General features: G+C 72.2%; 48 protein-coding genes and 1 tRNA gene (1 of these 49 running past the window's edge). 24 read left to right on the plus strand and 25 right to left on the minus strand.

Annotated elements, in window-relative coordinates:
* Positions 1-500, plus strand: the end of a protein-coding gene (locus ACGFT2_RS17015) for a penicillin acylase family protein (RefSeq protein ID WP_393278618.1). The gene continues 2,287 nt to the left of window position 1, outside the view; only the last 500 of its 2,787 coding nucleotides appear in the window; its start codon lies off the left edge, out of view; its stop codon occupies positions 498-500.
* Between the two features lie 18 nt (positions 501-518).
* Here the strand turns inward: ACGFT2_RS17015 and ACGFT2_RS17020 are convergent, their stop codons facing one another.
* Together ACGFT2_RS17020 and ACGFT2_RS17025 are read right to left on the minus strand one after the other, a co-directional pair.
* Entirely contained in the window at positions 519-1,817 is a 1,299-nt protein-coding gene (locus tag ACGFT2_RS17020; RefSeq protein WP_393278620.1) for a serine-threonine protein kinase, read from the minus strand.
* An 83-nt stretch (positions 1,818-1,900) separates the two neighbouring features.
* On the minus strand, positions 1,901-3,124 hold the full coding sequence (locus ACGFT2_RS17025; protein WP_393278622.1) for an exo-beta-N-acetylmuramidase NamZ domain-containing protein: 1,224 nt from the start codon (positions 3,122-3,124) through the stop codon (positions 1,901-1,903).
* A gap of 181 nt (positions 3,125-3,305) precedes the next feature.
* Between ACGFT2_RS17025 and ACGFT2_RS17030 the strand changes: the two genes are divergently transcribed.
* From ACGFT2_RS17030 to ACGFT2_RS17040, 3 genes are read left to right on the plus strand one after another with little or no spacing between them, the layout of a single operon-like run.
* The gene (locus ACGFT2_RS17030) at positions 3,306-4,076 is read left to right on the plus strand and encodes an SDR family oxidoreductase (protein WP_393278624.1); all 771 of its coding nucleotides are present in this window, start codon (positions 3,306-3,308) and stop codon (positions 4,074-4,076) included.
* Positions 4,073-5,755: a class I adenylate-forming enzyme family protein gene (locus tag ACGFT2_RS17035; protein WP_393278626.1), complete on the plus strand. Its 1,683-nt coding sequence runs from the start codon at positions 4,073-4,075 to the stop codon at positions 5,753-5,755. The genes ACGFT2_RS17030 and ACGFT2_RS17035 overlap by 4 nt, the downstream gene beginning before the upstream one ends.
* A gap of 26 nt (positions 5,756-5,781) precedes the next feature.
* Positions 5,782-6,375, plus strand: coding sequence for a TetR/AcrR family transcriptional regulator (locus ACGFT2_RS17040; RefSeq protein WP_393278628.1), 594 nt, complete (start codon positions 5,782-5,784; stop codon positions 6,373-6,375).
* Positions 6,376-6,466: 91 nt separating this feature from the next.
* On the opposite strand, the gene ACGFT2_RS17045 is transcribed toward ACGFT2_RS17040, so the two are convergent.
* The 7 genes from ACGFT2_RS17045 to ACGFT2_RS17075 form a co-directional block, all read right to left on the minus strand.
* Entirely contained in the window at positions 6,467-7,681 is a 1,215-nt protein-coding gene (locus ACGFT2_RS17045) for an acyl-CoA dehydrogenase (RefSeq protein ID WP_393278631.1), read from the minus strand.
* A 6-nt stretch (positions 7,682-7,687) separates the two neighbouring features.
* Entirely contained in the window at positions 7,688-8,710 is a 1,023-nt protein-coding gene (locus tag ACGFT2_RS17050; protein WP_393278633.1) for a phosphotransferase family protein, read from the minus strand.
* Positions 8,711-8,877: 167 nt separating this feature from the next.
* Positions 8,878-9,180 (minus strand): hypothetical protein, encoded by a 303-nt coding sequence (locus ACGFT2_RS17055; RefSeq protein WP_393278634.1) that lies wholly within the window; start codon positions 9,178-9,180, stop codon positions 8,878-8,880.
* A gap of 152 nt (positions 9,181-9,332) precedes the next feature.
* Positions 9,333-9,653 carry a DUF202 domain-containing protein gene (locus ACGFT2_RS17060; RefSeq protein WP_393278636.1) on the minus strand — a complete coding sequence of 107 codons (321 nt, stop codon included), beginning with the start codon at positions 9,651-9,653 and terminating at the stop codon, positions 9,333-9,335.
* Complete coding sequence (locus tag ACGFT2_RS17065; protein ID WP_393278638.1) at positions 9,641-10,033, minus strand: YidH family protein; 393 nt, start codon at positions 10,031-10,033, stop codon at positions 9,641-9,643. The genes ACGFT2_RS17060 and ACGFT2_RS17065 overlap by 13 nt, the downstream gene beginning before the upstream one ends.
* Positions 10,034-10,054: 21 nt before the next feature.
* The gene (locus ACGFT2_RS17070) at positions 10,055-10,570 is read right to left on the minus strand and encodes an NUDIX hydrolase (RefSeq protein ID WP_393278640.1); all 516 of its coding nucleotides are present in this window, start codon (positions 10,568-10,570) and stop codon (positions 10,055-10,057) included.
* A 105-nt stretch (positions 10,571-10,675) separates the two neighbouring features.
* Positions 10,676-11,572 (minus strand): DMT family transporter, encoded by an 897-nt coding sequence (locus tag ACGFT2_RS17075; RefSeq protein WP_393278642.1) that lies wholly within the window; start codon positions 11,570-11,572, stop codon positions 10,676-10,678.
* Between the two features lie 555 nt (positions 11,573-12,127).
* On the opposite strand from ACGFT2_RS17075, the gene ACGFT2_RS17080 reads away from it, so the two are divergent.
* The 3 genes from ACGFT2_RS17080 to ACGFT2_RS17090 all read left to right on the plus strand — a co-directional run bounded on the left by ACGFT2_RS17080 (position 12,128) and on the right by ACGFT2_RS17090 (position 14,622).
* Complete coding sequence (locus ACGFT2_RS17080) at positions 12,128-13,132, plus strand: hypothetical protein (protein WP_393278644.1); 1,005 nt, start codon at positions 12,128-12,130, stop codon at positions 13,130-13,132.
* Between the two features lie 151 nt (positions 13,133-13,283).
* Positions 13,284-14,012 (plus strand): molybdopterin-dependent oxidoreductase, encoded by a 729-nt coding sequence (locus tag ACGFT2_RS17085; RefSeq protein ID WP_393278646.1) that lies wholly within the window; start codon positions 13,284-13,286, stop codon positions 14,010-14,012.
* The gene (locus ACGFT2_RS17090; RefSeq protein ID WP_393278648.1) at positions 13,996-14,622 is read left to right on the plus strand and encodes a cytochrome b/b6 domain-containing protein; all 627 of its coding nucleotides are present in this window, start codon (positions 13,996-13,998) and stop codon (positions 14,620-14,622) included. Before ACGFT2_RS17085 ends, ACGFT2_RS17090 begins: the two co-directional genes overlap by 17 nt.
* Positions 14,623-14,746: 124 nt before the next feature.
* Here ACGFT2_RS17090 and ACGFT2_RS17095 read toward each other — a convergent pair whose 3' ends face one another.
* Complete coding sequence (locus ACGFT2_RS17095) at positions 14,747-16,144, minus strand: GntP family permease (protein ID WP_393278650.1); 1,398 nt, start codon at positions 16,142-16,144, stop codon at positions 14,747-14,749.
* A 38-nt stretch (positions 16,145-16,182) separates the two neighbouring features.
* A complete protein-coding gene (locus ACGFT2_RS17100; protein WP_393278652.1) occupies positions 16,183-16,701 on the minus strand; it encodes a gluconokinase in 519 nt (172 codons plus the stop codon).
* A gap of 140 nt (positions 16,702-16,841) precedes the next feature.
* On the opposite strand from ACGFT2_RS17100, the gene ACGFT2_RS17105 reads away from it, so the two are divergent.
* A complete protein-coding gene (locus ACGFT2_RS17105) occupies positions 16,842-17,543 on the plus strand; it encodes a FadR/GntR family transcriptional regulator (protein ID WP_393278654.1) in 702 nt (233 codons plus the stop codon).
* Between the two features lie 6 nt (positions 17,544-17,549).
* Here ACGFT2_RS17105 and ACGFT2_RS17110 read toward each other — a convergent pair whose 3' ends face one another.
* Positions 17,550-17,933: a YchJ family protein gene (locus tag ACGFT2_RS17110; protein WP_393278656.1), complete on the minus strand. Its 384-nt coding sequence runs from the start codon at positions 17,931-17,933 to the stop codon at positions 17,550-17,552.
* Positions 17,934-18,124: 191 nt separating this feature from the next.
* Here ACGFT2_RS17110 and ACGFT2_RS17115 point away from each other — a divergent pair, with 191 nt between their 5' ends.
* Positions 18,125-18,436, plus strand: coding sequence for a dsRBD fold-containing protein (locus tag ACGFT2_RS17115; RefSeq protein WP_393278658.1), 312 nt, complete (start codon positions 18,125-18,127; stop codon positions 18,434-18,436).
* A gap of 12 nt (positions 18,437-18,448) precedes the next feature.
* Here the strand turns inward: ACGFT2_RS17115 and polX are convergent, their stop codons facing one another.
* Together polX and ACGFT2_RS17125 are read right to left on the minus strand one after the other, a co-directional pair.
* A complete protein-coding gene (polX, locus tag ACGFT2_RS17120; protein WP_393278660.1) occupies positions 18,449-20,176 on the minus strand; it encodes a DNA polymerase/3'-5' exonuclease PolX in 1,728 nt (575 codons plus the stop codon).
* Positions 20,177-20,242: 66 nt separating this feature from the next.
* Positions 20,243-20,330, minus strand: a tRNA-Leu gene (locus tag ACGFT2_RS17125).
* A gap of 306 nt (positions 20,331-20,636) precedes the next feature.
* Here ACGFT2_RS17125 and ACGFT2_RS17130 point away from each other — a divergent pair.
* The 3 genes from ACGFT2_RS17130 to ACGFT2_RS17140 all read left to right on the plus strand — a co-directional run bounded on the left by ACGFT2_RS17130 (position 20,637) and on the right by ACGFT2_RS17140 (position 23,326).
* Positions 20,637-21,962, plus strand: a complete 1,326-nt coding sequence (locus ACGFT2_RS17130) for a M20/M25/M40 family metallo-hydrolase (protein WP_393278662.1) — start codon at positions 20,637-20,639, stop codon at positions 21,960-21,962.
* Between the two features lie 145 nt (positions 21,963-22,107).
* Positions 22,108-22,341, plus strand: coding sequence for a chaplin ChpH (gene chpH / locus ACGFT2_RS17135; RefSeq protein ID WP_393278664.1), 234 nt, complete (start codon positions 22,108-22,110; stop codon positions 22,339-22,341).
* 145 nt (positions 22,342-22,486) lie between these two features.
* Positions 22,487-23,326, plus strand: coding sequence for a chaplin (locus ACGFT2_RS17140; RefSeq protein WP_393278666.1), 840 nt, complete (start codon positions 22,487-22,489; stop codon positions 23,324-23,326).
* 134 nt (positions 23,327-23,460) lie between these two features.
* Here the strand turns inward: ACGFT2_RS17140 and ACGFT2_RS17145 are convergent, their stop codons facing one another.
* On the minus strand, positions 23,461-23,649 hold the full coding sequence (locus ACGFT2_RS17145; protein WP_393278668.1) for a DUF5703 family protein: 189 nt from the start codon (positions 23,647-23,649) through the stop codon (positions 23,461-23,463).
* A 47-nt stretch (positions 23,650-23,696) separates the two neighbouring features.
* Between ACGFT2_RS17145 and ACGFT2_RS17150 the strand changes: the two genes are divergently transcribed.
* Complete coding sequence (locus ACGFT2_RS17150; protein WP_393278670.1) at positions 23,697-24,383, plus strand: hypothetical protein; 687 nt, start codon at positions 23,697-23,699, stop codon at positions 24,381-24,383.
* Between the two features lie 274 nt (positions 24,384-24,657).
* Here the strand turns inward: ACGFT2_RS17150 and ACGFT2_RS17155 are convergent, their stop codons facing one another.
* Positions 24,658-26,991 carry a helix-hairpin-helix domain-containing protein gene (locus tag ACGFT2_RS17155; protein ID WP_393278671.1) on the minus strand — a complete coding sequence of 778 codons (2,334 nt, stop codon included), beginning with the start codon at positions 26,989-26,991 and terminating at the stop codon, positions 24,658-24,660.
* On the minus strand, positions 26,988-27,971 hold the full coding sequence (locus tag ACGFT2_RS17160) for an aldo/keto reductase (protein WP_393278673.1): 984 nt from the start codon (positions 27,969-27,971) through the stop codon (positions 26,988-26,990). Before ACGFT2_RS17160 ends, ACGFT2_RS17155 begins: the two co-directional genes overlap by 4 nt.
* Before the next feature lie 206 nt (positions 27,972-28,177).
* Between ACGFT2_RS17160 and ACGFT2_RS17165 the strand changes: the two genes are divergently transcribed.
* Positions 28,178-29,233, plus strand: coding sequence for an LLM class F420-dependent oxidoreductase (locus ACGFT2_RS17165; protein ID WP_393278675.1), 1,056 nt, complete (start codon positions 28,178-28,180; stop codon positions 29,231-29,233).
* Between the two features lie 265 nt (positions 29,234-29,498).
* A complete protein-coding gene (locus tag ACGFT2_RS17170; RefSeq protein WP_393278677.1) occupies positions 29,499-30,284 on the plus strand; it encodes a ferritin-like domain-containing protein in 786 nt (261 codons plus the stop codon).
* Between the two features lie 6 nt (positions 30,285-30,290).
* Here ACGFT2_RS17170 and corA read toward each other — a convergent pair whose 3' ends face one another.
* Entirely contained in the window at positions 30,291-31,286 is a 996-nt protein-coding gene (corA, locus tag ACGFT2_RS17175) for a magnesium/cobalt transporter CorA (protein WP_393278679.1), read from the minus strand.
* Between the two features lie 61 nt (positions 31,287-31,347).
* Between corA and ACGFT2_RS17180 the strand changes: the two genes are divergently transcribed.
* From ACGFT2_RS17180 to mshC, 4 genes are all read left to right on the plus strand, one after another.
* Entirely contained in the window at positions 31,348-32,034 is a 687-nt protein-coding gene (locus tag ACGFT2_RS17180) for a histidine phosphatase family protein (RefSeq protein ID WP_393278681.1), read from the plus strand.
* A gap of 91 nt (positions 32,035-32,125) precedes the next feature.
* The gene (locus tag ACGFT2_RS17185) at positions 32,126-32,716 is read left to right on the plus strand and encodes a DUF3090 domain-containing protein (protein WP_353603019.1); all 591 of its coding nucleotides are present in this window, start codon (positions 32,126-32,128) and stop codon (positions 32,714-32,716) included.
* On the plus strand, positions 32,680-33,507 hold the full coding sequence (locus ACGFT2_RS17190) for an SCO1664 family protein (RefSeq protein ID WP_393278683.1): 828 nt from the start codon (positions 32,680-32,682) through the stop codon (positions 33,505-33,507). Before ACGFT2_RS17185 ends, ACGFT2_RS17190 begins: the two co-directional genes overlap by 37 nt.
* 111 nt (positions 33,508-33,618) lie before the next feature.
* The gene (gene mshC / locus ACGFT2_RS17195) at positions 33,619-34,848 is read left to right on the plus strand and encodes a cysteine--1-D-myo-inosityl 2-amino-2-deoxy-alpha-D-glucopyranoside ligase (protein ID WP_393278685.1); all 1,230 of its coding nucleotides are present in this window, start codon (positions 33,619-33,621) and stop codon (positions 34,846-34,848) included.
* A 159-nt stretch (positions 34,849-35,007) separates the two neighbouring features.
* On the opposite strand, the gene ACGFT2_RS17200 is transcribed toward mshC, so the two are convergent.
* The 5 genes from ACGFT2_RS17200 to ACGFT2_RS17220 form a co-directional block, all read right to left on the minus strand.
* A complete protein-coding gene (locus ACGFT2_RS17200; protein WP_393278687.1) occupies positions 35,008-36,006 on the minus strand; it encodes a PAC2 family protein in 999 nt (332 codons plus the stop codon).
* Between the two features lie 432 nt (positions 36,007-36,438).
* On the minus strand, positions 36,439-38,055 hold the full coding sequence (locus ACGFT2_RS17205) for an FAD-dependent oxidoreductase (protein ID WP_393278689.1): 1,617 nt from the start codon (positions 38,053-38,055) through the stop codon (positions 36,439-36,441).
* Between the two features lie 45 nt (positions 38,056-38,100).
* Positions 38,101-39,639 carry a glycerol kinase GlpK gene (gene glpK, locus ACGFT2_RS17210; RefSeq protein WP_393278691.1) on the minus strand — a complete coding sequence of 513 codons (1,539 nt, stop codon included), beginning with the start codon at positions 39,637-39,639 and terminating at the stop codon, positions 38,101-38,103.
* Positions 39,640-39,709: 70 nt separating this feature from the next.
* Complete coding sequence (locus ACGFT2_RS17215; RefSeq protein WP_393278694.1) at positions 39,710-40,504, minus strand: MIP/aquaporin family protein; 795 nt, start codon at positions 40,502-40,504, stop codon at positions 39,710-39,712.
* A 342-nt stretch (positions 40,505-40,846) separates the two neighbouring features.
* Entirely contained in the window at positions 40,847-41,611 is a 765-nt protein-coding gene (locus tag ACGFT2_RS17220) for an IclR family transcriptional regulator (RefSeq protein ID WP_393278696.1), read from the minus strand.
* 324 nt (positions 41,612-41,935) lie between these two features.
* Between ACGFT2_RS17220 and metH the strand changes: the two genes are divergently transcribed.
* From metH to ACGFT2_RS17235, 3 genes are all read left to right on the plus strand, one after another.
* On the plus strand, positions 41,936-45,451 hold the full coding sequence (gene metH / locus ACGFT2_RS17225; protein ID WP_393278698.1) for a methionine synthase: 3,516 nt from the start codon (positions 41,936-41,938) through the stop codon (positions 45,449-45,451).
* Positions 45,452-45,742: 291 nt separating this feature from the next.
* Positions 45,743-46,444: an HAD family hydrolase gene (locus ACGFT2_RS17230; protein WP_393278700.1), complete on the plus strand. Its 702-nt coding sequence runs from the start codon at positions 45,743-45,745 to the stop codon at positions 46,442-46,444.
* Positions 46,445-46,877: 433 nt separating this feature from the next.
* Positions 46,878-48,482, plus strand: coding sequence for an ABC transporter substrate-binding protein (locus ACGFT2_RS17235; RefSeq protein ID WP_393278702.1), 1,605 nt, complete (start codon positions 46,878-46,880; stop codon positions 48,480-48,482).
* Positions 48,483-48,608: 126 nt separating this feature from the next.
* Here ACGFT2_RS17235 and ACGFT2_RS17240 read toward each other — a convergent pair whose 3' ends face one another.
* Positions 48,609-49,280, minus strand: a complete 672-nt coding sequence (locus tag ACGFT2_RS17240; protein WP_353603008.1) for a response regulator transcription factor — start codon at positions 49,278-49,280, stop codon at positions 48,609-48,611.
* 81 nt (positions 49,281-49,361) lie between these two features.
* A complete protein-coding gene (locus tag ACGFT2_RS17245) occupies positions 49,362-50,510 on the minus strand; it encodes a RecB family exonuclease (protein WP_393279204.1) in 1,149 nt (382 codons plus the stop codon).
* 263 nt (positions 50,511-50,773) lie between these two features.
* On the opposite strand from ACGFT2_RS17245, the gene ACGFT2_RS17250 reads away from it, so the two are divergent.
* Positions 50,774-52,321 (plus strand): site-2 protease family protein, encoded by a 1,548-nt coding sequence (locus ACGFT2_RS17250; protein WP_393278705.1) that lies wholly within the window; start codon positions 50,774-50,776, stop codon positions 52,319-52,321.
* A gap of 38 nt (positions 52,322-52,359) precedes the next feature.
* Positions 52,360-53,262 carry a tRNA (adenine-N1)-methyltransferase gene (locus ACGFT2_RS17255; protein ID WP_393278707.1) on the plus strand — a complete coding sequence of 301 codons (903 nt, stop codon included), beginning with the start codon at positions 52,360-52,362 and terminating at the stop codon, positions 53,260-53,262.
* Positions 53,263-53,372 lie beyond the last annotated feature (110 nt).

Raw genomic sequence — 53,372 nt, forward strand, 5'->3', positions numbered from 1 at the left:
AGACCTACGCGAACGCCGAGGCGATCCGCATCCTGGACGCCTGGTGGCCGCTGCTGGTCAAAGCCGAGTTCGAACCGGGCCTGGGCGGCGATCTGTACACGGCCGTCACCAACGCCCTGCCGGTCGACGAGGCCCCGTCCGCCGGACACGGCCCGACCGGCTCGCACGCCGGAAGCGCCTTCCAGTACGGCTGGTGGAGCTATGTCGACAAGGACATCCGGGCGGTGCTCGGGGAGAGCGTGCAGGGCCCGCTGGCGCAGAAGTACTGCGGCGGCGGCAGCCTCGGTGGCTGCCGGGACAGCCTGATCAGCACACTGAAGCAGGCGGCCGGGCTGACCGCCGCCCAGGTCTATCCGGGCGACGACCAGTGCTCCGCGGGCGACCAGTGGTGCGCCGACTCGATCGCCCAGCGCACCCTGGGAGGCATCAAGCACGGCAAGATCAGCTGGCAGAACCGGCCGACCTACCAGCAGGTGGTGGAATTCACCTCGCACCGCTGACGTGATGCGGGCGGCGGGTCAGCGGATGCGGCCCGCCGTCAGCACCAGCCGTGCCAGTTCGGGGTGCACGATGTCGCTGTGCGCCCCGGTCGGCGGGTCCCCGCGCCGGACGACGGCGCCCGCGTCCACGTTCACGCAGCCCGACGCCGGCAGCGGTCCGCCCAGGGCCGCCGCGAGGTCCATCCGGGCGGTGCCCGGCACCGCCTGGACCCCGTCATGGCCCATGGCGCCCCACCGGGGACCGAGGACGGCCGCGATCCGCTCGCCCGCACACGACCGGTCGTCCCCGGCGAGCCGCGAGGCCAGCGGGTAGAGGGTGCCGAGCGAGGAGTCGAAGCGCGAGTGGCAGCACACCAGCGGGCCGTCGATCCGGCGCTGCCGGTCCGCGAGCGCACCCGCCCGGCCCGGGTCGTGCGGCAGCCGCGCCGTGAACGCGTAGTGCGAGAAAGCGCCCTGCAGCAGCGTCACCGACTTCACCGCGCGCACCCCGTCGGGCAGGCCGCGCAGCGCGAACGCCACCAGTCGCCCGCCGAAGCTGTGCCCGACCAGATGCACCCGCACCCCCGGCGCCGTGCCGGCCAGCCGGCCGAGCAGTGGCCCCAGTCCGCGCTCACCGACCGAGCCGGCCCGCCGCTTCATCGTGTAGTACGTCGCCTGCCGGAGCAGCTCCTTGGCGCCGTCCCACGGATCGGGGATGCCGAAGCCGCTCACGGGACCCGGCGAGCCGAGCGCGGCCAGGGCCCCGGCGAACTGCGCGCACGCGGTCGCCGGGTCCTGCGCGAACACGGCCGGCTCGCCCTCCTCGTCCGTGTCCGCGGGGCCGAGCCGTCCTTCCTCGCCCACCAGCAGCCGCACCAGCCGGCCGAACTCCACCAGTCCGTCGCCGTCCGGCCGTTCGTCCAGCAGCCGCGCCAGCTGATCGAGCACGGCCGCCCGGCCGGGAAACGCCGCCAGCAGCGCACGCCGGGTGTCCTTGTCCAGGGCCGGCCCGGGCGCCGCTGCCGCCTCGACGGCCGCCACCGACCTGGGGAAGTCCGGGATCGGCTCGTCGCTGAACCGCATCGACGGCCAGATCACGCCCACGTACCCGAGCCGGGCCCCGGGGGCGAGCCTCGGAACCGGTGCGAAGAAGCGCCGGTACAGCGCGGTCGCGCCGGAGCGGTCGTTGTTCCAGCCGTGCGCGAAGACGATCAGGTCACGGACACCGCGCTCCGTGACCTGCGCCGTCAGCCGGTCGCGTTCGGGGCGGTCCACGTCCCCGTCGGCGTCGAAGGTCAGCTCCCAGTAGGGAGACACGCTCATCCCAGGATCAGCCATGCCAGGCTCCCTCGTCCCCCCGGAAACGATGCGTTACGGGCGTATCGTCCTGCCGCGGGGCGAGGTTGGCCATACACCGCGCCTCACCTGTAGAGCAGATACTCCTTTCGAATCCGCCGGAACGCGGCGAGTTCCTCCTGCCAGGCGCCGGTCACCTCGTCGGTGCCGGCGCCCGCGTCGATCATCGTGCGCACCCGGGCGGAGCCGGTGAGCTTGTCGATCCAGTCGTCCGGCCGCCAGGCGAAGCCGTCCCACACCCGCCTGGCGGTCACCAGCAGGGCGATCCCGGTCCGCACGGGGTCGTAGGCCGCCCGGTCGTGGACGTGGATCTGCACACCGCCGACGGTCCTGCCCTCGAACTTGGAGAAGGTCGGCGCGAAGTACGCCTCCCTGAACCGGACGCCGGGCAGCGCGAGTTCGTTGGCGGCGGCGGCCCAGCGTCCGTCGATGCCCTCCGCGCCGAGGAGTTCGAAGGGCCTGGTGGTGCCCCGTCCCTCCGAGAGGTTGGTGCCCTCGAACATGCAGGTGCCGGAGTACACCAGCGCCGTGTCCGGGGTCGGCATGTTCGGGCTCGGCGGCACCCACGGCAGCTCGTCCGCGCCGAGGAACCGGGTGCGCCGCCAGCCCGTCATCAGCACCGTCTCCAGCGGCACGGGCGCGTCGAGGAACTCCCCGTTGAACAGCCGGGCCAGCTCCGCGACCGTCATGCCGTGCGCCTGCGCGATCGGCTGCCGGCCGACGAAGGTGGCGAACTCCTTGTGGAGCACCGGGCCCTGGGCCGCGCGTCCGGTCACCGGGTTGGGGCGGTCCAGGACGACGAAGCGCTTGCCGGCGAGCCGGGCCGCGTCCATGCAGTCGTACAGCGTCCAGATGTAGGTGTAGAAGCGGGCGCCCACGTCCTGGATGTCGAAGACGATCGTGTCGACCCCGGAGGTGGTGAAGACGTCGGCGAGCGGGCGGCCGCTCTTGAGATAGGTGTCGTAGACCGGCAGGCCGGTCGCCGGGTCGTCGTAGCGGCCCTCGGAGCCGCCGGCCTGCGCGGTGCCGCGGAAGCCGTGCTCGGGGCCGAACACGGCGGTCAGCCTCACCCGCGGATCCCGGTGCATGACGTCCACGATGTGGGCGGCGGTCCGGGTGACGCCGGTGGGGTTGGTGACGACACCGACCTTCTGGCCGGCCAGGAGGGAGTAGCCGTCGGCCGCGAGCCTCTCGAACCCCGTGCGCAGCCGCTCGTCGTGACGGCCGGTGGTGACCGGTACGGCGGACAGGGTCGCCGATGCGAGCAGGTTCCGTCTGGACAGGTGCATGGGTGTCCTCCGTACGTGGGCGGTGCCGGCCGTCCGGGGGTGCTCGCGCGGTCCCCGCGGGGGGTGCGCGCGCGGTTCCCCGCGTCCCTAGAGATTGGTGCGCCCGCCCTTCCTTCACACATACCGACCGGTTAGTCTGGCGTCGCTGAGCCGAGTCACATCGCGTCGAAGGAGACCGAGCGTGGAAGCCGTGCAGGATGCGTCAGTGGTCGTCACGGGGGCGGGCGGTGGGATCGGGGCCGCGCTGGCCCGCAGATTCGCCGCAGAGGGCGCCCGCGTGGTCGTCAACGACCTAGACGCCGCGAAGGCGAAGGCCGTGGCGGAGGAGATCGGCGGGATCGCCGTGCCCGGCGACGCCTCCGCGATCGTCGGCGACGCCCGTGATGCGCTCGGCGGCACCGTCGACGTCTACTGCGCCAACGCCGGCGTCGCCTTCGAGGACAGCGCCGCCGCCGGGCCGCTGGACGAGCAGGGCTGGGCGCTGTCCTGGGACGTCAACGTGATGGCCCATGTCCGCGCGGCCCACGCACTGCTGCCGGGCTGGCTGGAGCGGGGCAGCGGCCGGTTCGTGTCCACCGTGTCGGCCGCCGGCCTGCTGACCATGATCGGCGCGCCGTCCTACAGCGTCACCAAGCACGGCGCCCTCGCCTTCGCCGAATGGCTGTCCCTCACCTACCGCCACCGGGGCCTGAAGGTGCACGCCATCTGCCCGCAGGGGGTGCGCACCGACATGCTGGCCGCCACCGGAAGCGCGGGCGACCTGGTCCTCCAGCCGACCGCGATCGAACCGGACGCCGTCGCGGACGCCCTGTTCCGCGGCATCGAGGAGGACCGCTTCCTGATCCTGCCGCACCCGGAGGTGGGCGGCTTCTACCAGGCCCGGGCCGAGACGCCCGACCGCTGGCTGGCCGGCATGAACCACCTCCAGCAGAAGTGGGAGCAGGCCCGGTGACCGCCTCCCTGCGGTACGCGGACCGGCCCTGGCTCGCCCTGCTCGGCGAGGCCCAGCGCGCCCCCGTCGAGCCCGCCGACTCCCTCGTGCACGCCCTGCGCGACGCGGTCGCCGAGGCACCCGAACGGACCTTCCTGGCCTACTTCGACGCCCGGCTGACCTACCGCGAGGTGGACGAGCTGAGCGACTCCGTCGCCGCCCACCTCGCCGGCCGCGGGCTGGCGCGCGGTGACCGGGTCGCCGTACTGCTGCAGAACTCACCGCACTTCGTCCTGGCGGTGCTCGGCGCCTGGAAGGCCGGTGCGACCGTCGTCCCGGTCAACCCCATGTACAAGTCGGCCGAGGTGGCGCACGTCCTGCGGGACGGCGAGGTGACGGCGCTGGTCTGCTCCGACCGCGCCTGGGAGGCCTACCTCAGGGACACGGCCGCCGAATCCCCGGTGCGGATCGTGCTGACCGGCTGCGAGCTGGACTTCCAGACCCGTGACGACCCGCGCGTCCTGTCCTTCGAACGGCTGCCGGAGGCCCCCGACGCCGACGACCTCGTGACGGTCGCCCGGCGGGGCGGCACGGCACCCGAGGGCCGCGCCCCGCGCCCGGACGACATCGCGCTGATCAGCTACACCTCGGGCACCAGCGGCACGCCCAAGGGCGCCGTCAACACGCACGGCAACATCATGTACAACGCCGAGCGGCAGCGGACCGGGCTCGAGCTGCCCGAGGCACCCGTCTACTACGCGCTCGCGCCCCTGTTCCACATCACCGGCATGGTCTGTGAGTTCGGCGCCTGCCTGAACAGCACGGGCACCCTGGTGCTGACGTACCGCTTCGAGGCCGGCGTCGTCCTGGACGCCTTCGCCGAGCACCGGCCCCACTACACGGTCGGCCCCTCGACCGCCTTCATGGCCCTGGCCGCCCACCCGGACGTCACCCCGGAGCACTTCTCCTCCTTCCGGGGCATCTCCTCCGGCGGCGCCCCGCTGCCGCCCGCGCTCGTGGAGAAGTTCCGGGCCGGCTTCGGGCCGTACATCCGCAACGGCTACGGCCTCACCGAGTGCACCGCGCCCTGCGCCTCCGTGCCGCCCGGCCTGGAGGCACCCGTGGACCCGGCCTCGGGCACCCTCGCCGTCGGTGTGCCCGGCCCGGACACGGTGGTACGGATCCTGGACGAGGCCGGCGAGGAGGTGCCGTTCGGCGAACAGGGCGAGATCGTCGTGAGCGGGCCGCAGGTGGTCCCCGGCTACTGGCGGCGCCCCGAGGCCACCGCCGAGACCTTCCCGGAGGGCGAGCTGCGCACCGGTGACATCGGTTTCATGGACGAGCGGGGCTGGCTGTACGTCGTCGACCGCAAGAAGGACATGATCAACGCCTCCGGCTTCAAGGTCTGGCCGCGGGAGGTCGAGGACGTCCTCTACACGCACCCGGCGGTGCGCGAGGCGGCCGTCGTCGGTGTGCCCGACGGCTACCGTGGGGAGACCGTCAAGGCCTATATCAGCCTGCGTCCCGGTGCCGGGACGGACCCGGATGAACTCGCGGTGTACTGCAAGGAGAGACTGGCCGCCTACAAGTACCCGCGCCAGGTGGAGATCCTGCCCGACCTGCCGAAGACGGCCAGTGGGAAGATCCTCCGTCGGGAACTGCGTTCCCGGGCGCACCACGACAGCGACGCCGGTCAGTAGGCGACGAGGAAAGGCAGGTGGCGGAAGTGCCCAGGACTACGGACGGAGACGGCACGCCCGTTCCGCAGCGGCTGCTGGCCGCCGCCACCCGGCTCTTCGCCGAGCAGGGCTACGACCGTACCTCCGTGCAGGAGATCGTGGAGGCGGCCGGTGTCACCAAGGGGGCGCTGTACCACTACTTCGGCTCCAAGGACGATCTCCTGCACGAGGTGTACGCGCGTATGCTGCGCGTCCAGCAGGAGCGGCTCGACGCCTTCGCGGACGCCGACGAGCCGGTCGAGAAGCGGCTCAGAGCCGCGGCGGCGGACGTCGTGGTCACGACGATCGAGCACCTCGACGACGCGTCGATCTTCTTCCGCTCCATGCACCAGCTGAGCCCGGAGAAGAACAAGCAGGTCCGTGCCGAGCGCCGCCGCTATCACGAACGCTTCCGCGCGCTCATCGAGGAGGGCCAGAAGACGGGCGTGTTCTCCACCGCGACCCCCGCCGACCTGGTCGTGGACTACCACTTCGGCTCGGTCCACCACCTGTCGACCTGGTACCGCCCGGACGGTCCCCTCACCCCCCAGCAGCTCGCGGACCATCTCGCCGACCTGCTGCTGCGGGCGCTGCGGCCGTGACGCGGACGTGCCCGTGACGGCCGCGCCTTTCCGGCACGGGCGTACGTGAGGGGGCGGCCTCCGCCGAGGCCGCCCCCTCACGTGCACCGCCCTACAGGTACTTCTTCAGCTCCCTGCGTGCCAGCGACCGCTGGTGCACCTCGTCCGGACCGTCGGCGAGCATCAGCGTGCGGGCACCGGCGTACAGCTCGGCCAGCGGGAAGTCCTGGCTCACCCCGCCCGCGCCGTGCAGCTGGATCGCGCGGTCCAGGATCCCCACCACCGCACGCGGCGTGGCGATCTTGATGGCCTGGATCTCCGTGTGGGCGCCACGGTTGCCGACGGTGTCCATCAGCCAGGCCGTCTTCAGCACCAGCAGCCGCAACTGCTCGACGGTGACCCGGGCGTCCGCGATCCACTCCTGGACCACACCCTGCTGGGCCAGTGCCTTGCCGAACGCGGTGCGGGACACGGCCCGCCGGCACATCAGCTCGATCGCCCGCTCGGCCATGCCGATCAGCCGCATGCAGTGGTGGATCCGGCCGGGGCCCAGCCGCGCCTGGGCGATGGCGAAGCCGCCGCCCTCCTCGCCGACGAGGTTCGACACCGGCACGCGCGCGTGGTCGAAGACCACCTCGGCGTGGCCGCCGTGGGAGTGGTCCTCGTAGCCGAACACCTGCATCGCACGCTCGACCGTGACGCCCGGGGTGTCGCGAGGGACCAGGACCATGGACTGCTGGCGGCGGATGTCCGCCCCGTCCGGGTCCGTCTTGCCCATGACGATGAAGATCTTGCAGTCCGGGTTCATCGCCCCGGAGATGTACCACTTGCGGCCGGTGATGACGTACTCGTCGCCGTCCCGCTCGATGTGGGTGGTGATGTTGGTGGCGTCCGAGGAGGCCACCTCCGGCTCGGTCATCGCGAACGCCGAGCGGATCTCGCCCGCCAGCAGCGGCTCCAGCCACTGCTTCCGCTGCTGCTCGCTGCCGAACTGCGCCAGCACCTCCATGTTCCCGGTGTCGGGCGCGGCGCAGTTCGTCGCGGTCGGCGCGAGGTGCGGGGAGCGGCCGGTGATCTCGGCGAGCGGTGCGTACTGGAGGTTCGTCAGCCCGGCGCCGTACTCGGTGTCGGGGAGGAAGAGGTTCCACAGGCCCTGCCTGCGCGCCTCGGCCTTCAGCTCCTCCACCACGGCCGGGGTGTCCCACGGCGAGGCCAGCCGGGCCCGCTGCTCCTCGGCGACGGCCTCGGCCGGCTGGACGTGCTCGTCCATGAAGGCGAGGAGCCTGGCGCGCAGTTCCTCGGTGCGCGCGTCGAACGCGAAGTCCATGTCCGGTCAGCCTTCCTGGAGAGTCGTCAGTCCGTGCTCGATGAAGACGGGCACGAGTTCGCCGATCCGGTCGAAGCCGCGTCCGACCGTCTGGCCGAGGGTGTACCGGTAGTGGATGCCCTCCAGGATCACGGCGAGCTTGAACCAGGCGAACGCCGTGTACCAGGAGACGTCGCCGACGTCGCGCCCCGAGCGCGCGGCGTACCGCTCGACCAGCTCCCGCGGGGAGGGGTGCCCCGGGGCCTCGGCCGTGGTGGAGACGGGGGAGTCGGGCATGCCCAGCGGCTGGCTGTACATCACCAGCAGTCCCAGGTCGGTCAACGGGTCGCCGAGTGTCGACATCTCCCAGTCGAGGACCGCGTTGATCCGGTCGTCGTCCCCGATCAGGACGTTGTCCAGGCGGTAGTCGCCGTGGACGACGGTGGCCGCGGGCGAGGCGGGCAGGGCGCGCCCCAGGGCCGCGTGCAGTTCGTCGATGCCCCGCAGCTCGCGGTTGCGGGAGGCGTCCAGCTGCTTGCCCCAGCGGCGCAACTGCCGGTCCAGGAAGCCCTCCGGGCGGCCGAAGTCGGCGAGGCCCGCCTCGCCGGGGTCCACCGCGTGCAACTCCACCAGGGTGTCGACCAGGGAGAGCACCGCGTTGCGGGTGCGCTCCGCGCCCAGCGGGGCGAGCTGCTGGGCGGTGCGGTACGGGGTGCCCCCGACGAACTCCATGACGTAGAACGGCGCTCCGAGGACCTCGTCGTCCTCGCACAGCAGCACCGTCCGGGGTACCGGCACCCGGGTCGGGTGCAGTGCGCTGATCACCCGGTGCTCGCGCTTCATGTCGTGCGCGGTGGCCAGGACGTGGCCCAGCGGGGGGCGGCGCACGACCCACTTCGAGGTGCCGTCGGTCAGCATGTACGTGAGGTTCGACCGTCCGCCCTCGATCAGCCGGCCGGTCAGGGCGCCGTTCACCAGACCGGGGCGCTCGCGGTCGAGCAAGGCGCGCAGCCGGTCCAGGTCGAGTCCGGGCGGGTGGTCGGCGCTCATACAGCACTCCTACGAACGGGTGAACCAGACCCACTCATGATGCCGACCGGTCGGTATGCCGTCCAGTGCGTGTGCCGAACCCGGCGCGAAACGTGACCGGGGCCACCCTGGGCCGAAGGGCCCCCGGGCGGTGCCGGGGAGCCTTCGGCCGTCGCCCGCCGATCGGGTCAGTGGTCGTCCCAGTGGTCGCCGTGCTCGGCGTGCCGGTGCCCGTCGTGCAGATAGTCGACGTGATCGCCGTGCCGCACCTGCGCGTGCCCGCACTCGTCGTGGTGCACGTGGTCATGGCCCTCGTGCGCGGTGTGCCCGGCCGGTTCGCACTCGTCCCAGTGGCCCGCGTGCTCGCGGTGCAGATGGCCGTCGTGCGCGTAGTCGAGGTGGTCGCCGTGCGGCACGGCCGTGTGCCCGCAGTCCGGCCCGTGGGCGTGCGCCCCGTGCTCGGTGTGTTCCTGGTGAAGGGTGGTGGTCATGGTGCTCACCTTCGGGATACGGGGTGCTGACGACGGACAGGCTGCCACGCGAACGGTGCATATCGGGGCATCCCGGTTGCGTGGCGTACGAGTACCCCGAGGCCGGACCGGGCCGATCCCCGCGGTGCCCCGGCGGCGGCGCGAGGCGGCGCCTAGACCACCAGTACGGCCCCGCACACCGCCATCGCCACCACGCACAGGATCGCGGTCGTCGCGTGCCGGGGGGTGAGCGCCGGCGGCGGGGTGCCGCCGGACAGGGCACGGATGCGGTGGTGGGCCACCCGGAGGAAGCCCAGCCACAGCGCGCAGCACACCGCGCACATGACCGCTCCCGTGGCCGACACGCCGTGCAGCGCGGTACGCACGGCGAGCACGGCGGCCACGGCGGCGGACAGGGTCGTACGGCGCCAGGCCAGCCGGGTGCGCTCCGGCTGCAGTCCGGGATCCCGGACCGCTGGGCTCACCCCTCCCATCCGACCAGCACCACGACCACCATGGCGACGGCCACCACCGCCACGACCAGGCCCAGCAGCGCCGGGAACCGGGACGCGGGCAGGTCCTCGCCGCGCCGGATCGCCCGCTCGCAGCGCACCCAGTGGTTCACCGCGCGCAGGGAGCACAGGACACCGGCCGCCAGCAGCGCCAGCGCGAGACCGACCCGCCACGCCCAGCGCAGGTCCGGCAGGAACTGGTCCACCGCGAATCCGCCGCCGATCAGCGCGAGCGCGGTCCGCAGCCAGGCCAGGAAGGTGCGCTCGTTGGCCAGCGAGAACCGGTAGTCGGGTGTGCCACCCTCCTCCCGCACCCGGTCCGGCGCGAACCACAGCCGGATGTTCGTCAGGATTTCGCTCACGCCGCCGACCCTACCGGCGCCTCACCGCCCGGCCCGGAACGCCCGCAGCCTCTCGTAGGCGGCCAGCCCGTCCGGCACCCACTCCCACGCGCCGAGCCGGGACTCGATCTCCTCCTCGGGCAGGAAGTCGTGCCATTGGACCTCCTCCACCTGGGGCCGCACGGGCAGCTCGCAGCGCACCTCGTACACCGCCGACCACCAGCTCTTCCCGGCCCCGTCGTCGTACAGGAACTTGAAGAGGAACGCCGGCCGGGGCAGTCCGCTCACGCCCAGTTCCTCCTCGGCCTCCCGCAGGGCCGCCCCGTCGTAGGACTCGCCCGCCCCGACGACACCGCCGACGAACATGTCGTACAGCGCGGGGAAGACCAGCTTGGTCGCCGTGCGCCGGTGCACGAAGAGCCGGCCTGCCGCGTCCCTGGCCTGGACGAACACGCAGCGGTGGCGCAGCCCGCGGGCGTACACCTCGCCGCGCGGGCGGCGGCCGACGACCCGGTCGTTCTCGTCGACGATGTCGAGGATCTCGTCAGCAGGGTTCATGCCCTCATCCAAGCAGGCGGCCTTCGGCGTCGCCGCAGGTCCGGAGCGTCCAAGCAGGCGGCCTTCGGCGTCGCCGCAGGTCCGGAGCGTCCAGGCGGGCGGCCTTCAGCGTCGCTGCAGGTCCCGGGCCCCGGGCTCCGCGTCCGTCGCACCGCACGGCATCGCCGGGTGCATCCCGAGCAGCACGATGCCCGCGACCACGGCCGCGAGTCCCGACGCCTGCCAGGCCAGCGCCCCGGTGTCGGTGCGCAGCCGGTCGCCGAGGAAGCCGACCCCGCACAGGATCCCGGCGAGCGGCTCGGCCGCGGTGAGCGCCGGCAGCGACATGCGCAGGGGAGCCGTCTCGAACGCGCTCTGCACCAATATCAGCCCGGTGATCCCGCAGACCAGCACGCCGTACGGCTGCCAGCCGGTGAACAGCTCCGTGAGGCCGCCGTCGGAGAAGCGCGTGCCGCTCACCCGGGTGAGCGCGTCCTGCACGCCGTACAGCAGCCCGGCGGCGGTGGCCAGCAGCACCGGGCCCCAGCTCAGCCGGGAGCGCTTGGCGTACGCCGTGAGCACGAGCGCGACTCCCACCATCACGCCGATGATCAGCCAGTGGCGCAGCGGGTCGGTGACGGCGCTGCCGCCGCGCGGTTCGCCCGCCAGGATGAACGTGCTCACGCCTCCGGCGAGCAGCAGCAGACCGGCCCAGCCCTGGCGGCCCAGCGGCTGTCTGGTCTGGTGCCGGGAAAGGGCGAGCGCGAACAGCAGGTTGGTCGCGAGCAGCGGCTCGACCAGGGAGATCTCGCCCTTGCCGAGCGCGATGGCGCCCAGCACCATGCCGGCCACCATCAGGCCCAGACCGCCCAGCCAGCGGGGCACCCGCATCAGGTCGAGCAGCAGGCGGGGCGAGAGGAAGTCGCTGAGCGGTGCCCGCTGGGCGGCGTTCTGCTGGAGCACGAAACCGAAGCCCAGACAGCAGGCCGCACTCACGGCGAGAAGGAGAACCAGAACGGACACGCTGCGTACCTCGATCATCCGGCCGGACCACGGACGCGTAGTGGCCGACTGTAGCGCTCCGGGACGGCATTGCCCCGGAGAGTACCCGGAACCGGGCGGTTGATTCGGTCACGCAGCCCGGCCGGTCAGGGGCCGGGAAGCCGGGAAGGCGGCGGGACCGTCCCGGCCATCGTCCGCGGCCGGGCGGCCCGGCGCCATGGCGTACGCCACAGCAGCCCGCCCCCGCCACGGCGTACGCCGCAGCAGGCCGCCCCCGCCACGGCGCCCGCCGCAGCAGCCCGCCTGCGCCACGGCGCCGCCCCGGGAATCCGCCGCTCCGCCCCGTCCCGTGGCGTACGACACGGAGTTGCGCCGCTCCGCCATGGCGCGCGGCACATGGGAGTCGCCGGCCCCATCGCCGCCTGCGCCGCAGCGATCCGCTTTGCGGCCCCTCCGGACCGGCGGTCGGTCTCCTGGCCCTCAAGTACCCTGCCGAACACGGTAGTTGAAGCTGGCAACATGGGCATTCCGCTTGACGTGATCCTTGGCTGAGGGTTTGCTGTGCGTGATCGGTCGATGGCAGCCCGAGAAACAGGAAGTCCCGCGGTGCCTCCACTCCCGCCTCTGCTCCACCCTCGCCGGGCCCCCACGGACCAGTCCGGCGACACCGGCCCGGACGGCTGCGGTGCCTTCGACGACGCACTGGACGACGCCGAACTGCGCATCGCACGAGCCGCGTTGTCCCAGGGCCGGCGGCAGGCCGCCCGTTCCCTGCTGCTGCACACCGGTGACGACTGGGACCGCCGCGGCCACCGCCTCACCGTGCTCGCCCGGGAACCGTACGCCGCCGCCTGGGCGCACGACTGGGTCCGGACCGAACCCGGCTCCGCCGACGCCGCCACGCTGTACGCCCTGGCCCTGGTCCGGCGTGCCCTGCGCGGCAAGGAGGACCCCGACGAGGCCCGCGAGGCCTGTGCCGCGGCCGCCGGACTCGCCCCCGCCGACCCCACGCCCTGGCTCGGCCTTCTGATGCTCGCCCGCAGCCTGGGCCCGGAGCGCGAGGTGCTCGGCACCTTCGCCGAGCTGCGCCGCCGCCACCCCGAGCACCACCACGCCCACCATCTGCTGATCGCCCGCCTCGCCGAACGGCCCGCCGGCGGCCGCGCCGAGTCCCACGAGGTGTACGACCTCGCCGAGTCGGCCGCCGCCGAGGCCCCGGCCGACTCCCCGCTGGCCGTCCTGCCGGTCGTCGCGTACGCCGAGCGCCACCGCGTCCTCGCCGCCACCCGCCGGGGGCCGGCCGGCCCCGCCGCCTGCGGGCACTGGTCCGGCCCCCGGGCCCGCAGGATCCTGCGGGCCGGCTTCGACTGGTGGCTGGAGTGGGAGCACGACGAGCACCCCCGCCATCACCTCGATCTCAACCACCTCGCCTTCGCCCTGTCCTGCGCCGGCCGTCCGGCCGAGGCGGCGGTCCTCTTCCAGCGCATCGGTGAGCACACCACCCCGGTGCCCTGGGCGTACGTGCACGGCGACCCGTCGGCGGCCTTCCACGCGGCCCGCGCCCGGGCGCTCGGGCACTGAGCGACGGAGGTTCCGCACAGACCCGAGGGCCCGCTGAGACGGACGTCTCCGCGAGACGTACGTGAGAGACGTACGCGAGAAGTGATTACAGAACTCTGACCGACTTCCCCGTTCCCTGGCCCCGCGGGGCCCCGAGTGCTCGAATGACCACGTGAACCCTGAACGATCCGAGGAGCCGGACGGCCGGCCGATCGGCCGCCGCGTCTTCCTCGGCACCCTCGGCCTGGGCGCGCTCGGCGTGGTCTCCGCGCCGACGCTGCAGCACGGCCTCGAAGGTTTCTTCGGCGCGGTCGCCGGCAAGGACCCCACCGGCCTGACCGGCCTGCTGCCCAACGGCGGAGGCTTCCGCTACTACTCCGTCGCCGCCTCCGTGCCGCACAGAACCGCCGCGGACTACCGACTCACCATCGACGGCCTGGTCGACCGTCCGCGCGGCTACACCCTCGCCGACCTGCGCGCCCTGCCGCAGACCCGGCTGGTCAAGGACGTTCAGTGCGTCACCGGCTGGCGGGTCCCCGGCACCCCCTTCGAGGGCGTCCGCCTCTCCGACCTGCTGGACGCCGCCGGGGTCCGGTCCTCCGCCAAGGCCCTCCGCTTCACCTGCTTCGACGGCACCTACACCGAGAGCCTCACCCTCGACCAGGCCCGCCGGCCGGACGTCCTGGTCGCCCTGCGCATGCAGGACAAGGACATCGGCCACGACCACGGCGGTCCCGTCCGCCTCTACGTCGCCCCGATGTACTTCTACAAGTCGGCCAAATGGCTCTCCGGGATCACGGTCACCGACCAGGTGAAGCCCGGCTACTGGGAGAACCTCGGCTACGACGTCGACGCGTGGGTCGGCCGCTCGAACGGACGCACCGATGCCCCTACGAACTGAGACCCCGGCCCCGCCGAGCGCCCGGGTCCGCCGCTTCAGCCGGGCCGAACGCTGGGTGCACCGCACGACGGCGGTGCTGATGGGCGTGTGCGTGGTGACCGCGGCCGTCCTGTACGTCCCGCAGCTGGCGGTCATGGTCGGCCGCCGCGCACTGGTCGTGCGGGTCCACGAGTGGGCGGGTCTGGCGCTGCCGGTGCCCGTCCTGCTGGGCCTGGCCTCCCGCGCCTTCCGCACCGACCTGCGCTTCCTCAACCGGTTCGGCCCGCACGACCGGGTCTGGCTGCGCGCCGCCGTGCGCCGGGACAAGCGCTGCTCCTCGCGTCCGGCCGGCAAGTTCAACGCGGGCCAGAAGATCTACGCGGCCTGGATCGCCGGAGCGACACCGGTGATGCTCGGGACGGGCCTGATGATGTGGTTCACCCATCTCACACCGCTGATGTGGCGCACCTCGGCGACCTTCGTCCACGACTGGCTGGCCCTGACGATCGGCGTGGTCCTGGCGGGCCACGTCGGCATGGCCCTGGGCGACCCGGAGGCGAGGAGGGGCCTGCGGACAGGGACGGTCAGCAGAGACTGGGCGGACCGCGAACACCCTCTGTGGCGCCCCTGACCCCCGCCCCGGACACCCACCCGACGCCGCACGGCCGACTCGAACACGGCCGTGCGGACGGCACCGGGGAGTTCCGCCGCGGCCTCGGCCGAAGCGGGGGCGAGCCGTCACCGTCGAATCGCTCCTAGACCACCAGCGACAGCAGCAGGATCAGGCCCCCGGCGACCACCGAGATGATCGTCTCCATCACCGACCAGGTCTTGACGGTCTGCCCGACGCTGAGCCCGAAGTACTCCTTCACCAGCCAGAAACCGGCATCGTTGACGAAGCTGAAGAAGAGCGAACCGGCGCCGATGGCGAGGACCAGCAGGGCGGTGTGGGTCGTCGACATGTCGGCCGCGAGCGGCGCGACCAGACCGGCCGCCGAGACCGTCGCCACCGTCGCCGAGCCGGTCGCCAGCCGGATCACCACCGCGATCAGCCAGCCCAGCAGCAGCGCCGGGATCGACCAGTCCCTGGAGACGTCCAGGATCATCTGACCCACGCCGGAGTCGATCAGCGTCTGCTTGAAGCCGCCGCCCGCGCCGACGATCAGCAGGATGCCGGCGATGGGCATCAGACCCTTCTCGACGGTCCGCTGCAGCCGGTCCCTGGTGAATCCGGCGGGCCGCCCCAGGGTGAAAAAGCCGACCAGCACGGCGGCGAGCAGGGCGATCAGCGGGGAGCCGATGACATCGAAGACTCGCTGGGTGCGGTTCGCCGGATCGTCGATGACGATGTCCACCAGCGCCTTGGCCAGCATCAGCACCACCGGCAGCAGCACGGTGCCGAGCGTCGCGCCGAAGCCCGGCCGGCCCTTCAGCTCCTCCGAGGGCCGCTGCGGCAGCATCCGGTCGGGGGCCGGCACGTCCACCCAGCGGGCCGCGACCTTGGAGAACAGCGGGCCGGCGACGATCACCGTGGGAATGGCGACGAGGATGCCGAACGCCAGGGTCACGCCCAGGTTGGCGTGCAGCGCGTCGATCGCCACCAGGGGGCCGGGGTGCGGCGGGATCAGGCCGTGCATCACCGACAGACCGGCGAGGGCCGGGATGCCGATGCGCATCAGGGAGTAGTTGCCCCGCTTGGCGACCATCAGCACGACCGGGATCAGCAGCACGATGCCGACCTCGAAGAACAGCGGCAGGCCGATCACGGAGGCGATCAGCACCATCGCCCACGGCATGGCACGCCCGCTCGCCCGGGCCAGGATCGTGTCGACGATCTGGTCGGCGCCGCCGGAGTCGGCGAGCAGCTTGCCCAGGATCGCCCCGAGCGCGATCAGGACGCCGACGCCGGCCACGGTGCTGCCGAGCCCGGTGGTGAAACTGGTGATGGCCTTGTCGAGCGGTGCTCCGGCGACCGCCCCGAGCACCAGGGACCCGACGGTCAGGGCCAGAAAGGCATGGAGCTTGAACTTGGTGATGAGCAGGACGATCACGGCGATGCCCACCAGGACGGCGATGCCCAGCTGGGCGTGTCCGGCGGAGGTGATCGGCGGAGGCGCGTCCGCTGCCAGCATCTCGACGCTGAGTCTGGTCACGGGGGTTCCCTTGCGGTTACGGGGACTTGTTGGGGCTGCTACGCGGATGCGGAGGGAAGGGCGTCCAGCGCGCGTACGGCGCGTTCGGTGATCTCCTGCGGGCTGCCGCCGACGTCCACGGACACGCCCGCCTCGTCCTGCTCCAGCGGCTGGAGCGTGGCGAACTGGGAGTCCAGCAGCGCGGTCGGCATGAAATGCCCCTGGCGCTGGGCCATCCGGTCCTCGATCAGCTTCCGGTCGCCCGTGAGGTGCAGGAACACCGCCCCCGGGGCCACGGCCCTGAGCCGGTCGCGGTACGCCCGCTTCAGCGCCGAGCTGCTGACCACCCCGCCGAGCCCGGCCCGTCCGTGCGCCCAGTGCCCGATGGCGTCGAGCCAGGGCCACCGGTCGCCGTCGTCGAGCGGGGTGCCGGCCGACATCTTGTCGATGTTGGCCTGCGGGTGGAAGTCGTCGCCCTCGGCGTACGGGACGCCCAGCCGCGCGGCGAGCAAGGGACCGATCGTCGTCTTGCCCGTCCCCGCGACGCCCATCACCACGACGACCTGGGGGGTACGCATCACTGCCTCGCTGTCTTCCTCGACATCCGACGCCACATCGGCGTCGCCACACTGAAACCCATTAGGTACGACGAATTCAAGAGACTGTGACGCATAAGTCTGACTTTTTGTCTCCGTGATCCACGCCGTACGCTGAGTGCATGACCACTCCGGGCCGCGGGTTGCACGGCCGCGTTCTCGACTCCCTCGGCCCAGCGATCACGGCGGGCGAGTACCCGCCCGGCAGCGTTCTGCGCACGGACGAACTCGCACAGCACTTCGAGGTGTCGCGGTCCGTGATGCGCGAGGCGGTCCGGGTGCTCGAATCCATGCACCTGGTCGAGTCCCGCCGCCGCGTGGGCGTGACGGTCCGCCCCAGGGCCGAGTGGAACGTCTACGACCCGCAGGTCATCCGCTGGCGCCTGGCCGGCGCCGACCGCCCCCACCAGCTGCGCTCCCTGACCGTGCTGCGGTCCGCCGTCGAACCGGTCGCGGCGGGCCTCGCCGCGAAGCACGCCACGGCGCAGCAGTGCGCGGAACTCACCGAGTGCGCCCTCGGCATGGTGGCCAACTCACGCGGCCACAAGCTGGAGAAGTACCTGGTCCACGACGTCGCCTTCCACCGGGTCGTCCTGAGTGCTTCCGGCAACGAGATGTTCGCCCGCCTCGGCGACGTCGTCGCGGAGGTGCTGGCCGGCCGCACCCACCACGAGGTCATGTTCGAGGACCCCGACCCGGCCGCCGTGACCCTGCACGTCCAGGTCGCGGAGGCGATCCGGGCCGGCGACGCGGTCCGCGCGGAGGAACTGACCCGGCAGATCACCGTGGGCGCACTCCAGGAACTGGACATCCTGGCGCCCTGACCGGCGTTACGCGCGCTCTTCGGGGAACTCCCCGTCCACGTACACCCACGCCCCGCCCACCCGCTCGAACCGGCTGCGCTCGAGCAGCGAGCCGCCCCGGTAGGAGGCGCGGAACGTCACCGTGCCCGTGCTGTGGAAGGCGGTTCCGCCCGTGCCGCCGAGGATCTCCAGACCGGTCCACCTCGTCCGGGGATCCAGGTCCAGTTCCTTCGGCCGGGTTTCCGGATGCCACGTCCGCAGCAGATAGCCCGCGTCCCCCTTCACGAACGCGGCGTACCGCGACCGCATCAGCGCCTCCGCGGTCGGCGCGGCGGCCGAGCCCGCGTGGAACCGGCCGCAGCAGGCGTCGTAGGGCTGGGGGAGTCCGCAGGGGCAGGAACGCGTGGTCATGCGTCACATTCTGCAACCCCCCGCACGCGAGGGTGGTGGCGCCCGTCACCGCGGGCCGCCGGCTCGGATGCCCGGACCTCCCGCCGCCTCTGCCACGAACCCTGCGGACGGCGCTCGGCCGGTGCACAGTGGAAGGGATGACGCGCCGGTGCGTCACCCGGGCCCGCCACGCAGTGAGGGAGAGACGGACGATGACTCGACCCGTGAACAGCCGTCCCGCGTCCGTCAAGGAATGGCGGCTGAACCTGTACCTGTCCGAGCACGACCCCGACACCACGGCCCGGATCATCCTCGACACCGGCGACAACGTGCTGGAGAGCTGCGCGGAGGCCCGCCGCAGCCCCTACGACCGGGCGATGCCCGACATAGGCGACGAACTCGCGGCCGGACGCGCCCTGATCGCCATGGGCCGGCTGCTGATGCGCGCGGCGGAAGGCGACATCCAGGCGATGGGAGCCGCCGAGACCACAGCACCGGCCGGTCTCTGGCAGCCCCGGGAATGACGCCCCCGCCGCTCAGGCCCGGCCCGCCTTGCGCAGGAACCGGCGCAGCCGGGACAGCGGCCACGCGTTGATCACGTCCTCCCGGGTGAGCCAGCCGCGCCGCGCGGTGCCGACGCCGTAACGCAGCTGCGCCAGGTGCGGGACCGAGTGGGCGTCGGAGTTCACGGCGAACCGCACCCCGTACGCCCTGGCCCGCAGGATGTCGTCGTCGCACAGGTCGAGCCGGTCCGGCTGAGCGTTGACCTCCAGCGCGGTGCCCGAGCGCGCGCACGCCGCGAACACCGCCTCCCAGTCCGCGTCCACCCCCGGCCGCCTGCCGATCAGCCGGGCCGTGGGATGCCCGAGCACATTGACGTACGGGTTCTCGCAGGCCCGCACCAGCCGGCGGGTCATGGCCGAGCGGTCCTGGTCGAAGCGGGAGTGCAGCGAGGCCACGCACAGATCGAACCCGGCCAGGAACTCCGGCGGCCAGTCCACCTCGCCGTCCGGGCCGATGTTCAGCTCCGTGCCGTGCAGCAGCCGCATTCGGCGGTGGACACCGTCCAGCTTCCGCAGCAGTTCCCGCTGGGCGAGCATCTTCTCCCGGGTCATACGCTGCATGGACAGATCCGGAGCGTGGTCGGTGACCGCGTAGTAGGCGAGCCCACGCCCGGCGGCGGCCTCCACCATCACCTCGAGCGGGGCCAGCCCGTCCGTGAGGTCGGTGTGGGTGTGCAGGTCACCGCGGAGGTCCCGCTCGGTCACCAGCTCGGGCAGCTCCCCGCGCAGGGCCGCCTCGATCTCCCCGCGGTCCTCCCGCAGCGCCGGCGGGATCCACGGCAGCCCGAGCCGGGCGTACACCTCCTCCTCGGTGCGGGACGCGATCGACTCGCCGCTCCCGGTGTCGAACAGGCCGTACTCGGACAGCTTCAGCCCCTGGCGCACGGCGAGGGTGCGGGTGCGGATGTTGTGTGCCCTGGAACCGGTGAAGTACTGCATCGCGGCGCCCCAGGAACGCGGCGGCACCACCCGCAGATCGACCTGGAGCCCCTTGCCGGTGCGCACCGACGTCTTCTTCGTACCCCGCGCGACGACCTCGGCGACGGCCGGCAGCTCGCACAGCGCCGCCATGAACGGTGCCGACCGTTCCGCCGCGACCAGGACATCCAGATCCCCGACGGTCTCCCGCATGCGGCGCAGGGACCCGGCGCAGGCGCAGCGCCCACCGCCCGGCACCGCCGACAGCGCGGCGACGATCTCCTCGGCCGTGTCCATCGCCGCCGGCAGCAGCACCCGGGCACCCGACCGCCGCAGCAGCTCGATGCCGTGGCGGATGTTCTCCTGCGTCTTCTCGCCGAAACCCCGCAGATCGGCCAGCGCGTCCGCGTCGATGGCCGCGGCCAGCTCGCTCACCGACGAGATGCGCAGATCCTCGTAGAGCCGCAGCGCCTTCCTGGGACCCAGCGTCGGGATGGCGATCAGCTCCCGGACCCCGGCCGGGACAGCCGCCCTGCGCTCCTCGACCACCGCCATCCGCCCGGTGCGCAGGTACTCGACCACCTTCTCGGCGATCGACCGCCCCACGTTCGGGATCTCCCTGAGCCCCGCGGCGTCCATCCGCGAGATGTCGGCGGGATGGCCGCCGATGGCACGCGCAGCCTTCTCGTAGGCACGCGCCTTGAAGGCGTCGCCTCCCGTGATCGCGACGAGGTCGGCGTACTCCCGCAGGAGCGCCTCGACCTCCTCGTTGCGCCGGGCCACCCCTCGAGTCTACGAAGCCCGGCGTGCCGGGGCACGAAGAAGGCCCCCGCACCGCGGGGGCCTCACTGGTGTCCGAGGGGGGACTTGAACCCCCACGCCCGATAAAGGGCACTAGCACCTCAAGCTAGCGCGTCTGCCATTCCGCCACCCGGACAAGGTGTCTGTCGTGCGAGCTTCCCTCGGTGGGGTCTTCCTCGCGGCGACGAAGGAAACATTACCAGGCTTCCGGGGGTGGCCGATCACCCCCCGTCCCCGGTCCCGCCCCCGGCGCCGTCGGGCGTGAACGGCGTGTGACGGGCCGGGACCGGTCTTGGGCCCGGGGCGGACGCGGAGGGAGGATGAGGAGGTACGGCAGGACGGCCCCGGAACCACGGCGGGCCGGACGGCCGGCGGACAGCGGTCAGTGACAGCGGGCCGGACGGCCGGCGGACAGCCGGCAGTGACAGCGGGAGGAAGCAGCGTGAGCGAGACGGACACGGGCAGGAGCGTCACCGGCGAGGACGAGGTCGTGGACCTCTGCCGCGAGCTGATCCGGTTCGACACCAGCAACTACGGCGACCACTCCGGACCCGGTGAGCGCAAGGCCGCCGAGTGGGTCGCCGAGAAGCTCGCCGAGGTCGGGCTGGAGCCGAAGATCTTCGAATCGCACCCGGGGCGCGCCTCGACGGTCGCCCGCATCGAGGGCGAGGACCCGTCCCGGCCCGCGCTGCTGATCCACGGCCACCTCGACGTCGTGCCCGCCAACGCCGACGACTGGACCCACCACCCGTTCTCCGGGGAGATCGCCGACGGGTGCGTGTGGGGACGCGGGGCCGTCGACATGAAGGACATGGACGCCATGACGCTCGCGGTCGTGCGCGACCGGCTGCGCAGTGGGCGCCGGCCCCCGCGGGACGTCGTGGTCGCCTTCCTCGCGGACGAGGAGGCGGGCGGCACCTGGGGCGCCCGGCACCTCGTCGACCATCACCCCGAGCTGTTCGAGGGCGTCACCGAGGCGATCAGCGAGGTGGGCGGCTTCTCCTTCACCGTGAACGAGCAGCGGCGGCTCTACCTGATCCAGACGGCCGAGAAGGGCATGCACTGGATGAAGCTGACCGTGGCCGGGACCGCCGGGCACGGCTCGATGATCCACCGCGACAACGCCATCACCGAACTGTCGGAGGCCGTCGCCCGGGTCGGCCGGCACAAGTTCCCGGTGCGGGTCACCAAGACCACGCGGGCCTTCCTCGACGAGCTGGGTGACGCGCTCGGCACCGAACTGGACCCGGAGGACATGGAGTCCACCCTCGCCAGGCTCGGCGGCATCGCCAAGCTGATCGGCGCGACGCTGAGCAACACCGCCAACCCCACCCAGCTGAACGCCGGGTACAAGGTCAACGTCATCCCGGGCGAGGCCACCGCGCATCTCGACGGACGCTTCCTGCCGGGCCACGAGGAGGAGTTCCTCGGCGACCTCGACCGGCTGCTCGGGCCGCACGTCCGCCGCGAGGACGTGCACTCGGACAAGGCGCTGGAGACCACCTTCGACGGAGCGCTGGTGGCGGCCATGCAGTCCGCACTGCTGGCCGAGGACCCCGCCGCGAAGGCGGTCCCGTACATGCTCTCCGGCGGCACCGACGCCAAGTCCTTCGACGACCTCGGTATCCGCGGCTTCGGATTCGCGCCGCTGAAGCTCCCGCCGGAGCTGGATTTCGCCGGCATGTTCCACGGTGTTGACGAACGGGTGCCGGTGGACGGTCTGCAGTTCGGTGTGCGCGTGCTCGACCGCTTCATCGACGGGTCGTGACGCCCTGTCCTCAGGTAATCGGGCAGTCGTACGAGATCTGCTGAGAAGGGTGAATGCGACCATAAGCTCGTAGCTCCATTAGTTCCTCCTCGTTACAGGTGATGCGATCAGCTAATTGTGATCGCATTGCCAACGAGGAGGAACAATGATCAAGAAGGTCGTCGCTGCTGCGGCTGCTACCGGTGGGCTCGTTCTGGCGGGCGCGGGCCTGGCCGTCGCCGACTCCGGTGCTCAGGGTGCCGCCGTGCACTCCCCGGGTGTCGTCTCCGGCAACGTCATCCAGGTGCCCGTGCACATCCCGGTGAACGTCTGCGGCAACACGGTCAACGTGATCGGGCTCCTGAACCCCGCCTTCGGCAACACCTGCTTCAACAAGTGACGCCGGCTCCCTGAGGAATCGTCTTACACGAGCCGTCGGCCTCGGAGCACGCGCCATGCGCTCCGGGGCCGACCGGTCTTTTTTATGCCGGTCCTTTTTTCGGACCGGTCGTTCAGAGGGAATCGAAGGCAGGGGGGAATTCAGCATGCGACAGGGCACCCGCAAGGGCCTGATGACCATGGCCGCGGCGACCGGTGTGATCGCCGCCGCGAGCGGCTACGCGCACGCCGACTCGGGCGCGGCGGGCACCGCCACCGGCTCACCCGGCGTACTGTCCGGCAACACGGTGCAGGTGCCGGTGCACGTGCCGCTGAACGTCTGCGGCAACACCGTGAACGTGGTCGGGCTCCTCAACCCGTCCGCCGGCAACAAATGCGCCCACCACGGCGGCACTTCGGGGGGATACGGCGACACGGGCGGCCACACCGGCTCCGGCGGCTCGCACGCGGGCGGCCACACCGGCGGCTCGCCGGGCGTGGGCTCCGGCAACACGGTGCAGGTGCCGATCGACGTCCCGGTGAACGTCTGCGGCAACAGCGTGAACGTCATCGGTGCCGGGAACGCCACCACGGGCAACGACTGTGCCAGCGGTGGCGGCCACACCACCCCACCCGGAAAGCCGGGCCACCCGGGCCATCCCGGTGAGCCTGGGCACCCCGGGCATCCGGGCCATCCCGGTCAGCCTGGGCACCCCGGTCAGCCCGGAAACCCGGGTCAGCCGGGCACCCCCGGCCATCCCGGTCAGCCGGGCAGCCCCGGCACCCCGCAGCAACCGGGCGGGCCGGCACACCCCGGCACGGGCCCCGCTGTGGATGGCTCGACCCATAAGGGTGCGTCGCAGGTCAGGGCGCAGAGTGACGGCTCGTCCGGCGCCCAGCTCGCGCACACCGGCGGCGATGTCCCGCTGGGCCTCGCGCTGCCGGTCGGCGCGGGCGCGCTGCTCGCGGGCGCGGTGCTCTACCGCAAGGCGCGGGCCGCGGCGTAGCGGCTGGGCCGGGCCCGAAAGGCGGCATGTGCGGTCCGGGGCTGTTCGGCCCGGCGTGCACGGTCACGCCTGCCGGCACCGGCGGAGCGGGCCCCGCCATGCCGGCGGGGGCCGCTCCGTTCATCTCCGTCGTCTCACCAGGTGGCTCGCACCTGGCGGATGATCCGCCGGCGCAACCGCACCTTGCGGCTGCCGTCCCGCAGCAGGCTCAGTCGGTCCAACTCCCAGTGTCCGTACTCGGCATGGTCCGTCAGCAGGCGTGCGGCCTCTTTGCGGGTCACCCCGCGAGGCACATACACGTCGACAAATTCGTATTCCGGCATCGCATCTATTGTGCGGGCTGGTGCCCGGTACGGATAGCGTCTGCACTATGTCTGATGCTGCGCAGCCCACCGCTGCCGAGGTACGTGCCGCCGCCGAGGCGGTCAAGACCGCGCTCGACCGTCACCTGGCGGCGGTCGAACGCAGGTCGGGGGAGGACGACCCGGCCGTCTCCGAGGCGTTCAACCAGCTGGCCGCGGCCGCCGAGGCGTACGACGAACTGCTCTACGACCGCTATGACGAGGTCACCCCCTTCGAGATCCCGGGCACGGAGGACACGCTGCCGCCGTACGCGGGCCCCGAGGAGCCGAACGCCCTCAGCGTGCTGATCCGCCGCGACTACACCGTGGCGGAACCCCAGCGGCTGCTGGCGCAGGCCCAGCGGGTGGAGGCGGCCGAGTACGAGGACACCGGCGGCGACGGCGAGGGTGCCGCCGCCACGATCCCCGGCGCGCTGGGGATCCTCTTCGGCGAGTTCGAACCGGACGAGATCGCCTCCCGGCACACGGAGTTCGGTCTGGAGGAGGGCGACTCCACGCTCTGGGTCACCGCGGCGGACGAGGCTCCCGAGGCCGGGGAGTGGCTGGATGCCCCGTTCGAACAGGCCGACCAGCAGCAGGTGGTGTGCCGGTTCGACGTCAGCGCCGTCTTCGACGACGAGGACGAGTCCGACGAGGAAGACGATCTCGAATTCGTCGAGGACGAGGACCTGGAACCGCTCGACACCGAGAAGTGAGGAGCGGGGCGGTGCCGTAGGGCCCGAGAGCGGTACGGCTCCGGCCCGGCCGCGCTCGCCGGGTCCTGCCCGGGTTCCGCCGGCCGTGTCCGAACTCCGCTCGCCGGGTCCTGCCCGGGTTCCGCCGGCCGTGTCCGAACTCCGCTCGCCGGGTCCTGCCCCGATTCCGCCGGTCGTGGCCGAACTCCGCTCGCCGGGTCCTGCCCGGGTTCCGCCGGTCGTGGCCGAACCCCGCTCGCCGCAGCTGATCGCCGTGCCGAGCGGAACGCGCGGCTCAGCCCGCCGCCGGCACCTGAGTGCGCAGCAGGGTCTGCAGACGGGTCGTACGGGGCCTGGCAGGGACCTCCGCGACCGCCCTCGGCAACGCCCCTTCCACCCCGTGGACCACGGACAGGTGCCGCTCCGCCCGGCCGAACGCCGTGTACACCCAGGGCCTGCTCAGGGTCTGCGCGGCGTCACCGGGCAGCACCACGACCGCCGCCGGCCAGCGGGTGCCCACCGCCTGGTGCGCGGTCAGCGCCCAGCCGAGCCGCACCCGGCTCTCCACCAGCTCCCGCGGTACGACGACGGCGACGCCGGCGCACGTCAGGTGCAGCCCGTCGGCGTCGGCCCGCACCACCACGCCCGGCACCGAACGGCCCGGCGCGGGGGAGTGGACGATCCGGTCGCCCGGGTCGAAACCGCCGAAGCGGCCGGGGCCGGGGTTGAGACGTTCCTTCAGGGCGGCGTTGAGCGCGCGGGTGCCCGCGGCGCCGCCGTGGCCCGGCGTGATCACCACGGTCTGCCCGGCCGGGACGCCGATCGCCCGGGGTACCGAGTCCGCGACCAGCTGCACCGTCCGGTGCACGGCCTCGCCCGCGTCCCGCACGGGGACGATGACGACCTCCTTGCTGGGGGCGGCCACCTGGTTCAGCTCGCCGACGCCGACACCGGAGACCAGCTCGCCGAGCGGGCCGGGGTCGGGCAGTCGGGAGGCGATCTGGGGGCAGGCGCGGGCGGCGAGGAGATCCGCGAAGACCCGGCCGGGCCCGGCGGACCACAGCACCGCGGGATCGCCGCTGAGCACCAGCCGCGCCCCGTCGGGCAGCGACTCCACGAGCATCGCGGCGGCCTCCACGTCCAGCTGGGGCGCGTCCGGCACGATCAGCAGGTCGAGGTCCAGCGCCCCGTCCGGGTCCCGGCCGGGGCCCTCGGTGCCGGACAGCAGACCCGCGACCGTGCCCACGACCGGCCCCGCCGGCTCCTCGCCCAGCAGGGCCGCGAAGCGGTGGCACCCGTCGGGCGTGTGGCAGGCGGCGAAGACCCGCAGACCGGCGGCGCGGGCGGCACCGAGCAGCGCGGCCGGTTCGCAGCGGGCCGCCTCCCCGCCGGTGTGCAGCACCAATCCGTGCCCGGCGACCGCGCGGACCAGCTCGGCCGCACCGCCGGACACCGTGGAGGACGCCGTCTCCCAGGCCTGCTCCGCTTCCGTGGACAGCGAGTTGACCAGCCGGGCCAGGCCGTCGGCGAGGCTCTCCTCGGCCAGCGCGTACCGTTCGAGGCCGACGAGCACCCGGACCGGCCGCTCCACGTCGCCGTCCGCGCCGTCCCCGCCCTCCCCGTCCGTGGTGTCCTCGGCGGCCTGCGCGGCTCGGGCGGTCTGTGCGCCCGCAGCGCCGGGCTCGTCCAGCGCGTCCTGGAACACCAGGGCCTCGCCCTCCGCGAGGGAGCTCTGCACCGCCGCGTCCGCATCGGGCACGCCCTGCCGCCCCAGCGCCGTGAGAAGCGCGGGCAGTTCCAGGGCGGTGTGTCCCGCGACGGCGGCCTGCTCCAGCAGCCACACGGTGATCGCGCGGCCCCGCCGCTCGTCGTCCGGGCCGCAGCCGTCACCGAGCAGTCCCCGCGCGAAGCCGTCGGCCTGCTCGGGCCGGACCCCGCTGACGCGGAGCAGGCGCCAGGGGTCCTCCCGCAGCGCGTCGGCCGCGCCCTCGCCCAGAGCCGCGGCCACCTGCGGGGCGGCCGAGTCGGGCGCGCCGCCCTCGGCCAGCACCTGGCGCACGGCCGCCACGGTCTCCGGTGCGGGCACACCGGGGCCGGCGGAGAAGGGTGCGGGCTGCGGGCGGCGTACGGGCTCCGGAGCCGGCCGGCGCGGGGCCGGTGCGGGCTCCGCGAACACCGTGGCCGCCGGCTTGTCTCCGCCCTCGACGGCGCGCACCGCGGCGAGCAGGTCGGCAGCGGTGCCGCTGAGCTTGGAGCCGCTCTCGATCGGGGCCTTCTCGGCCTTGCGCCGCTCGATGCGCTCCCGCTCGATCCGCTGCGCGGCCAGCTCGGCCTCCGCCTCGGACACCTCGGACCCGGCCTCGGCGGTCTCCGATCCGGCCCTCCCGGCCCCCTCTTGGGCCCCCTCCGCTTCTTCGGCCCCCTCAGCACTCTGCTCCGCAGCGTCCTGAGCCTCTTCGGCCTCTTCGGCCGCTTCGGCCTTTTCGGCTTTTGCGCGGTCCGTGGCGTCCGCCGCCGTACCGCCGTCGTCCGCACCGCTCTCGGCGGGTGCGGCTTCCCGCACCGGCACCTCCGGGATGTCCGGCGTCCCCGGCCCGGCTTCCGCCGCGGTCTCCGGCTCCGTGCTCACAGCGTGCTCCAGTCGTGATCGGGATAGCGGTGCACGGGCGCCGACACATCGTCCAGCGCCCGGCAGATCTCGTCAGGAAGACTAAGGGCCTCCACTGACAATGCCGCCGTGAGCTGCTGCGCGTTGCGCGCGCCGACGATCGGCGCGGCCACGCCCGGCCGGTCCCGGACCCAGGCGAGGGCCACCTGGAGCGGGGTGACCGCGAGCCCGTCCGCGGCCGTCGTCACCGCGTCCACGATGCGCGTCGCCGCGTCGTCCAGGTACGGCTCGACGAAGGGTGCGAGCTGCTCGGACGCGCCCCGCGAGTCCGGGGGAGTGGTGTGCCGGTACTTGCCGGTCAGCACACCGCGGCCCAGCGGCGAGGAGGGCAGCAGACCGACGCCCAGGTCCAGCGCGGCGGGCAGCACCTCGCGCTCCACGCCCCGCTGGAGCAGGGAGTACTCCAGCTGCGTGCTGGCCAGCCGGGTGCGGGTGCCCGGCGCCGCGAGCTGCCAGGTGGCCGCCTTGGCGAGCTGCCAGCCGCAGAAGTCGGCGACTCCCGCGTACCGGGCCCGGCCGCTGCCTACGGCAAGGTCGAGGGCCTGGAGCGTCTCCTCGAGCGGCGTTCCGGCGTCGAAGGAGTGGACGTGCCACACGTCTACGTAGTCCGTGCCGAGGCGGGCCAGGGAGGCGTCGAGGGCGGCCAGGAGATGGCCGCGGGAGGCGTCGACGCGGCGGTCGGGGTCGGGGACACTGCCGGCCTTGGTGGAGATCACCAGGTCCCGGCGCGGCACCAGCCCGTCTATGAGCCTTCCGAGCAGGTACTCCGCCTCTCCGTCGCCGTACACGTCCGCGGTGTCGACGAGGGTGCCGCCGGCCTCCCAGAACGCCTTCAGCATGTCCGCGGCGTCGTGCTCGTCGGTGTCCCGGCCCCAGGTGAGGGTGCCGAGTCCGATGCGGGACACGCGCAGGCCGGTACGGCCGAGATGCCTCTGCTCCATGTCCGCGAGATTACTGGCCAGAACTGCTGCCGTGGGTTGCCTGTGGACAACCGCGGCGGTTGCGGGGGCCCGGTGCCGCGGCGGACCGCGGAAGGGGTCGTCCGGAACCCGCGGGTACGCCCCCGCCCCGGTGGCCTGCCGTCGGCCCGCACCTCGCGCTAAGGTCTGCCCACAGGGACGTTACTCGCGGGTAAGGGGAATCGGTCATGCAGCTCGGGATCAACCTCGGCTACTGGGGTGCCGGAATGGACGGGGACAACCTGGCGGTGGCGCAGGAGGCCGACCGGCTGGGCTTCTCCGTGTGCTGGGCCGCCGAGGCGTACGGCTCCGACGCCGCCACGGTGCTCAGCTGGGTCGCCGCTCAGACCGAACGCATCGACGTCGGCTCGGCCATCTTCCAGATCCCGGCCCGGCAGCCGGCGATGACCGCGATGACGGCGGCGACGCTGGACTCCCTGTCCGGCGGCCGGTTCCGGCTCGGCCTCGGCGTCTCCGGGCCGCAGGTCTCCGAGGGCTGGTACGGCGTCAAGTTCGACAAGCCGCTGGCGCGCACGCGCGAGTACGTGGAGATCGTCCGCCGGGCGATGACCCGGGAGCGGCTGACGTACGACGGCGAGCACTGGACGCTGCCGCTGCCCGGCGGCCCGGGCAAGCCGATCAAGCTGACCGTGCACCCGCAGCGTGAGCACATCCCGCTGTACATCGCCGCGATCGGCCCGAAGAACCTGGAGCAGACCGGTGAGATCGCCGACGGCGCTCTGCTGATCTTCCCCGCCGCCGAGCACCTCGAGGAGACCACGCTCAGGTACCTGCGCGCCGGCCGCGAGAAGGCGGGCAAGACCCTCGACGGGTTCGACGTGTGCCCGACCCTGCCGCTCGCCGTCGGCGACGACAAGGACGTGGCCGGCCTCGCCGACACCTTCCGCCCCTACACCGCGCTGTACGTGGGCGGCATGGGCAGCGCCAAGCAGAACTTCTACAACCAGCTCGCGCAGCGCATGGGTTACGAGAAGGAGGCGGCCGAGATCCAGCGGAAGTACCTCGCCGGGGACAAGCAGGGCGCCGCCGCCGCGGTCCCGCAGGACCTCATCGACAAGACCACGCTGCTGGGCTCCGTCGACCGCATCGCCGACCGGATGAAGGCCTACGCCGCCGCCGGGGTCACCACCCTCAGCCTCGCCCCCGCCGGCTTCACGCTCGACGAGCGGCTCGCCTCGCTGCGGGCAGGCAGCGAGGCACTGGAGCGCGCCGGTCTCGCCTAGGGCCCGTCCGGCGATTCCCGTCCGCCGCACTTCGGGCGACCACGGGAATCGCCGGCAGGTCCTGGCGGCCGGAAATCCCAGCGGCCGTGGTGGGGGCTCGGGGGTCTTCCCCGCCACGGCCGTCACGGGGAACAACGCGCCCGGCGCCGCGCGGTTACGACCCCCGCGGTCCTTCTTCCGGCCGAGTCGGCCGACACCCCTGTTGCGGCTCCGCTCTGTCCGCATTTGACTCGTTCTTTGCGGATCCTGTAGAGAGGTGACCGTCATGCTTTCGGCCAGGAGTGTGTTCCAGGAGATCCTCGAGAACGACGAGTCCTTCCGGCTCTTCTGCTCCATCGCCGCCGGCGGGGAGGCCCAGGGAGGCTGGGAGAACGGCCGGATCGCCGCACTGGTACCGCGGAGCGAACGGGCGCTGGCCCCGAAGATCGCCCGCCACGGCGCCGACGAGGACAAGCACGGCCGCATCTTCGACGCCCTGATGAGGAAACGCGGCCTCGTCCCCGTCCCCGTCCCGCCCGAGACGGACTACACCATGCTCCTGGAGCGGCAGGGCATCGGCCTCGCCCACGACAGGCTCGTACGCGACGAGCCGCTCACCGAGCGGGACGTCGTCGTCTACCTCGCGCACAGCCGGGTCACCGAACAGCGCGCGTCGGAGCAGATGGCCCTGCTCCTCAGGTGCTTCTCCCACGACCCCGAGGTCGGCCGCGCAGTCCGGATGATCGCGCACGACGAGGACAGCCACCTCGCCTACACCCACGAGGAACTGCTGCGCCTGGCCGCCGCCGGGCACGGCCGGCTGATCCAGCACACCCTGCGCGAGTGCGCCCTCGCCGAGATCCGCGTCTACCGGGACGTCAGCCTCGCCGTGACGGCCCACATGGGCCGCATCCTCGGCTGGCCGGAGGCCAAGCGCGCGCTGCTCGCGGCCGGCATCCACGCCGTCCACGGCTGCGAACGCCTCACCGGCTGGCGCCGCATGGTCACCCTCAGCATGCCCGAGCGCCGCAACGCCCTCGGCGGCACCGCGACCACCGCCGAGTACGCCTGAGCCGGCTCAGAGCCAGCCGCGCCGTTTGAACAGGCGGTGCAGCAGCACCTCGAGCACGGCCATCAGCAGGATCACCGCCGGATACGACCACACCCAGTGCAGCTCGGGCATGTGGTCGAAGTTCATGCCGTAGATCCCCGCGATCATCGTGGGAACGGCGGCCATCGCCGCCCAGGCGGAGATCTTCCGCATGTCGTCGTTCTGCCGCACGCTCATCTGCGCCAGGTGCGCCGAGAGGATGTCCGACACCAGCCGGTCCAGGCCGTCCACGGACTCGTTCACGCGCGCGAGGTGGTCGTTCACGTCCCGGAAGAACGGCCGGGCCTTGTCGTGCACGAACGGCACCTCACCGCCCAGCTGGCCGACGCCGGCCAGCCGCGTCATCGGCACGGTCAGCGGCCCGCTGGCCCGGCGGAACGTCAGGACCTGCCGCTTGAAGGCGTAGATCCGGGACGCGGTGTTGCGCGAGCCGCCGGTCTCCGGCTGGAAGACCTCCGCCTCCAGCTCGTCCAGGTCGGTCTGCAGCTCCGTCGCCACCTCCAGATAGTGGTCGACGACGGCGTCGGAGACCGCGTACATCACCGCCGTGGGGCCCTTGTCCAGCATCTCCGGCTCCTCCTCCAGCCGATGCCGCACCGCCGCCAGCGGCGCACCCTCCCCGTGCCGGACGGTCACCACGAACGAGTCACCGATGAAGACCATGATCTCGCCCGTCGACACGGTGTCGCTGTCGGGTTCGTACACGACCGGCTTGAGCACCAGGAACAGCGAGTCGTCGTACACCTCCAGTTTGGGCCGCTGATGCGCCTTGAGCGCGTCCTCGATGGCCAGCGGATGCAGCCCGAACTCCCGGGTGACCAGGTCGAACTCGCGCTCCGAAGGCTCGTGCAGCCCGATCCAGACGAAGCCGCCCGCCGCCCGCGCCTCGTCCAGCGCGTCGGACAGGTCCTCGGGGCCCTCACTGCGGTGCCCGTGCCGATAGATGGCGCAGTCCACGATCACGCGGCGCATTCTCCCTTCGCCCGCCCACCACCGCACGGCGGTGAACACCTACCCTTGCCGCATGCCCACGCTGATCCTCGTAAGGCACGGACGTTCCACCGCCAACACCTCGGGCGTGCTCGCCGGCTGGACTCCGGACGTCGCCCTGGACGAACGCGGCGCCGCGCAGGCCGCCGCGCTGCCGGACCGGCTCGCGGGCCTGCCCATCTCCGAGGCGGTCGTCAGCCCGCTCCAGCGCTGCCAGGAGACCGTACGGCCACTGCTCGGCGCCCGCCCGGAACTGCGCGTGCACACCGACGAACGGATCGGGGAGTGCCACTACGGAGACTGGACCGGCCGCAAGCTCGCCGAGCTGAAGGACGAGCCGCTGATGGAGGTCGTCCAGTCCCACCCCTCGGCCGCCGCGTTCCCGGGCGGCGAGTCCATGCGGGCCATGCAGACCCGCGCGGCCGAGGCCGTACGCGAGTGGAACGCGCGCGTGGAGCGCGATCACGGCGCCGGCGCCGTCTACCTCATGTGCTCCCACGGTGACGTCATCAAGTCCCTCGTCGCCGACGCCCTCGGACTCCACCTCGACCTCTTCCAGCGGATCTCCGTGGAACCGTGTTCCGTCACCGCGATCCGCTACACCCGCCTCAGGCCCTATCTCGTTCGCCTCGGCGACACCGGGAATCTCGCTTCCCTCGCCCCGCACGAGGAACCCGCGGAGGGCGACGCACCGGTCGGGGGTGGTGCGGGCGCACCGTGATCGTCGGCCGCAGTAGGGTGAAGCGATCCACACGGTCGCCGACCCGCACGGCCCGCACCGCCGAAACTCTCGAATCCACTGGAGACAGGACGTGTCCCGTCAGGTGTTCCTCTACGACCAGCCGGACCGCTTCGTGGCCGGCACGGTCGGACTGCCCGGGCGCCGTACGTTCTTCCTCCAGGCCACCGCAGGCCCCCGGGTGACCAGCGTGGCCCTGGAGAAGACCCAGGTCGCCGCGCTCGCCGAGCGCATGGACGAACTGCTCGACGAGGTCGTGCGGCGCAGTGGCGGCAGCGCGGCCGTCCCCGCCGTGGCGCCCTCGGAGATCACCGACTCGGCCCCGCTGGAGGCCCCCGTCGAGGAGGAGTTCCGCGTCGGCACCATGGCCCTGGCCTGGGACGGCGAGGACCAGCGCATGATCGTCGAGGCGCAGGCCCTGGTCGAGCTGGACGCCGACACCGAGGAGGACCTCGCGGAGGCCGAGGAGCGGCTGCTCCAGGACGAGGAGAACGGGCCCCCGATGCTGCGGGTCCGGCTGACCGGCGCACAGGCCAGGTCCTTCGCCAAGCGCGCCCTCGACGTCGTCAACGCCGGGCGGCCGCCGTGCCCGCTGTGCAGCCTCCCGCTCGATCCGGAAGGACACGTATGCCCGCGTCAGAACGGATACCGCCGGGGAGCGTGACCGCCACCGAAGCGGACCTCGCCGAGCTGCTCGCGCGGGGCGAGCTGACCGTGCGCGGCCGCATCCGCGAGGCCTCCAACGCGGCGCTGTTCTGCACGGTCGCCCTCGACGGCCGGGAAGCCTCCTGCATCTACAAGCCCGTGGCCGGGGAGCGCCCCCTGTGGGACTTCCCCGACGGCACCCTCGCGGGCCGCGAGGTGGCCGCCTACGAGGTCTCCGAGGCCACCGGCTGGGGACTCGTCCCGCCGACCGTCCTGCGCGACGGACCGTACGGCGAGGGCATGTGCCAGCTCTGGATCGACGTGGACGCCGGGACGGAGCTGCTCGCCCTGGTCGACGGCGACGAGCCCGAGCCGGGCTGGAAGGCGATCGGCCTGGCCGAGGTCGGCGAGGGACGCACGGCGCTGCTCGTACACGCCGACGACGAGCGGCTGCGCCGGCTCGCCGTCCTCGACGCGGTGATCAACAACGCCGACCGCAAGGGCGGCCACCTGCTGCCCACCACCGACGGCAGGCTCTACGGCATCGACCACGGCGTCACCTTCAACGCCGAGAACAAGCTGCGCACCCTGCTGTGGGGCTGGGCCGGGGAGCCGCTCACCGCGGAGGCCGCCGACGTCCTCCAGGGGCTGCGGGAAGCCCTGGACGGACCGCTGGGCGAGCGGCTGGCCGGACTCGTCACCGCGGCCGAGATCGACGCCACACGCGCGCGGGTCGACGCGCTCCTCGGCTCCGGCCGGCACCCGGAACCGGGCGGGGAGTGGCCCGCCATCCCCTGGCCGCCGGTGTGAGCACGCTCCCGGGCACAAGCACAGGGCGGTCCGATCCACAAGAGCACCCAACCGGCCATCCGGACCGATCCCGTTCGTATACGCAGCTCGCGGCCGGTTAGGCTCATGTACATGCATGCCTGGCCCGCTTCCGAGGTCCCCGCCCTGCCTGGTCAGGGCCGCGACCTGAGGATCCACGACACCGCGACCGGCGGCCCGGTCACCCTCGCCCCCGGTCCCGTCGCCCGTATCTACGTCTGCGGCATCACGCCGTACGACGCGACCCACATGGGTCACGCGGCGACCTACAACGCGTTCGACCTCGTTCAGCGCGTGTGGCTCGACACCAAGCGGCAGGTCCACTACGTCCAGAACGTCACCGACGTCGACGATCCGCTGCTGGAGCGCGCGGGCCGGGACGGTGTCGACTGGGTCGCCCTCGCCGAGAAGGAGACGGCCCTCTTCCGCGAGGACATGACCGCCCTGCGGATGCTCCCGCCCCAGCACTACATAGGCGCGGTCGAGGCGATACCGGGCATCGTCCCGCTCGTGGAGCGGCTGCGCGAACTCGGCGCCGCCTACGACCTGGACGGCGACGTCTACTTCTCCGTCGAGTCCGACCCGAACTTCGGCAAGGTGTCCAACCTCGACGCGGCCGCCATGCGGCTGCTCTCCGCCGAGCGCGGCGGCGACCCGGACCGTCCGGGCAAGAAGAACCCGCTGGACCCGATGCTCTGGATGGCGGCCCGCGAGGGCGAGCCCAGCTGGGACGGCGGCTCCCTCGGCCGCGGCCGGCCCGGCTGGCACATCGAGTGCGTGGCCATCGCCCTCGACCACCTCGGCATGGGCTTCGACGTGCAGGGCGGCGGCTCCGACCTGGCCTTCCCGCACCACGAGATGGGCGCCTCGCACGCCCAGGTGCTCACCGGCGAGTTCCCCATGGCCAAGGCCTACGTCCACGCCGGCATGGTCGCCCTGGACGGCGAGAAGATGTCCAAGTCCAAGGGCAACCTGGTCTTCGTCTCGCGGCTGCGCCGCGACGGCGTGGACCCCGCCGCGATCCGGCTGAGCCTGCTGGCCCACCACTACCGCGCCGACTGGGAGTGGACCGGCCAGGTGCTGCAGGAGGCCGTCGACCGCCTCGGCCGCTGGCGCGCGGCCGTCTCCCGGCCCGACGGCCCGTCCGCCGACGCGCTCGTGGAGGAGATCCGCGAGGCCCTGGCGAACGACCTGGACGCACCCGCCGCACTCGCCGCCGTCGACCGCTGGGCGGCCCGCCAGGAGGAGCAGGGGGGCACGGAGACGGGCGCGCCCGGCCTGGTCTCACGTGCGGTGGACGCCCTGCTGGGCGTGGCCCTGTGAACGTCGTGACGACCCGTGCCCCGGAAGGGGCGCGGGGAACCGCGCGATCGGCCACGACGGCCCTGTAGCCGCCGGGCGGGGTGCCGCGGCACCGCGTAGCGCGCCGGCGGCACGGCGAAGGGGCGCCTCCCCGCACGGGAGGCGCCCCTTCGCCGTACCTCAGTCCTCCGAGCCGTCCTCGTCGTCGCCCTCGACGCCGTCGGAGGTGTCCGGCCTGGGGGGTCTCGGCGGCCTGGTCTTCCCCCCGGGCGCGTCCCGCAGATACGACCCGCCGTCCCCGCCGTCCGCCGTCGCGTGCCCGCCCGGCGGCGGGGGGCCGACGTCACGGCGCCGCAGATACCGCTCGAACTCACGGGCGATGGCCTCGCCCGACGCCTCCGGCAGCTCGGCGGTGTCCCGGGCCTCCTCCAGCGTCTGGACGTACTCGGCGACCTCGCTGTCCTCGGCGGCCAGCTGATCCACGCCCACCTGCCAGGCGCGCGCGTCCTCGGGCAGCTCGCCCTGCGGGACGCGCAGGTCCAGCAGGTCCTCCAGCCGGTTGAGCAGCGCCAGGGTGGCCTTCGGGTTGGGCGGCTGGGAGACGTAGTGCGGAACGGCCGCCCACAGCGACACCGCCGGGACGCCGGCGTGCGTGCACGCCTCCTGCAGAACCCCGACGATGCCCGTCGGGCCCTCGTACTTGGTCTCCTCCAGATTCATGCGCTCGGCCAGATCCGGATCGGATGTCACCCCGCTGACCGGCACCGGACGCGTGTGCGGGGTGTCACCGAGCAGGGCGCCCAGGACGACCACCAGCTCCACGCCCAGCTCGTGCGCGAAGCCGAGCAGCTCGTTGCAGAACGAGCGCCAGCGCATGGACGGTTCGATGCCGCGCACCAGCACCAGGTCGCGCGGCTTGTCACCGCCGACCCGGACCACCGAGAGCCGGGTCGTCGGCCATGTGATCTTGCGCACGCCGCCGTCCATGAACACCGTGGGGCGGTTCACCTGGAAGTCGTAGTAGTCCTCGGCGTCCAGCGCCGCGAACACCTCGCCCTTCCACTCGCGTTCCAGATGCGCGACCGCCGCGGAGGCGGCGTCACCGGCATCGTTCCAGCCCTCGAACGCGGCCACCATGACTGGGTCGATCAGCTCGGGAACCCCCTCCAGCTCGATCACCCAGTGCCTCCTTCCGACGTGCCCTCGCTTGACTCACCAACCTTACGGCGTCCGGCGGGGGCGCCCGCAGCCCCCTTGTACGGGGCAGTGAACGGATCACTGCCCCGTTCACCACCGCCGAACACCCCGCGTCCCGACTCGGGCGGACGGGCCGGACCGAGGGCTGCGGGAATCCGGGGGACCAGCCACAACGAGCCGGCACCGGCCACGCGGCCCCGCGCCTCGGCCGCCCGACTCACGGCGTGGACCGCGAGAAACGGCTCATCGGCGGGCGGTCCCGGGCATGCGGAGGGGACGGCTCCCCGGTGGACGCCGACCGGCGCCAGGCATGCGAAGGGGACGGCTCCACGGCGGGAACCGTCCCTCTCGCGTGCTGCGCGTGCTGCGCGTGCTGCGCGTGATCGCGGACCGCATGCGGCCCGCCGCGCCGGGCTACTTCTTGTCGAGGAGGTCCTGGACCTTCGCGCGGACCTCGTCCGTGGCCAGGCCCCGGATGGTCAGCGTGGTGCGGCGGCGCAGCACGTCGTCCGTCGTCTCGGCCCACTCGTGGTCGCGGGCCCAGACGACCTGCGCCCAGATCTCCGGGGCGTCGGGGTGGACGCGCTCGGCCAGTGCCGTGTCCTCGTTCGCCAGCCTGGCGATGTCGAAGGCCAGCGAGCCGTAGTGGGTGGCCAGGTGCTTGGCCGTGTCCGCGGACATGCGCGGGCCGGGCGCCGGGTGGTCCACCAGCAACCGGTGGGCGACCGCGCGCGGGTTGGCGACACCCGGCAGCGGCAGCTTCTTGGGCAGCGAGGAGATCGGCTCGAAGTCGTCGCCGAGCGGGTGACCCGGCAACGCCTCCAGCTTCTGCATCACCGTACGGCCGATGTGCCGGAACGTCGTCCACTTGCCGCCCGCGACCGACAGCATGCCGCCCTTGCCCTCGGTGACGACGGTCTCGCGCTTGGCCTTGGCGGTGTCGCCGGGACCGCCCGGCAGCACCCGCAGACCGGCGAAGGCATAGGTGATCAGCTCGCGCCGCAGCTGCTGGTCCCGGACGGAGAACGCGGCCTCGTCCAGGATCTGGGCTATGTCCTTCTCGTCGACGGACACGTCCGCCGGGTCGCCCTCGTACTGCTCGTCGGTGGTGCCCAGCAGCAGCATGTCCTCCCACGGCAGGGCGAAGGTGATGCGGTACTTGTCGATCGGGGTGGCCAGCGCCGCCTTCCACGGCGAGGTGCGCTTCAGCACCAGGTGCGCGCCCTTGGACAGCCGGATCGACGGCGCCGCGTCCGGGTCCTCCATCCGGCGCAGGTGGTCCACCCACGGGCCGGTCGCGTTCAGCACGAGACGGGCGTTGACGCCGAACTCGTCGCCGGACGTCCGGTCCCTCAGGTCGGCGCCCGTCACCCGGCCCCTGGTGAAGCGCAGCCCGGTGACCTCGGCGTGGTTGAGGACGACCGCGCCCGACTCGACGGCCGCGCGGACCGTCATCAGCGCCATGCGCGCGTCGTTCATCTGGTCGTCGCCGTACACCGCCACGGCCTTGAGGTTCTCGGTGCGCAGCTCGGGCACGTCCTGCGCCGCCTTGGCCGGCGACAGCAGGTGACCCACGCCGTCACCGAACGCGGAGAGCGCGGAGTAGGCGAAGACGCCCGCCCCGAGCTTCGCGGCGCCGTGCGGCCCGCCCTTGTACACGGGAAGGTAGAAGGTGAGCGGGTTCGCCAGGTGGGGGGCCACCTGGCGGGAGACCGCACGACGCTCGAAGTGGTTCTCCGCCACCAGCTTCACCGCGCCGGTCTGCAGGTAGCGCAGACCGCCGTGGAGCAGCTTGGAGGAGGCGGAGGAGGTGGCACCGGCGAAGTCGCCGGCGTCGACCAGGGCCACCCTCAGGCCGGACTGCGCGGCGTGCCAGGCGGTGGAGATGCCCAGGATGCCGCCGCCGATCACCAGAAGGTCGTACGACGCCTTGGAGAGCTGCTCCCTGGTCTCGGCCCGGCTCGGGTTGGAGCCGGAGGCCGGGTGCGTCCCCAGGGCAGGCACGGACTGCAGGGTGGACTGACTGGTCATGTCGGGTACTTACTCCTCGTCAGAGCTGTAGGGGCTCAGCTCAGCTCAGCTCTCGTCCTCGATCCAGCCCATGGTCCGGTCGACGGCCTTGAGCCAGCTCTTGTACTCACGGTCGCGGGTCTCCGCGTCCATGTGGGGGGTCCACTCGGCGGCCCGGCGCCAGTTGGCGCGCAGTTCGTCGGTGCTGGACCAGAAGCCGACGGCGAGACCGGCGGCGTAGGCGGCGCCGAGGCAGGTGGTCTCGGCGACCATCGGGCGCACCACCGGTGCGTCCAGGACGTCGGAGAGGGTCTGCATCAGCAGGTTGTTCGAGGTCATGCCGCCGTCGACCTTCAGGGTCACCAGCTCGTCGCCGGAGTCCTTGACCATGGCGTCCGCGATCTCCCGCGTCTGCCAGGCGGTGGCCTCCAGAACGGCGCGCGCGAGGTGCGCCTTGGTCACGTACCGGGTGAGACCGGCGATCACACCACGGGCGTCGGAGCGCCAGTGCGGGGCGAACAGGCCGGAGAAGGCCGGCACGAAGTAGGCGCCGCCGTTGTCCTCGACCGAGAGCGCGAGCGTCTCGATCTCGGCGGCGGTGGAGATCAGGCCCATCTGGTCGCGCATCCACTGCACCAGCGAGCCGGTGACGGCGATCGAGCCCTCCAGGGCGTACACCGTCGGCTGGTCACCGATCTTGTAGCCGACGGTGGTCAGCAGACCGGCGTAGGAATTGATGATCTTGGAGCCGGTGTTCATCACCATGAACGTGCCGGTGCCGTAGGTCGACTTGGTCTCGCCCTCGGAGAAGCAGGTCTGGCCGAACAGGGCCGCCTGCTGGTCGCCGAGCGCGGAGGCGACCGGAATACCGCCGAGCAGGTCGCCCAGCTTGCCGCCGGTGACCTCGCCGTAGACCTCGGCGGAGGGGCGGATCTCGGGGAGGATCTGCATCGGCACGCCGATGGACTCGGCGATCTTCGGGTCCCACGCCATGGTGTGCAGGTTCATGAGCATGGTGCGGGAGGCGTTGGTGACGTCGGTGACGTGCTTGCCGCCGTTGACACCGCCGGTCAGGTTCCAGATGACCCAGCTGTCCATGGTGCCGAAGAGGATGTCTCCCGCCTCGGCGCGCTCCTGGAGGCCGTCGACGTTGTCGAGCAGCCAGCGGGCCTTGGGGCCGGCGAAGTAGGCGGCCAGCGGGAGTCCGGTCTCGCGGCGGAACCGGTCCTGGCCGACGTTGCGGCCCAGCTCCCGGCACAGGGCGTCGGTGCGGGTGTCCTGCCAGACGATGGCGTTGTGGACGGGCTCACCGGTGTTCTTGTCCCACAGCACGGTGGTCTCGCGCTGGTTGGTGATGCCGATGGCCTTGATGTCGTCGCGGGTGATGCCGGCCTTCTCGACGGCTCCGGCGACGACTTCCTGGACGTTCGTCCAGATCTCGTTGGCGTTGTGCTCGACCCAGCCCGGCTTCGGGAAGATCTGCTCGTGCTCCTTCTGGTCGACGGAGACGATCCGGCCGTCCCGGTCGAAGACGATGCAGCGCGAGGAGGTGGTGCCCTGGTCGATCGCCGCGATGAACGGGCCTGCGGTGTGGGCGTCGGTCACTGTGTGCTCCTGAAAGATCCGTGGTGATGGGGCTTTACGTACGGCGCGTGCGGGAGGTCCGCGGTGCTTCTCAGGCGAATGCGACGTTGTAGATGCCTGCAGCGATGGCGCCGCCGATCAGCGGACCGACCACCGGGATCCAGGCGTAGCTCCAGTCGGAACCGCCCTTGTTGGGCAGGGGCAGCAGGGCGTGGACGATGCGCGGGCCGAGGTCACGGGCCGGGTTGATCGCGTAGCCCGTGGGGCCGCCGAGCGAGAGGCCGATGGACACCACCACGAGCGCGGTGATCAGGCCGCCCATGATGCCGAGACCGTTGCCCGAGTCGTTGAGACCCTGGGTGAGGACCGCGAGGATCAGCACCACGGTGCCGATGATCTCCGTGGCCAGGTTCTGCACCACGTTCCGGATCTCGGGACCGGTGGAGAAGACGCCGAGGACCGGTCCGGCGCCCTTCTCCTGGGCCTCGACCGCCTTGGCCGTGGTGGCCTGGGCGCCGGGTCCGCCGACGATCTCCTTGTCGGTCAGGTGCGCGTGGAACTGGCCGTAGTAGGCCACCCAGACCAGGGCCGCGCCGATCATCGCGCCGAGCAGCTGGCCGGCGAAGTAGGTCGGAACGTTGGTCCAGGAGCCGTCCTTGATCGCCAGGGCGACCGTGACGGCGGGGTTGAGGTGGGCACCGGAGAGAGGTCCGGATATGTAGACGGCCGTCATGACGGCGAAGCCCCACCCGAAGGCGATGGCGAGCCAGCCGGCGTTACGGGCCTTGGAGGCCTTCAGCGTCACGGCGGCGCAGACGCCACCGCCGAGCAGGATGAGTATGGCGGTACCGATGGTCTCGCCGATGAAGATGTCGGAGCTGGACACCCGCGACTCCTTTGTCCTTCGTCCAGGGGTAGCCGAACCCCGGGTCCCTCCGGGGGTCTGGCGCCCTCAGGGGGTGAGAGCGATGAGCTGGCCCTTGGCGTTGTCACACTCTAGCGCGTATTGCCGGTAGGTGTTCGACAATGCCGACCGATGGACGGGAGTCTTGCTTCGGCGTTACGCGTGCGTCAAGAGTTCTGTTATCGAATGCAGGATCGTTATTGATCGCTGCCGGTTATCGCTCTTCATCAGCTGACGTACCTTCTCGTCCGATATGTCCATTTCAGGGTAGGGCGAGAACCGGAACGCCGCCCGGCGTCCCGGTCGTCCCCCCGGGGGCTGTCCTCAGAAGCGGCCCGCGCCCAGGTCCCTGGACACGGCGCGGGCGCAGTCGCGCACCGCGGCGACCAGTTCGGGGCGCAGCTCGCCCTCCCGGCACAGCCGCTCCACGGCACCGGTGATGCCGACCGCGCCCACCGGCATGCGGCGCCGGTCGTGGATGGGTGCGGCGATCGACGCCACCCCCTCCCAGGTCTCCTCCACGTCGGCCGCGTAACCACGCGCGCGCGTGACGTCCAGGAGATGCTCGAAGTCGCCCCCGTCGCACACCGTGCGATCCGTGAAGGCCTTCCGGTCGCTGTCCAGCGCCTCGCTGTGCGCCACCGGGTCGTACGCCGAGATCACCTTGCCGAGCGCCGTGGAGTGCAGCGGCTGCATGGCCCCGATCTCCAGCACCTGCCGGCTGTCGTCGGGCCGGAAGACGTGGTGCACGATCAGCACGCCCTGCTGGTGCAGGACGCCCAGGTGCACGCTCTCCCCGCTGGAGCGGGCCAGGTCGTCCGTCCACACCAGGGCCCGCGCCCGCAGCTCGTGCACGTCCAGATAGGTGGTGCCGAGGCGCAGCAGCTCAGCACCCAGCTGATAGCGCCCGGAGGCGTCGTCCTGCTCCACGAACCCCTCCTGCTGGAGGGTGCGCAGGATGCCGTGGGCGGTGCCCTTGGCGAGACCCAGCGACGAGGCGATGTCCGACAGGCCGAGCCGTCGTTCGCCGCCCGCGAGCAGCCGCAGCATCGCGGCCGCCCGTTCGAGCGACTGGATGTTCCGTGCCATCGCCGTCCTGCCTCCGTCCCCTTCGACTGCCGACGAACGCCGGCCGGCGCGCCATGTGCCGACCCTGTCGTACACCGCAGCACGTCTCATACCGTCGTTCGGCAATGTCGAACACTACCGGTCCATGTCGACCGCCCGCTAATGGTCGGTCGACTCCTGTTACATCACACGCGACCCGAGTGAGGCGCGAGGGCCACCCGAGTCCGCCTCGTGGACGCCGCTGCCCATCCAAGCCGACTCCCGGTTACGCTGGCGCCGTGCGGCATCACCGCCCGTCAGGGCAACCGCATAGCCGACAGCCGTCGCACTCCAGGGAGCCCCTTCATGGCCTCGTCGCCAACGTCCCCCTCCGCCGACAGCCGGACCCGCGTGTCCGCGCTCCGAGAGGCACTCGCCACCCGAGTGGTGGTCGCCGACGGAGCCATGGGCACCATGCTCCAGGCCCAGGAGCCCACCCTCGACGACTTCCAGCAGCTCGAAGGCTGCAACGAGATCCTCAACATCACCCGCCCCGACATCGTCCGCTCCGTCCACGAGGCGTACTACGCCGTGGGTGTCGACTGCGTCGAGACCAACACCTTCGGGGCCAACCACTCCGCGCTCGGCGAGTACGACATCCCCGAACGCGTCCACGAGCTGTCCGAGGCCGGCGCCCGGGTGGCCCGCGAGGTCGCCGACGAGTTCACCGCCGGCGACGGCCGCCCCCGCTGGGTCCTCGGCTCCATGGGCCCCGGCACCAAGCTCCCCACCCTCGGCCACGCCCCCTACACCACCCTGCGCGACGCCTACCAGCGCAACGCCGAGGGCCTCATCGCCGGCGGCGCCGACGCGCTGCTCGTGGAGACCACGCAGGACCTGCTGCAGACCAAGGCCGCCGTCCTCGGCGCACGCCGCGGCCTCGACGCCCTCGGCCTCGACGTGCCGGTCATCGTGTCGGTGACCGTCGAGACCACCGGCACCATGCTGCTCGGCTCCGAGATCGGCGCGGCCCTCACCGCGCTGGAACCCCTCGGCATCGACATGATCGGCCTGAACTGCGCCACCGGCCCGGCCGAGATGAGCGAGCACCTGCGCTACCTCGCCCGCAACGCCCGCATCCCGCTGTCCTGCATGCCCAACGCGGGCCTGCCGGTCCTCGGCAAGGACGGCGCCCACTACCCGCTGACCGCACCCGAGCTGGCCGACGCCCAGGAGACCTTCGTCCGCGAGTACGGCCTCTCGCTCATCGGCGGCTGCTGCGGCACCACCCCCGAGCACCTGCGCCAGGTCGTCGAACGCGTCCGGGACGTCACCCCCACCGAGCGCGACCCGCGCCCCGAAGCCGGCGCGGCCTCCCTCTACCAGTCCGTCCCCTTCCGGCAGGACACCTCCTACCTGGCCATCGGCGAGCGCACCAACGCCAACGGCTCCAAGAAGTTCCGCGAGGCCATGCTCGAGGGCCGCTGGGACGACTGCGTGGAGATGGCGCGGGAGCAGATCCGTGAGGGCGCGCACCTGCTCGACCTCTGCGTCGACTACGTCGGCCGCGACGGCGTCGCCGACATGGAGGAGCTGGCCGGCCGCTTCGCCACCGCCTCCACCCTGCCGATCGTGCTGGACTCCACCGAGGTCGACGTCATCCGGGCGGGCCTGGAGAAGCTCGGCGGCCGCGCGGTGATCAACTCGGTGAACTACGAGGACGGCGACGGTCCGGACTCCCGGTTCGCCAAGGTCACCAGGCTCGCCCAGGAACACGGCGCCGCCCTGATCGCGCTGACCATCGACGAGGAGGGGCAGGCCCGCACCCCCGAGAAGAAGGTCGAGATCGCCGAACGGCTGATCGACGACCTGAGCGGGAACTGGGGCATCCGCGAGGAGGACATCCTCGTCGACACCCTCACCTTCACCATCTGCACCGGCCAGGAGGAGTCCCGCGGGGACGGCGTCGCCACCATCGAGGCGATCCGCGAGCTGAAGCGGCGGCACCCGGACGTACAGACCACCCTGGGCCTGTCCAACATCTCCTTCGGCCTCAACCCGGCCGCCCGCATCCTGCTGAACTCCGTCTTCCTGGACGAGTGCGTCAAGGCGGGCCTGGACTCGGCCATCGTGCACGCCTCCAAGATCCTGCCGATCGCCCGGTTCAGCGAGGAAGAGGTCGGCACGGCCCTGGACCTGATCTACGACCGCCGTGCGGAGGGCTACGACCCGCTGCAGAAGCTGATGGCCCTGTTCGAGGGGGCGACGGCGAAGTCGCTGAAGGCGGGCAAGGCCGAGGAGCTGGCGGCCCTGCCGCTGGACGAGCGGCTGAAGCGGCGGATCATCGACGGCGAGAAGAACGGCCTGGAGGCGGACCTCGACGCCGCCCTGCAGGACCGCCCCGCCCTCGACATCGTCAACGAGACCCTGCTCGACGGCATGAAGGTCGTCGGTGAGCTGTTCGGCTCCGGCCAGATGCAGCTGCCGTTCGTCCTGCAGTCCGCCGAGGTCATGAAGACCGCCGTCGCCCACCTCGAGCCGCACATGGAGAAGTCGGACGCCGAGGGCAAGGGCACGATCGTGCTGGCGACCGTGCGCGGCGACGTGCACGACATCGGCAAGAACCTCGTCGACATCATCCTCTCCAACAACGGCTACAACGTCGTGAACCTCGGCATCAAGCAGCCCGTCTCCGCGATCCTGGAGGCCGCCGAGGAGCACCGGGCCGACGTCATCGGCATGTCCGGACTCCTGGTGAAGTCCACGGTGATCATGAAGGAGAACCTGGAGGAGCTGAACCAGCGCGGCCTCGCCGTCCGCTTCCCGGTCATCCTCGGCGGCGCCGCCCTGACCCGCGCCTACGTCGAACAGGACCTGCACGAGGTCTACGAGGGCGAGGTCCGCTACGCCCGCGACGCCTTCGAGGGACTGCGCCTGATGGACGCCCTCATCGGCGTCAAGCGGGGTGTGCCGGGCGCGAAACTGCCCGAACTCAAGCAGCGCCGGGTCCGGGCGACCGCAGCCGTCGAGGTCGAGGAGCGCCCGCAGGAGGGCCACGTCCGCTCCGACGTCGCCACCGACAACCCCGTCCCCACCCCGCCCTTCCGGGGCACCCGCGTCATCAAGGGCATCCAGCTCAAGGAGTACGCGAGCTGGCTGGACGAGGGCGCCCTGTTCAAGGGCCAGTGGGGACTCAAGCAGGCCCGCACCGGCGAGGGACCGACGTACGAGGAACTGGCCGAGACCGAGGGCCGCCCCCGGCTGCGCGGACTGCTCGACCGGCTCCAGACCGAGAACATGCTCGAAGCGGCCGTCGTCTACGGCTACTTCCCCTGCGTCTCCAAGGACGACGACCTGATCATCCTGGACGACCAGGGCAACGAGCGCACCCGCTTCACCTTCCCGCGCCAGCGCCGCGGCCGCCGCCTGTGCCTGGCCGACTTCTTCCGCCCGGAGGAGTCGGGGGAGCAGGACGTGGTCGGCTTCCAGGTCGTCACCGTCGGCTCGCGCATCGGCGAGGAGACCGCCAAGCTCTTCGAGGCCAACGCCTACCGCGACTACCTCGAACTGCACGGCCTGTCCGTCCAGTTGGCCGAGGCACTCGCCGAGTACTGGCACGCCCGCGTCCGCGCCGAACTCGGCTACGCCGGCGAGGACCCGGCCGACATCGAGGACATGTTCGCCCTCAAGTACCGGGGCGCCCGCTTCTCCCTCGGCTACGGCGCCTGCCCCGACCTGGAGGACCGCGCGAAGATCGCCGACCTGCTCCAGCCCGAGCGGATCGGCGTCCAGCTGTCCGAGGAGTTCCAGCTCCATCCCGAGCAGTCCACGGACGCCATCGTGATCCACCACCCGGAGGCGAAGTACTTCAACGCCCGCTGACCCCCCCCCGAGGCCCCGGAGTCCCCTCCGAGGGCCCTCGGAGGAGGCGCACGGCGCGGCGGCACCCGTGCGCGGCGGCACCCGTGCGCGGCGGCACCCGTGCGCGGCGGCACCCGTGCGCGGCGCGGAAGGCCCCCTGAGCCGCGCCGGAAGGCGTTCGCGACGGGTGTGACCCCGGCCATGAGTGACGAACGAGGCGCTCCGGACGCCGGAGACGTACACTGGTCGGTCCACTGCAGGCCGGTTCCCGCCCGGGAACCGGCCTGATCGCCCCTCAAGGAGGTGCGCCGGATGACCAGCACGGTCCCCGCGCTCGGAACCCGAACGGCCGAAGGCTCCGCCCTGCAGGCGGTGCTCCTCGACATGGACGGCACCCTCGTCGACACCGAGGGCTTCTGGTGGGACGTCGAGGTCGAGGTCTTCGCCGCCCTCGGCCACGCCCTGGACGAGTCCTGGCGGCACGTCGTGGTCGGCGGCCCCATGACCCGCAGCGCCGGCTTCCTCATCGAGGCCACCGGCGCCGACATCACGCTCGCCGAACTCTCCGTGCTGCTCAACGACGGCTTCGAGGACCGCATCGGCCACACCCTGCCCCTGATGCCCGGCGCCGCCCGGCTGCTCGCCGAACTCCACGAGCACGCCATCCCCACCGCCCTGGTCTCCGCCTCCCACCGCCGCATCATCGACCGCGTACTGACCGTGCTGGGCCCGCACCACTTCGACCTGTCCATCGCCGGCGACGAGGTCTCGCGCACCAAGCCCTTCCCGGACCCGTACCTGCTCGCGGCCGCCAAGCTGGGCGCGGATCCGGCCAGATGCGCCGTCGTCGAGGACACCGCGACCGGCGTCGCCGCCGCCGAGGCCGCGGGCTGCCGGGTGGTCGCCATCCCCTCCATCGCCCCGATCACGCCGGCCGAGGGCCGCACCGTCGTCACCTCCCTGGAAGAGGTCGACCTGGCATTTCTCCACCGCTTGATGACGGAAATGCGCTAGCCGTTCACCCAGCGTGCAAATCACATTGTCAGGGTTGGACAAAATTCCGGGAGAGTACACCCCGTGGAATTCCGAACCGGTCGTCCGGTCGAAATTCCGCTGACTCCCCGCACAGTTAGGCGTGTGACGTTCCCCACTCCGGCGGCCCTCGACAACGTTGCCCGGCTGTGCCGACCGACCGTGTCGGGCCTCGATCGCCGGGCCCTTGTGTCCCGATTGATGGGAAGCTGCACTAATCCTGCCGCTGTCGGGTTTTCGGTGCGTCCACACCCGGTTCCACTGCGTGATGGGGGCTCAACTCACGCGGCTGCGAACCCTCCTGCGGACGCGGACTAACCTCGTCGCGAGAACATCGCCGCAACCCCCCGTGAACCGCCGCACCACCCATGCATGCCGGTTACACGGACCCGAACAGCTCTGGAGAAACTCCCGCATGAACCGCAAGACTTTGGTGCTGCCGGCGGTGGCCGGCCTGCTCACCCCGGTTCTCGCCGCGTGCGGCGGATCCGACAGCGGGAGCAAGAGCGGCGACGCCATCGTCGTCGGCACCACGGACCGGTTCACCGCCACCTCGGACGCTCCCGCCCCCCTCGACCCCGCCTACGCCTACGACGTCGGCACCTGGAACATCCTGCGCCAGAGCGTGCAGACCCTGATGGCCCAGCCCAAGGGCGAGGGCGACCCCGTCCCGGACGCCGCCGAGAGCTGCACCTTCACCGACAGCGGCAGCGAGCGCTACGCCTGCAAGCTGCGCGAGGGGCTCCAGTTCGCCAGTGGTGACCCGGTGACCGCCGCGGACGTCAAGTACTCCATCGAGCGTGCGCTGCGCATCAACGCCGACAGCGGTGTCTCCGCCCTGCTGAACACGATCGACACCATCGAGACACAGGGCGACCGCGAGGTGATCTTCCACCTCAAGACGGCCGACGCCACCTTCCCGTACAAGCTGTCCACTCCGGTCGCGGGCATCGTCAACCCGAAGGACTACCAGAAGGACAAGCTGCGCGACGGCTTCGCGCTGGACGGCTCCGGCCCCTACACCTTCAAGGCCGACGTCAAGGACGACGCGATCGTCAGCGCCACCTTCACCAAGAACCCCTCGTACAAGGGCAGCGTGACGGTCAACAACGACGCGGTCGAACTGCGCGCCTTCCAGGACGCGGACGCCATGGGCGCCGCGGTCGACAAGGGCGACATCGACGTCATGACCCGCACCATGTCGCCCGCGCAGATCCAGAAGCTGGACGGCGGCTCCGACAACCAGGTCGACCTGGTCGACATGCCGGGCCTCGAGATCCGCTACCTGGCCTTCAACACCGACGCGCCCTCCGTGAAGAGCAAGGCCGTACGCCAGGCCATGGCCCAGATCGTCAACCGCGGCGAACTGGTCTCCAAGGTCTACGGCACCCAGGCCGAACCGCTCTACTCCCTGGTCCCGGCGACCGTCACGGGCCACTCCAACTCGTTCTTCAACAAGTACGGCAACCCCAGCGTCGCCAAGGCCAAGAGCCTGCTCGACAAGGCCGGCATCACCACCCCGGTCAAGCTGACCCTGCACTACACCACCGACCACTACGGCTCGGCCACCAAGCAGGAGTTCCAGATCCTGCAGAAGCAGCTCAGCGGCAGCGGCCTGTTCGACGTCTCCATCCAGGGCCACCCCTGGGCCACCTTCCGCCCCGCGGAGCAGAAGGGCCAGTACGACGCCTACGGCATGGGCTGGTTCCCCGACTTCCCGGACGCCGACAACTTCCTGGCGCCCTTCCTCGACAAGGACAACTTCCTCGGCTCGCCGTACGACAACAACACCATTCAGCACTCCCTGATCCCGCAGTCCCGCCGCTCGGCCGACCGCCTCGGCGCCGCCAACAGCCTGACGGAGATCCAGGACCTCGTCGCCGACGACGTACCCGTCCTGCCGCTGTGGCAGGGCAAGCAGTACGTCGCCGCACGGGACGACATCACGGGCGTCGCCTACGCCCTCAACTCCTCCTCGACCCTGCAGCTGTGGGAGCTCGGCCGCGGAGTGAGCGGCTGACACCGGCACGGTGACACCGGCACGCCGAAGGGCGCCCCTCCCCATCCGGGAGGGGCGCCCTTCGCCGTCGTACCGGTACCTGCCGCAGGACCCGCCCGCCCGCCCGTTCCGGCACGGCGGCAGGGCCTACTGCGCGCCGGGGCGCACCAGGCCGCTCTCGTACGCGTACACCGCGGCCTGCACACGGTCCCTGAGGCCCAGTTTGGTGAGCACGTGACCCACGTGGGTCTTCACCGTCGTCTCGCTGACGAACAGATCGGCCGCGATCTCCGCGTTGGACAGCCCGCGCGCCACCAGCTTCAGCACCTCCACCTCACGGTCGGTGAGGGTGTGCAGGGTGTCCGGCACCGGCTCCTCGCCCGAGGGAAGATGCGTGGCGTACTTGTCCAGCAGCCGGCGGGTGATGCTCGGCGCGAGCAGGGCCTCGCCGGCCGCCACCACCCGGATCGCCTGCACCAGCTCGTCGGCGGGCGCGTCCTTCAGCAGAAAGCCGCTGGCCCCCGCCCGCAGCGCCTCCACGACGTACTCGTCCAGGTCGAACGTGGTCAGCACGAGCACCTTGGCCGGGCCGTCCCGCCCGGGACCGGTGATCTGCCGGGTCGCCTCGACCCCGTCCATCCGCGGCATCCGGATGTCCATGAGTACGACGTCCGGCTGCAGGGCCCGGACCTGATCCAGGGCCTGCAGACCGTCACCGGCCTCGCCGACGACCGCGATGTCCTGCTCGGCCTCCAGAATCATGCGGAACCCGGTACGCAGCAGCGGCTGGTCGTCGACCAGTAGGACGCGGATGGCCACGTGACACTCCTTCGCTAGTCCGGCCCCATTCTGCACTGCGCACGTTTCCGGGCTCGCCCCCGGGGCGCGGCCGGGACCGGCTCACCCGGTGGCGGAACCGGGCGCCCGGACCGGCAGCGGGTAGGGCGGGGGAGTGCCGCCGAACTCCGGGCAGTGCGCCTGGTGGTCGCACCAGCCGCACAGCTTGGTCGGCCGGGGCCGCCAGACCCCCGTCTCCGTGGCCTGCCGGATGGCCTCCCACAGTGCGTGCAGCTTCCGCTCCACCCGCTCCAGATCGGCGAGGACGGGGTCGTACGTCAGCACGTCCCCGCTGCCGAGGTAGACCAGCTGGAGCCGGCGCGGGATCACCCGCTTCAGCCGCCACACGACCAGGGCGTAGAACTTCATCTGGAACAGGGCACCCTCGGCGTACTCCGGGCGGGGTGCCTTCCCCGTCTTGTAGTCGACGATCCGCACGTCGCCGGTCGGCGCCACGTCGACCCGGTCGATGATGCCGCGCAGCCGCAGCCCCGACTCCAGCTCGGCCTCGACGAACAGCTCCCGCTCGGCCGGCTCCAGGCGCGTGGGGTCCTCCAGGGTGAACCAGCGCTCCACGAGCCGCTCGGCCTCCTCGAGCCAGCGCGCCAGGCGCCCGCCCTCGGGATCACCGGCGAACAACTCGGTCAGCTCCGGCCGGCTCTCGCGCAGCCGGTCCCACTGTCCCGGGACGAGCGCCTTGGCCCGCGGCGCGGTCCGCTCCCCGGCGGGCGCGTCGAAGAGCCGCTCCAGCACGGCGTGCACCAGCGTGCCCCGGGTCGCGGCCTCGCTCGGCTTCTCCGGCAGCCGGTCGATCACCCGGAAGCGGTACAGCAACGGGCACTGCATGAAGTCACTGGCCCGGGAGGGAGACAGCGAGCTGGGCGCGACGGCGACCCGCCCACCGACGACCCCGTCCCGGTCCCCGCCGGCGCCACCCGCCCCAGCGCCGCCCGCGGCCGTGCCGTCCGGTTCCGCGCGCCCTGCGGTGGCGGTGCCGTCCGGTTCCGCGCGCCCTGCGGTGGCGGTGCCGTCCGGATCCGCATGCCCTGCGGTGGCCGTGCCTTCCGCCTCGGCGCCGCCCGCGGTTTCCGGGGCCGCGCCATCCGCGGTGGCCGCGCGGGCCACCGGCTCTGTGGCCGGGGGCGTCGAGGGGCTCGGCGTGCTCGCCGGGGCGGGCCGCTCCGGCCCGGCCGGCGTCGGCTGTGAAGGGATCGCCGGATCCGTCCGCCCGGCCGTGCCCGCGGGCGCGTCCGCGTCGCCCGGCAGGGCGCCCGCCTCCTCGATGCTGCTGTCCATGCCCACAGACCTTACGGCCCACCACCGACAGTGAGCCGGTCGCCGCCCGCATCGGCCGCACGACCGCGGGGCAAACACAAGGGGTGCCGGGGCGAAACGTGCCGCCACGGCCGCATACCATCGACCAGAGACCCTTCCGCCCGGGCAGGCGCGGAAGACGCTTCGAACGAGGGGACACCGTGGACGTGAGCGGCGGGAGCGGGCAGCCGCGGTCCGGCAACGACGAGCCGGCCGAGCACCCCGCAGGTCCTACGGCCCCGGCGACCGGCCCCACCGACCACACCGGGCCGGAGCCCGCACGCCGCGAGGAACCGGCCCCTCCCCAGCAGCCGCCCCCCGGGGACCGGTCCCCGGACGGCGACGACGACACCCCGGCGGCCACCCACCGGCCGCCCGGCCGCCCCGGTCCCGCCGGCCCCGGCGACATTCCCACCGGCCCCGGCGAGCCTCCCACCGGCACCACCACCCACTCCGGTCACCCGGAACCTTCCGATCACCCCGATCACCCCGATCACCGGTCCCTCGCCCACTCCGGCATCGCCAAGGGCCCGCCGCCCCGGCCGCGGCCCAAAGAGCCCGGCGGCGGCATCCTCATGGGCCGTCCCTTCGGCGTCCCCGTCTACGTGGCCCCCAGCTGGTTCCTCGTCGCCGCCCTGATCACCTGGGTCTTCGGCGGCCAGCTCGACCGCGTGCTGCCCGAACTGGGCGCCGCCCGCTACCTGGTCTCCCTCTTCTTCGCGGTCGCCTTCTACGCATCCGTCCTGGTCCACGAACTGGCCCACACGGTTGCCGCGATCCGCTTCAAACTCCCGGTCCGCCGCATCCAGCTGCAGTTCTTCGGCGGCGTCTCCGAGATCGAGAAAGAGGCCGAGACCCCGGGCCGCGAGTTCGTCCTGGCCTTCGTCGGACCCCTGCTCTCCCTCGTCCTGGCCGGCCTGTTCTACCTCGCCATGAAGCCCGTCGAGGCCGGCACCGTCCCCGGCGTGCTGCTGGCCGGACTGATGGTCTCCAACCTCATCGTCGCGATCTTCAACCTCCTGCCCGGCCTGCCCCTCGACGGCGGCCGCATGCTCCGCGCCGTCGTCTGGAAGATCACCGGCAGGCCCATGAGCGGCACCGTCGCCGCCGCCTGGGTCGGCCGCGCCCTCGCCGTCAGCGTCCTGATCGGCCTGCCGCTGCTCAACCAGTCCGGTGCCCTCGGCGGCGGCGGCGAGGACACGGGCGGCATGGACACCGTCACCGACGCCCTGCTCGCCGCCATCCTGGCCGCGATCATCTGGACCGGCGCCGGCAACAGCCTGCGCATGGCCCGGCTGCGCGAACACCTCCCCGAACTGCGTGCCCGCAACCTGACCCGACGCGCCGTACCGGTCGAGACCGACACCCCGCTCTCCGAAGCCCTGCGCCGCGCCAACGCCGCCGGCGCCCGCGCCCTGGTCGTCGTCGACGCCGACGGCCACCCCCTCTCCCTCGTCCGCGAGGCCGCCATCGTCGGCGTACCCGAACACCGCCGGCCCTGGGTCGTCGTCAGCGGCCTGGCCCAGGACCTGACCGACGGCATGCGCGTCTCCGCCGAGCTCGCCGGGGAGGAACTGCTGGACACCCTGCGCGCCACCCCCGCCACCGAGTACCTGGTCGTCGAGCAGACCGGCGAGATCTACGGCGTCCTGTCCGCCGCGGACGTCGAGCGCGCCTTCGTGAAGGCCATGGCCAGGCCCACCCCGTAGTGGTCGGCGGCCCCGGCAAAGGCCGGTAGTCTGTTCACATGTCCGAACCGACCGGTGCCGCCCGCAGGCGCGGGCCCTTCAAGGTCGGGGACCAGGTACAGCTGACCGACCCCAAGGGCCGCCACTACACGTTCACGCTCGAAGCCGGGAAGAACTTCCACACCCACAAGGGCTCCTTCCCGCACGACGAACTGATCGGCGCTCCCGAGGGCAGCGTTGTCCGCACCACCGGCAACGTCGCCTACCTCGCGCTGCGCCCCCTGCTCCCCGACTACGTCCTGTCCATGCCCCGCGGGGCGGCCGTCGTCTACCCCAAGGACGCGGGGCAGATCCTGGCCTTCGCCGACATCTTCCCCGGCGCACGCGTCGTGGAGGCGGGCGTCGGCTCCGGCTCGCTCAGCAGCTTCCTGCTGCGGGCCATCGGCGACCAGGGCATGCTGCACTCCTACGAGCGGCGCGAGGACTTCGCGGAGATCGCGCAGCAGAACGTGGAGCGCTACTTCGGCGGCCCGCACCCCGCCTGGCAGCTCACCGTCGGCGACCTCCAGGACAACCTGTCCGACACCGACGTCGACCGCGTCATCCTCGACATGCTCGCCCCCTGGGAATGCCTGGAGGCCGTCTCCAAGGCGCTCGTCCCGGGCGGCATCGTCTGCTGCTACGTGGCCACCACCACCCAGCTCGCCCGGACCGTGGAGTCCATCCGTGAGATCGGCTGCTTCAACGAGCCGACCGCCTGGGAGACCATGATCCGCAACTGGCACATCGAGGGTCTGGCCGTCCGCCCCGACCACCGGATGATCGGCCACACCGGCTTCCTGCTCACCGCCCGCCGCCTCGCGGACGGCGTCGAGCCGCCCATGCGCCGCCGCCGCCCCGCCAAGGGCGCCTACGGCGAGGACTACGCCGGACCCAACGCCGACGGCGGCACCGGCCGCTGACCGGCCACACACGCCACAACGTGACAGCGCCGTGGGGGGGGGGGGGGGGGGGGGGGGGGGGGGGGTGTGACCGGGGGGGGGGGGGGGGGGGGGGGCCCCCGGGGGGGCGC

It is taken from the genome of Streptomyces sp. NPDC048514 (assembly GCF_043199955.1).
GTDB lineage: Bacteria > Actinomycetota > Actinomycetes > Streptomycetales > Streptomycetaceae > Streptomyces.

Excerpts from the sequence above, each read along its gene's own strand:
- ACGFT2_RS17020 (WP_393278620.1), bottom strand. The coding sequence starts at position 1,817 with ATGGCTGATCCTGGGATGAGCGTGTCTCCCTACTGGGAGCTGACCTTC.
- ACGFT2_RS17025 (WP_393278622.1), bottom strand. The coding sequence starts at position 3,124 with ATGCACCTGTCCAGACGGAACCTGCTCGCATCGGCGACCCTGTCCGCC.
- ACGFT2_RS17045 (WP_393278631.1), bottom strand. The coding sequence starts at position 7,681 with ATGGACTTCGCGTTCGACGCGCGCACCGAGGAACTGCGCGCCAGGCTC.
- ACGFT2_RS17050 (WP_393278633.1), bottom strand. The coding sequence starts at position 8,710 with ATGAGCGCCGACCACCCGCCCGGACTCGACCTGGACCGGCTGCGCGCC.
- ACGFT2_RS17055 (WP_393278634.1), bottom strand. The coding sequence starts at position 9,180 with ATGACCACCACCCTTCACCAGGAACACACCGAGCACGGGGCGCACGCC.
- ACGFT2_RS17060 (WP_393278636.1), bottom strand. The coding sequence starts at position 9,653 with ATGGGAGGGGTGAGCCCAGCGGTCCGGGATCCCGGACTGCAGCCGGAG.
- ACGFT2_RS17070 (WP_393278640.1), bottom strand. The coding sequence starts at position 10,570 with ATGAACCCTGCTGACGAGATCCTCGACATCGTCGACGAGAACGACCGG.
- ACGFT2_RS17080 (WP_393278644.1), top strand. The coding sequence starts at position 12,128 with ATGGCAGCCCGAGAAACAGGAAGTCCCGCGGTGCCTCCACTCCCGCCT.
- ACGFT2_RS17090 (WP_393278648.1), top strand. The coding sequence starts at position 13,996 with ATGCCCCTACGAACTGAGACCCCGGCCCCGCCGAGCGCCCGGGTCCGC.
- ACGFT2_RS17100 (WP_393278652.1), bottom strand. The coding sequence starts at position 16,701 with ATGCGTACCCCCCAGGTCGTCGTGGTGATGGGCGTCGCGGGGACGGGC.
- ACGFT2_RS17105 (WP_393278654.1), top strand. The coding sequence starts at position 16,842 with ATGACCACTCCGGGCCGCGGGTTGCACGGCCGCGTTCTCGACTCCCTC.
- ACGFT2_RS17110 (WP_393278656.1), bottom strand. The coding sequence starts at position 17,933 with ATGACCACGCGTTCCTGCCCCTGCGGACTCCCCCAGCCCTACGACGCC.
- ACGFT2_RS17115 (WP_393278658.1), top strand. The coding sequence starts at position 18,125 with ATGACTCGACCCGTGAACAGCCGTCCCGCGTCCGTCAAGGAATGGCGG.
- chpH (WP_393278664.1), top strand. The coding sequence starts at position 22,108 with ATGATCAAGAAGGTCGTCGCTGCTGCGGCTGCTACCGGTGGGCTCGTT.
- ACGFT2_RS17140 (WP_393278666.1), top strand. The coding sequence starts at position 22,487 with ATGCGACAGGGCACCCGCAAGGGCCTGATGACCATGGCCGCGGCGACC.
- ACGFT2_RS17145 (WP_393278668.1), bottom strand. The coding sequence starts at position 23,649 with ATGCCGGAATACGAATTTGTCGACGTGTATGTGCCTCGCGGGGTGACC.
- ACGFT2_RS17150 (WP_393278670.1), top strand. The coding sequence starts at position 23,697 with ATGTCTGATGCTGCGCAGCCCACCGCTGCCGAGGTACGTGCCGCCGCC.
- ACGFT2_RS17160 (WP_393278673.1), bottom strand. The coding sequence starts at position 27,971 with ATGGAGCAGAGGCATCTCGGCCGTACCGGCCTGCGCGTGTCCCGCATC.
- ACGFT2_RS17165 (WP_393278675.1), top strand. The coding sequence starts at position 28,178 with ATGCAGCTCGGGATCAACCTCGGCTACTGGGGTGCCGGAATGGACGGG.
- ACGFT2_RS17170 (WP_393278677.1), top strand. The coding sequence starts at position 29,499 with ATGCTTTCGGCCAGGAGTGTGTTCCAGGAGATCCTCGAGAACGACGAG.
- ACGFT2_RS17180 (WP_393278681.1), top strand. The coding sequence starts at position 31,348 with ATGCCCACGCTGATCCTCGTAAGGCACGGACGTTCCACCGCCAACACC.
- ACGFT2_RS17190 (WP_393278683.1), top strand. The coding sequence starts at position 32,680 with ATGCCCGCGTCAGAACGGATACCGCCGGGGAGCGTGACCGCCACCGAA.
- mshC (WP_393278685.1), top strand. The coding sequence starts at position 33,619 with ATGCATGCCTGGCCCGCTTCCGAGGTCCCCGCCCTGCCTGGTCAGGGC.
- ACGFT2_RS17205 (WP_393278689.1), bottom strand. The coding sequence starts at position 38,055 with ATGACCAGTCAGTCCACCCTGCAGTCCGTGCCTGCCCTGGGGACGCAC.
- ACGFT2_RS17220 (WP_393278696.1), bottom strand. The coding sequence starts at position 41,611 with ATGGCACGGAACATCCAGTCGCTCGAACGGGCGGCCGCGATGCTGCGG.
- metH (WP_393278698.1), top strand. The coding sequence starts at position 41,936 with ATGGCCTCGTCGCCAACGTCCCCCTCCGCCGACAGCCGGACCCGCGTG.
- ACGFT2_RS17230 (WP_393278700.1), top strand. The coding sequence starts at position 45,743 with ATGACCAGCACGGTCCCCGCGCTCGGAACCCGAACGGCCGAAGGCTCC.
- ACGFT2_RS17235 (WP_393278702.1), top strand. The coding sequence starts at position 46,878 with ATGAACCGCAAGACTTTGGTGCTGCCGGCGGTGGCCGGCCTGCTCACC.
- ACGFT2_RS17255 (WP_393278707.1), top strand. The coding sequence starts at position 52,360 with ATGTCCGAACCGACCGGTGCCGCCCGCAGGCGCGGGCCCTTCAAGGTC.